Raw genomic sequence first — 57,671 nt, forward strand, 5'->3', positions numbered from 1 at the left:
GCATCGACCTGCCTACGTACTGCAAGGCCCGATACGGTGTGCCGTTCTTCATCACGGAGTGGAATACGGGCCCGGAACAAACGCAGTCGTATCGTGCGACGTACATTACGTCGCAACTGAATTCGTTCTATGCGGCGCGCAAGACGCACAACATTCAGTCCGTGATGTACTACGTGCTCGATAGCGGCAACAACACGTTCGGCATTATGACGAACGGCACGGCGCTGAACCCGCCGTACGGCGCATTCACCACGTTCACCTCGAGCCACGCCGACACCTGATCCGGCGCGTGCCCGGATGTGACTTGAGAACCGGCCTCCCGCTGCGTGCAAGCGGGAGGCCATTTTTTTCGCCGGCAATACCGAAAGCGCGCTATTTCCGCCGCGGCTTCGCGCCCCGATGTATAGCATTCCTGATCACCTCTGTGAGACGCCGCGCCGCCCCTTCCATCTGCGCACGACTGAACCCGCCGAATCCCAGCACGAGGCCGGGCCGGCCGTTGCCTTGCGAGAACATCGGCGACACGGCACGCACCGCGACCCCCGCTCGCGCTGCCAGCGTGGCCACCTCTCTATCGTCGAGCGCGCGAGCAAGCCAAAGCACGAGGTGCATGCCCTGGTCGCCGGGCTGGACCCATGCGATTTCCGAAGGCAGCAGTTCGCCGAGCGTCTCGATCAGATGCGCGCGATGCTCCGCATACACGTTGCGAACCCGCCTGATGTGCCGCTCCAGATGTCCCTGCGCCATGAATGCGGCGAGCACGTGCTGATCCGCGTTCGGCGGATGCCGGTCCATCAAGACCCGCGCGCCGCAAAACGCGTCGGCGAGATCGCCGGGCGCGATCACGTACCCGAGGCGCAGCGAAGGAAACAGAATCTTGCTGAACGTACCGAGGTAAATCACGCGCTCGGGGTCCGAACTCTGCAGCGCCGGAAACGGATAACCTTCGTAGCGGAATTCGCTGTCGTAGTCGTCTTCGACAACCCATGCATTGTTGGTCCGCGCCCAACCCAGCAACGCGCTGCGTCTCGCCATGCTGAGCGGCATGCCGAGCGGATACTGATGCGACGGCGTGACAAACACGGCCTTTGCATGCGGCGCGAGGCGCACGCCTGCGGCGACGTCGAGGCCCTCCTCGTCCACCGGTACACGGATCATGGCGCTGCCCCGCCCGTTGTTTTCGAGGATAGCCGTCAGGCCGCGATAGGCGGGGTCTTCGACCCACGCCTCATCGTTCGCGCCGAGCAGCACCTGGCTCGCGAGATATAAGCCCTGCTGCGTGCCGCTCGTAATGGTCACCTGCCCCGCGTCGCACTGCACCGAGCGCGACTTGCGCACGTACGCCGCAATCGCCTCGCGCAACGGCAACGCGCCCTTTGGGTCTTCGTAACCAGCGGGCGCTGCAGCGCCTCGTGCCCGTATGCGGTTGCCTAGCCGGCGCCAGATGTCGGCGGGCGCCGTCAGGCCGACCGGCACCGAAATAGCGAACGGTACCGGCGGCAACGGACTGAATTCGCGCGCGATCCGCGCAAAGCGCGCGGCTGGTTCAGGCAGACTGCTTTGCGGGAGCCGGCGGCGACCGCCCGCGCCGGTCGGCTTGCGAACGCGCCTCGTTGGCGCGGCAACAGATAAAGTCGAGGCAACCCGTGTCGCGGCACCGCGCTGCGATTCCAGAAAGCCCTCGGCGATCAGTTGCTCATAAGCCTCCACCACGGTGCCGCGCGCAAGCTTGAGGGACGCGGCAAGAAGTCGCGTCGACGGTAAGGGCTCAGCTGGCGCGAGCGCGCCGCCACGCACCGCCTCTCTAAGTAATGCCGCCAACTGGGCCGACAGGTTTCCAGCTCCACGGTCGAGCGCACCCAACGCCGGAATGTCTACTACACGCGCGGTTCGCGGCATGATTCTGGTTTAGTAAAATTGATCCAAACTGGCTCTGTAGAATAAACCAGTTTCGGCGCACACTGCATGCAGGAACTCAACGGAGCACCCATGTACGTACCGCCCGATTTCAACGAAGCGCGCAAAGACGTCCTGCACACGCTTATCAGGCAGAATCCGTTCGGCACGCTGATTACCCATGGCGCGAACGGCCTGGACGCGAATCACATTCCGTTTGACCTCGCGCCGAACGAAGGCACGTTCGGCGTTCTACACGCACATGTGGCGAGGAATAATGCTGTTTGGCAGGCAGTAGCCCATGGCGATGATGTGCTCGTCGTCTTCCATGCGGGCGATGCGTATATTTCGCCGACGTGGTATCCGAGCAAGCACGAAACGCATAGGCAGGTACCCACATGGAACTACGTCGTGGTGCACGCGCATGGGCGCATCACGATTCGCGACGACGAGAAGTATGTACGCGGCGTGGTCGCGCGCCTCACGCGCACCCATGAAGCGGATCAGCCGCAGCCGTGGAAAATGGGAGATGCGCCGGCCGACTACATCGACACCATGCTCAAAGCGATTGTCGGTGTGGAGATCGAAATTACCCGGCTCGTCGGCAAGAGCAAGCTCGGCCAGAACAAGGACGCGCGCGACATTGAGGGCGCAGGGCAAGCGCTGAAAGCACGCGAGAACCCGATCGGCGATCGGATGCTCGCGTGCGCGGCACAGAAGCGGTAAAACAGCCTGAACGGTACCCTGCGGCGCCGGGTCGCGCAGCAGGGTACCGAAGGCTTGGCCGAAGCGTTATTGCCCGGTGTAGCCGAGCGGCACGGTGGAATTGTTCTTCGCCACCGTCGCGTTGTTCGACACGATGTACTGCGGCACCTCGGTCAGCGTCAGCGTGACGGCACCGTTGCTATACGGAACCGTGCTGACATTGCCGTATCCATCGATCTTCGTCACATTCCCCGACGTGCCGGCGTTGTCAACCTGCAGCGTATAGCTCGTCGAGTACGTCTGGCTGTACACGCCGCCGCTCGTCGGCCATTGCGCGTTGCTATGCGCCCATGCGGCCGTCACGATCTTGCCGTTGCCGAGTTGCTGGAATGCGTAGGCAAAGGTACCGGACGGTGTGCCTTTGACGCGGCCCAGCGTATTCGTGCCGTCGAGTACTCGCGTCATCGTCGCGAAGGCCATCGCCTCGGGTTTCGGCGAGAGATTCGTCGCGCCAAACGCGCCTTGCGCATCGTTCAGGTCGAAGAACGAACCGTATCCCACTTCGCCCGGATAGTCGGGGCCAAAGAACAACGTGGTGACCTGCGCACCGCCGCCGAGCACGATGATGTGCGAGCGTACGCCGACTGCCGCATGAGCAAACAACTGGTTCTGCGACGGCACCGTTGGGCCGTAACTGAGCCCCGGATCGTAGCTCGTACCCGCTTCCGTGAAGAAGAGCTTCATGTTCGGCTTGCCTGCCTGCATGACCGAACGCAGTTGCGTCATCTGATTGTCGAGCGCATTCGCCTGGTTCGCGGGATCCGGATCCGAGTCCTGCAATTCCGGCGGATGCGCGGGATAGGTGCCGGCATTCCAGTAGCCATGCGTCGACACCGCGTCGATGTAGTTCCAGAGGCCGAGCGCGCCAAACTTCTGCAGATAGCCCGTGGTGCAGGTATCGCAGTTCGCGGGGAACGGATTGCCGGTCCCCATGACGACCGCGTTCGGGTCCGTGGAATGAATGCCTTCATACGCGGCCTTGTACATCGCGACGAAGTTCGCGTCGCTGTCCGCCCAGCCGAGGCTCGGCTCCCATGTCACCTGATAGTAGTTCTTCTGCTGGTTCGGATAGTTCGCAGAACGAATCGCGCTCGTATCGGTGCCGACTCTCGCCATGAAGTCCTTGAATTCGGTCATGTTCGACGGCGCGTAGTAGCTGTCGTTGAACTGCCCCGTCTTCGAGTCCCAGGCCGGCAGGCCGTCAAGACGCACGATGCGCATCTGATCCGGATTGGCCTTATAGAAAGGATCGAGATCGTTCACGCTCGGCGTGTAGGTGTAGGGGCCGTTGGGCTCCATCGCCGACACTTCACGGTCGTCGATCGTCCACGAAATGCCGAGCGCGTGCAGCGCCGCGATATTGCCGTTGAAGCCCTGCATGCCGAAGCGATGCTGGTCCTGATGCGCATACGTGACCGTGCCGATCGCGGAACTGAGGTCGGGCAGCACGCCGAAAGTCGCAATGCCGGTGGGCCGCGTGCCGCTTCTCGGCAGCGTGCCGCCTGCTGAGCGCAACGTCGCGGTCAACGCGCCGTAACCGGACCAGGTCGACTTGCACGACAGCGTGCTCGTCTGTACGCCAGCGCCTACCGCAAAGCTGCCTTGCGTCTTGATGGCGCCATTGGAGTCCGCTACGGACCAGACAACGGTGTCGGCGCTCGGGGCGTTCGTCGTGACGGCGATCTTGAAAGCCGTGTTGTTCGGGAACACGCGCAGACCGTCGGCGGTCGGGGTGTCCGCGCTGATGACGCCATGGGCCGTACCGCCCGCGGTTTGCGTGGGCGTGCCGCAGGAAATGGCCGCGCTGGGCGTTGCGGATGGAGAGGGAGACGGTGTGGGGGTCGGCGTTGGTGTAGGTGTCGGAGCGGGTGCAGGTGCAGGTGCAGGTGCGGGTGCGGGTGCAGGTGCAGGTGCAGGTGCAGGTGCAGGTGCAGGTGCAGGTGCGGGTGCGGGTGCGGGCGCGGGCGCAGGTGCGGGTGCGGGCGCGGCCACAGCCCGCATCCAGCAGGCCTTGTCATAACCGTATGCCGGGTCCGTCTGCGAAACCGCGCCGACATAACAGCCCACGCCGTTGCTGAAGGTAGCCGGACTCGTCAGCATCGTCGAAGGTGCGTTGGGCGGCACTGCGCCGAACACCACCGATGCCGTGCCCAGGAACGAGCAATTGCTGTTCTCCTGCGCGCACAGCTTGTATTGCTGCCCCGCGACGGTGACCGTGCTGACCTGCGCCTGTGCCGTTTGCACACCGAAGGATGCCAGCGCCGTCGTCGCCGCGATCCCCATCAACCTCGAATATCTCACCATTGTCCCTGTCTTTGCGAAGAAAAGTTATCCCCGAGAATGAAGCGGCATCGGCTAGGCCCTGCCGCCTTTGTGTTGTCGGATTAAAAAAAAGAAAAAGTGCGCCCCCGGACGCAGCGAGGTCCGTCTTGAGATGTCAAACGCAGGGCGAGCGAAGACCAGCGCGACTATGTCGAGGCGCTCGTTTCCAGGCAGAACTGCGAGAACCGTCTGTCTTTCGTTATGCTTCCACCAATTAGGACGACTAACTGCATAGGAAAGCCCGTCGTCTTTCCGTCATCGTTCAATGGTCTTGGCTGGACATGCTTCTGTCACGCGCGATGCAGACCGGCGACAGATATCAAGCGAGGGGCAAAAAAGAGCACCGACCTGCCGGCTGGCGTCGTTCTTACCCGAACCGCGCGGCGCCGCGAAGGCGCCCATATGGAAATCTTGCTGAAGCTCACTGCAACCGCCACGCCATAGGTATTACTTACTCGGCGTGCTGGCGGGAGAATTATAAACGTTTCATAAGTGCAACGAAGCAGTGGTCTGGGGCGATAAGTAGCGATCGCGACCGTACTCTCGTTGATGAGGCTGCACTTTCCCAAATGCGCGGCTGCCGGAAACACCTGCCTCGCGATCGCGGCGAAAACGTAAGGCCTGTATTCGTCGGCGGATAAGCCAATTAGGGCCGCCCATAGCGTCTCACGCACGCAAGATTCCGCCATGCTGCGCGCACGATTGCAGTGCGCGACGCTTCGTTCGCCCGGAGAATGCCAGTCGCGCCACGTCCAGAAACGTGCCGACTTACAATGACGTGGCCTGATTGGCCTGCATGATGGCGTTTTCCCGCGTTATAGAACGCACTGACCTTGTGCGCGGCAGTGGTAGTCTGACGAGAGCAGCCTTTGCGGCAGCGAGCCGCCGTTTTCGGCGAGATCGAAGCAACCGGAATGCGCCGCAAAGCATAATTGCCGTCGAACGGCTCAACATCGCTGCGGGAGCGACTGCGATGGGATACAAAACCTATACCCTGATGACCTTGCTGGCGGTAAGCAACGCGGCCCTCGCGTGGCAACCGCTGATCTATCCAATCCGAAGTCAAAGCGCGTATCAACGCAGCGTCGACAGTGCGATGTGTTACGCGACCGCGAACAAACAAACCAAAGTCAACATCGCACACGAGCGGCAAACGCCGCCGCCCACACCCGCTGGGACGAAAACGTCGTCGACCGGCGCGCCGTCCCGCCCTCCGTTGCCGCCGAGCAGTTTCTCCGCGACGCCGCCAGGCCCCGCCCTTCCGGACGGCATGGCGCCCAACGCGCCCGGCTCCGCGTCTGCCCCGAGAGCCGGCAACGCCGCCGCGAGCCACGCAGCCTCGGCAACACCTGCAACACCGGCGAGCGAAACGCCGACCGCCACCGCAAATGCGGGACATGCAGCGTCGGCGAGTGCCCCCGCCTCCGCAGCAATCGCGGAGAAAGGCGCCTCGGAGCCCGTTACGGCAGCCAATGCAGCCAGCGCGGCAGGCGCGTCGCAACCCGGCACCGCCGCATTGCCGCCGCTGCCTGCGCCTGAACCACCCATGACACGCTACTGGGCCGCGTACGGCGCCTGTATGCAGGCGCGCGGCTACGTCGTCGCACAGTAAGCGGCCGCGGTAAACGCGGCTTGCGGCAAGCCGCGCGCCGTCTGCCGCGAGGGAGACGGCGCGCGGTACCCAATGGGGAAATAGCGACATGAATACAGACCAGGCCAATATTTCGGATTGCGAATCGTGTGGAGCGCCGCTCACCGACCCCGCAATGCCCTGTCCTTCGTGTCGCGCGCGACGCGTCCCTTCTTATGGAGCGATGGTGCCCACGCTGACCGTACGGCTCAACGACAGCCGTGCAGTCACGACACACCGGGTGCCAGCTCGCAGAGTGTGGAACCCATCGCATGCGCTCACCAATCCCTACGCGTCCACGGAAGCGCCCGTGGTCGTGCAGAGCGCATACCAACGGCTGCGCGAGCCCGTTGCATTTGCCGCGTCCGCGCTCGTCGTAGCGTCAGCGGTCTATGTGGGCTTCATACACCACGGCGACAGCGAGCTGGAAGGCGAACCGGTCGCCGTCTCGGGTGCGATCAGGCAGCAGCACGTCGCGCCGCCTGTGGCGGCCGTCGAACGTGCCCCGGCTATGGCTTCCGTGCAGTCCGCAGCCGTTGCGCCCGCCCCGCGCGCCGAGACGGCATCGACGCCGCCGACAGCATTGGCCGCGGCACAGCCGCCGATAGCCGCCGCATTGCCCCCAACCTCCGCATCGCGCTTGCCCGCGCGTCGCGCTGCGCCCGCTGTTTCGGCTGTGTCGTCCGCAGTGCCCATTGCCTCCGGTGTCGCGATCGCGTCGGCACAAGCAAAGCGCAACCCGGGTGCAATGCCGCTGCTCACCGCCGAAGAGAAAGCGCGCGTGGATCTGTCACGGCACCTACGCGCCGCGCGCGCGAGTCTTCAGAACAACAACTTGTCCGCAACAAAGGTGCGGATTGCAGCAGCCATGTCCGTGCAACCTCAAAGCCGGGAAGCGCAAAGCTTGCGTGCGGCCGTCACCACGCGCGAGCAGCAGCGCGACGCACTGCTGAACCTGGCACGAGGCTGTAACACCATCGCACGTTGGGATTGCGTGTCGCGCAACGCGGGCAGCGCACTCGAGATCGATTCGAGCAGCCGGGAAGCGCGTCGGCTCGTCACGTTGGCGATGCAGGAGACGGCGCTCGCCACCGTGCAAACTGCGGCGCCCGAGCCAGAACCCGCGCCGGATACGCGCGACGTCAACGCGCACCACTGAACTCGCGAGGCCGCGCGCTTAACGCGGCGACACGGCGGGGCAGATCTGTCGTGCAATCGCGCGATATCGCTCGGCCGTGTCTCTTAGCGTCAGCCCGGCAAGCGATCTTTGCACGCGCTCCTGACCTAGCGCTGTAACAATGGCCTCGGCATAGCAGCGGATGTTGTCGGTATCGACGAGCTGCACGCCCGGAAAGCCATTGGCGAATGCAAACGCAGGTATCCGGCTCGCGACGATCGGCAAGCCTGAGGCCAAGGCCTCCAGAAACGCCACGCTGTGCCCTTCGGAGCGCGACGGCATCACGAATACGCTCGATTCGGAAAGCACCGTGGCCACGTCGCTGCGCGGGCCAGCGACCGCGACGCGCTCCGCGATGCCCAGTTCCGTTGCGAGCGCAACGACCGCGCGCTGATAATCGGGGTCCTCGACTACGCCGTACAACGTCAGTTTCGCGTTCTCGACCTGCTTGAGCACCTCGCTGAATGCGCGCACCGTGAGCAGCTGATTTTTCACCGACGCATATCGGCCAATCTGCACAATGTGCGGCACAGTGCTCTCGCGCTGTCCGCCGTCCGTGAATGTGAAGCGCGCGAGATCGACGCCATTCGGCACGACTGTCATGGACGGATGCACGCCGATTGCCTGGATATAGTCCCTCACGCCTTGCTGCGATACGCCGATGACCACGCGTGCACGCCCCGACAGCAGATGTTCGACGCGCCTGAACAGCGGGCGCTCGAAATCGTTGGTCGCGGAATGCATCACATAGACAACCGGCGCGCCGAGCGGCAACGAGCGCGCGTAGAACGACGGAATCGTGGCGTGCGCGAAGATGATATCTGGGCGAAAACGCCGCACGGCGACGAACAGATTCCACAGCTTGCCGGGCGCGTGGTGCCGCTTTTGCGGAAACCAGCACTGCACGCCGTGCGCTTCTAATTCGTCGGCCAGCGCCGCGAAATCAGCGTGCGCCGGCAACAGCGATGCCACGCACACAGCCATTCCTTCAGCGCACTGATCGAGCGCGAGATCTTTCGCGAGCACTTCAGCGCCGGACAAACGCGGCGCCAGTACGAGATGGAAGACACGCATCATGCCGTCCTTGCCGTCAATGTTCTGTAGAGCATCCACGCCGCGGCGCAGCCGAGGCCGAGCGTCATCGACCATGCGATCCCTGTCACGCCCCACCAGCGAACCCAGAGCGGTGCACTCACAAGCAGCACCACCACCTGAATCGCGGACGCGTGCACGGTAGACTTCGCGTCGCCGATTGCGCGCAGATACGACACGAGCACCGCAATCAACGCCCCGATAGCCATGTTGATGACGAGTATCCTGAAGAGCGGCACCGCGGGCAGCCACGCCGCGCCGAGAATCAATGAGAACATCGGTTCCGCGATCAGCCGGAGAACTTCGACAAAGGCAGCGAGGCCGATAGCGACCACCAGCAGATAAACTCTGATCAGCCTCGACGCCGACTGTGCACTGCGGCGATGATGCGCGGCAAAGGTCGGAAAGAGGTATTGCGACATCGCGATTGCCGCATCCGCCAGCAGCATCTGCGCAAGGCGCGACGACATCTGATAGCCGCCGAGTTGCGTAGGTCCAAGCAGTTTGCCTACAACGACCTTGTCGAACTGATTGAGCAACAGGTTGATCACGCTGCTGGCCCAGATCCACCGGCTAAAACCGACATACTGGCCGATGCCCGACCATACCGCGCGCACCGGCGGCCGCGGCGTCATCGTGGCCCATGTCAGCGTGCTCTTGAGCGTTTCGCCGGCAACGAGCCCGATCAGCACCGACGCAGCGCCGGCGCCAAAATAAGCGAGTGTAAGACCGACCGAGCAATCGACGAACGCCGCCGCCACCTCCACGCCCGCAATATGCTGAAAGCGCCGCTCGCGCTGCACCACGTAATAGGCCGGCGAGGCGAGGCCGCGCAACAACGGCAGCAACGCCGCGAGTTGGATCAGCACGAGCGATCCGTCGAGGTGAAACTGACTGGAAAGCAAAGGCGCGAGCGCGACGAGCAGCAAGGAGATCAGCACGCCGCGCGCTGTCAGCGTGGTCCATACCGCGCCGAGTTGCGAGCGCGTCGGCGCGTGCTCGCCTTGAATAACGGCCTGCGCGAGGCCCGTATCGGAGAGCGCCTCGGCAATTGCAACAGCGAGCAAAGCCACACTCACGCTGCCGATGGCGGCCGGTCCGAGCATGCGGCCTATCGCCAGAAACTTGATCGCCACCAGTCCACGCACTGCGAACTGTTGCAATAACACCCACGTCGCCGCGCTCGCCCCGAAGCTGCTCGCTATCGAGAACGCGGGAAGCCTGATCGCCCGCAAGCTGGTTCTCCGTCGAATGACAGCGCAATTCAGCGATCTGCCCAGCATGCCATGACTTGCTGGAGACGCCGCCGCGCCTGATTGGATTCGTTGCGCCAGCAAGCTGGCAGTGGTTCATCTGGAACCGTAAGCATGACCTTACCGCGAGAGATTCGCCGTCAACCGCCATCAACCAGGTCACTTCAGCCGAAGCCCTTGCGCGGTAGTTCGTTTTCCCACACAACGCGCGAACCAGGCAGTTTTACGGTGCCGCACGGTGCTAACGTTATTCATCTGCCTGCGCGGCAGAGGCCGCGGCGCGGGCTATCCGGTCCCTGCCAGCCGGCCCGCCGATGCATTTCGTCAATCCACGCCCGCCTATTTCCGCTTATGCCTACCGACGTGATCGAACCTGACTTTGTCCTGATCGTTGAGCCTAATCTGACGGGTCACCGCTGGCGCTACGCGGAGTGGATCATGCAGGCCTGCGCGGATGCCGGCTATCCATGCATTCTCGTCACCGAATGCGCAAATGAGGATCACCGGCTCGCGCGTCAGATCACCGCCGCAAACCGCCCGGATCAGCAGATCGCTTTCGTCGATCCGGAGGAAAGCCGGACTCACCGCCTGCGCGAACGCAACCAGTACTGGCGCTTTCATCACTATTTCGAGCGCGCCTTCCGGCTTGTCAGTCGCGCGCAGTCAATCCGGCTCGTTGTCGTGCCGTATGCGGATTACTTCCTCAATGGGCTCGCTTTTCTCGGTTCGCCATTCGGCAAAACGCCGTGGATCGGCATCACGATGCGCTCGACGTTTCATCATCACAAGGTCGGCATCAAGGCGCCCGATCGTCCAGTCGTCAACGCGATCAAGGCGCAGTTGTTCAGGCGTGCGATCCGCACGCCGGGCCTGCGCACATTGTTGAGCATCGATCCGACGCTCCCGGAATGGGCCGCGCAGCATGCCGCGAAAGGCAGCGCAAAGATCGCGTATGTCGCCGACCCATTCCCCGACGAGCGAGCCGAAGATCCGGCGCTCGCGCGTGCGCGACTCGGCCTCGATCCGGCGCAGCGCTATTTGCTCGTGTACGGCGCGATCACCGAACGCAAGGGTATCTACGAGCTGGTTCACGCGATGACCCGCCTCGAGCATGCGCCGACGCTGATTGTTGCCGGTGAACAGGATGCGGGCACGCGCCACTTCATGCGTAATCACATTCGCAGCTTGACGCCGGCGCCAGTGGTGCTCGATTCATTCATCTCCAACGACATGGAGCGCGATCTGTTCTCCGCATGCGATGCGGTCTGGCTCGGCTACAAAGGTCATTACGGCATGAGCGGAGTGCTCGTGCAGGCGTACCGCTTCGGCAAACCGGTCATTGCAACGGAAGACGGCCTGATCGGCTGGTTCAGCAGGCGCTGCGAACTGGGCCCGATTCTGAGCGACCTGAGTTCTGCGTCAATAGCCAAGGCCATTACGGAAACCATGACGTCATGGCCCCACGCGCACGGGTCGGCTCCGTCGCGCGACAATCTGCTCGCGCAAAATACGCTCGGCGAATTCAAACACACCTTGCTGCAACAGATGGCGTAATTAAAAGTCCTTGCGCACGGCGTCGCGTGCGCAAGGCACCACGCCCGGCGCACATTACTCGCAGCTTGTTGTCAGGACAACTGTCCGCCTGCGACCGGCACTTCTTCCCGTACCGAACTGCTGCGCTTTTCGGGGAACAGCGCATTACGCATTAGCAGGAACGGGTATTCGATCGCACGCGTCGTGACATAGCCGATCACGATCGCAATCGCGAACTGTGCGGCAAGCGCGACGACCCAGATTACGCCCGGCGCAAAGCCGAGCGCCGTCGCCTTGCGAATCAGCATGTCGCCCGGCGCAAGCGCGAGCGAGTGCCACAGGTAAATACCGTACGAATAGAGGCCGATCCACGCAACGCCGCGATAGATCCATGTCGAGCGCAACCATCCGGAGTATTCGAGCACCAGCACGATAAGCGCGGCAAAACCGAGTGCCTGAATCGTATAGCCAATGCTTTCATCGAGTGCGATGTGCTTCGTCGCCAGCACGAGCCATGCGCACAACAGTACGACGCTGCCGATCAACAGCCACTTGCGTTTCGCAAGCTGTTGGTAAATGGCCGGCTTCATCCAGTAGATCGCCGAAAGAATCACGCCGATCAGCAGACTGTCGATGCGGTACTGCGTGTAGGCGAAAGCGCCTTCCAGATTTCCGCCCGCCACCGCAAAGCAACGCGCTATGAGCGTTAGCGCACAGATACCGGAAAGCACGCTGACAATGGTCCATGCACCGAGCCGCCAGCGAGAGAAAAGTAATAAAAGTGCCGGCAGCACGAGATAGAAATGTTCTTCAACCGCGAGACTCCAGGTCTGCGTGATCGAGGTGCCGAGATAGTTCTGCAAATGCGTGAGATTCTGAAAGACAAACGTATTCCACGGATGCCGCCCCGCGAGCACATGAAACGCAATCAATACGTAATACGCGGGCCAGATTCGGAACATCCGTCGCACAATGAAGCGGCGCGCGTCGACGTGCCCTGTCTCCGCGTATTGCCGCAGCAGCAAACCGCCAACCAGAAAGCCGCTGAGCGTGAAGAAGAGATTGACGCCCTCTCGACCGAAGTTCTTGAGCGGGTACTCGATCATCTGCAGCAGAACGTTGTTTGTATGAACAGCATGAAAGTGAAAGCCCATCACCGCAATGATCGCGATGCCGCGGACGAAATCCAGCTCGATCGCCCGTCCGGCTTTTGCGGGGCCCGTCCCGCCAAATAGCTTCATGTTGTTCTCCCCTTTCCATTCTATTAGGTACATTGGCCTGTTTTCATCTTCGGCGGCGGGGAGCATAGGCGAGCGCCAAGATCAAGGCATTCACCGACAACATCGGCGAGCTTGCGTGCGTCTTGCAGGCATAGCCCTTTCCACTGTCGCCAGAATCCAGGCAGTCGGAGACGAACCCCATTTAGCGATGTGCACAGACGCAAAGTTGCGCTCACAATGACCCGACGCGAGACCGTCCGCTATAGACGACGGCAAATGACGGCGACGGGGAGGAAACAAGAATGCGCCATCAGTATGCAACGCCATGGATATGGATTTTCCTGCTGCCACTTGCGCTGGACTATAAGGCCACCAACGCGACCACCGGGCACTTCGCCCAGTTCATTTTTGTCGTTCCGGCGATGGCTGCGGGGCTCGCCCTTCTGCTCATCGCACCGCGCTTTCACGAGCGCTCGCGGCTTCGCTCGATCGTCACCGGCAGCATGTTGTTGTGCGTATTCGGCAGCGTAGTCGCGCAACTCATTCAGGATAACGACAGCGGCAATTATTTGCGCGTGCTTTTGCCATTCGTGCTGTTCCTGCTCGGCTATCTCGTTGCGTGCCGGCCGTGGAGCGAGCAGCGCATCGCTCAATTCGAAAAGGCACTGTTCGCGGGCAATGTCATTAGCCTTGTATTTACTTTCGTCTATGGCATGGCAACCGGGGGCGGTCTCGAAGACGTGCGCTTTCGGATCATCTCAGTCACGCTGCTCGGACTGCAAGGTGTACTGCTGCACGAATTCGTGGTCGCCAGGCGCTATTCGCTGTACACAGTGGCGGTATTCGCGGGCACGGTCATCGTCGAATTACTGAGCGTGACTCGCAGCCTGCTGGTCGGCACGGTGCTGCTGTTTCTCATCGCAATGGCACTGAGCGCGCCTTCAGCTCGGCAGATCTGGCGCGCCATCGCTCGCGGAGTCGTCGTCGCTGCGGTGCTGGCCGGCGTGGCGGGCATTGCGATACTGGCGGTTCCCAACGTTGCCGAACACTGGACGCAGCGTATTTTCTTCTCCGAAGCAACGGTCTCTGGCAAGGATCCGACCACTATCACCCGTCTCGCCGAAATGCGCGATCAGTACGAGCAGGTGACGGCGAACCCCGAAACGCTGCTCTTCGGAGCAGGCTACGGACACTACTATCGCTATTCGCCAGCCTATCTGCCGGACCTCGCGGGCCAATTCAGCAAGCAGGATTTCTACGCGATCAACGAATGGGCCGCGGGTCACAACTTCTGGGTCTACCAGTTCTTCGCAGGCGGACTCGTGTTCGGCATCGCGATGCCGCTTGCCACGCTCGGCGCGCTCGCGTTGTGTTTCTTCTCGTACCGCTATTGGCGCAAAGTCGTGCCCGACGCGCCGATGCTTCCGGTACTCGGACGCGCGATCATGCTGTTTGCCGCGTTGCCAGCCACGTCGATCGGCGGCAATCCACTCGGGCCTCGCTTTTCGGGCCTCGTATTCGGCATTGGGCTCGGCCTCATGATCGCCACTTACACGCGTTTGCAGCGCGCGCTGCCGGCACGCACGAATCGCATACGAGCCGCCCGCCCTATGCGGCCCGCGGCGATGCCGGACCTGCCTGGCCGCATTCAACCGGGCATGGGCCACTCTGACCTAGCCGGCACGCTCGGCATGCCGCACACGCCACGACTGCCTGGCGCTAACCGACCGGACATTGCGCGATGAAAATCCTCCACGTGCTCGCAAGCATCGATCCGCGGGCGGGCGGTCCTGTCGAGGGCGTTCGCCGCAGCGGCGTAGCGATGCAGGAGGCCGGACATGAGATCGAAGTCGCTACCTGCGACTCTCCGGACGATGCCTATATCGCGACGTTCCCCTTTCCTGTTCATGCGTTCGGCCCCACCTCGAATCGCTACAGCTATAGCGCCCACCTTGCGCCGTGGCTCGCGAATCACGCGAAGCGCTTCGATGCCGTCGTCGTGCACGGGCTATGGCAATACCATGGCTTCGCGACATGGAAAGCGCTGCATGACAGCGACGTGCCCTATTATGTGTACGCGCACGGCATGCTCGACCCATGGTTCAAGCACGCATATCCGCTCAAGCATCTGAAGAAATGGCTTTACTGGCCCTGGGCCGAATACCGCGTGCTGCGGGATGCGCGCGCGGTCATCTTCACGACTGAAGAAGAACGCACGCGAGCACGTGAATCGTTCTGGCTCTATCGCGCGCGTGAACGTATCGTGCCGTTCGGCACAGCGGTTCCGAAGGTCGATGCCGCGTCGGTACGAGAAGCGTTCTTCGAGGCCGTGCCTGCTGCGCGCCGCAAACGTATCGTGCTGTTCCTCGGCCGGGTGCACGCGAAAAAGGGCTGTGACCTGCTGATCGACGCCTTCGCACGCGTGGCAAAACGCGACGAGGCGCTGCATCTGGTGATTGCCGGCCCTGACGAAACGGGCTGGGTCGCAAGCCTGCGAGCCCAGGCACAGGCCGCTGGAATCGCGCATCGAATGAGCCTGCCTGGCATGCTGCAAGGCGATCTCAAGTGGGGCGCCTTTCATGCAAGCGACGTGTTCGCGCTGCCGTCGCATCAGGAAAACTTCGGCGTGGCGGTCGCCGAGGCGCTGGGCTGCGGCCTGCCCGCGCTCATCTCCGACAAGGTCAACGTGTGGCGCGAAATCGAAGAAGATGGCGCGGGCCTCGTCGCACCGGACACCGTTGAAGGCACGGAAAGCAGCCTCACCCGCTGGCTCGAGCTGGACGAATCCGCTCGCGAAACCATGCGTATGCAAGCCGCGCGAACCTTCAACGCGCGCTTTCGGATCGAGACCATGGTGGGCGCGCTGACCACCTTGCTCGAAACGAAAGGCGGCCACGAGGGCGATGCAAAAATCACTACGCTCGCCACGCTGCGCGGGGCCGTTCAGCCGGGCCGCTGAATTTCGCGGTATTCCACCAAAAAAATGACGGCGCTCCTGTGAGCGCCGTTCAAGTTTCCGCGACAACGCTCATAGGCGCGCCGCTACGTCCTTAACTTCGCTGCTCCTTCATCAACGGTGTCAACGTCGACGCGGCGATCGGCAGCGTGTCGACCGGCGCTTGCGCCGGCACTACGCCGCTATGCGCCGCTTCCACACGCGTACCGCCGACGGCGTGCGGCACGTCGAGCTGCCGCGCCAGATGCCCCGCGAGCCGCAACGCGAGCGCCGCAATCGTAATAGTGGGGAAATTGGCGCCGACAGTCGGAAACACCGAGCTGCCGCCAATGTACAGGTTGCTGATGCCATGCACCTTGCAATTGCGATCGACCACGCCTTCGCGCGGCGAATCGTGCATACGTGTCGTGCCCATGTGATGCCACGTGCCTTCCAGCTTCTCGGGCCATGCCCTGCCTTCGAGCGGCGCATCGAGCTCGACGTCCGCGACGCGCGCCATCTGCAGCTCCTTCGCGAGTCCGGCAAACGTCTTGTCGAAAGTACGCTTCACCTGTTCCCCGAGGCGCCATTCGACTTTCACGCGCGGCATGCCGAACCGGTCGCGTTTGTCGGTGCACAGCGTGACGCGGCTGTCCGGATCCGGCACCGCTTCGACGATGGCCTGCAGCGTGACATCGGTGATCAGCGCAGGCCACTGCAGCAATCGCGTCAAGCCGTACCCGACCGTATGCAGCGGATGCGCAGCCATCGTCGCAATGTCCGACCTCAGGCTGCGCCCCGGCTGATCCTTGTGCATCAGCGCTTCCTTGCAGCGAATCAGCGCCTCCGAGCCCGCGCTGCCCTCGCCGTACCAGCGTGAATAAAGCCACACGCGGGAATTCAGCAGCTTTTCGCGTGCCATCATCTCCTGCTTCGGTGCGAATTGCGACGAGATCTTCGTGCCATGCGCCGACACCGCAGGGTTCTGATAGTGGTACTTGATGTCATAGAGCTTGTTGCGCGGAACGCCTGGACGGAAACGCACCTTCCCCGACATCATGCGCGGGTGATCCATGAAGTAACGTCCAACCAGATCGTTAGTATTGCCAAGCCCGGCGGCCTGCACATTGTTCGAGGCAAGCAATAGCCGCGCGTTTTCAATCCCGCCCGTGGCGAGTACGAAGATGCGCGCCTTGACGGACATTCTGCGGCCGCTGAGCGTACCCACCTGCACGCGCGTAATCGTCGTGCCTTGGGCGTCGGCGTCGATATTGAGAACGTTAGCGTTCAGAAATACGCGAACGTGCGTGGAGCGTCCCAGTTCCTCGCGATACACCTTGCCGAAACGCAGCGGCGGGCTGAACTGCGCTACGGTATCGCGCATGTCGCCGCTGCCAAGCGGTATACGGCGAACGTCCGACCGGCCGATCTCGCGCTCCCAATAGGCGGGGTCGAAGTTCTGCGGACCGAGCTTCAGCAGTTCGTGCGTGCGTGCGTAATACGGCGCGAGTTCGTCGAGCCCGAAGGGCCAGCCGCTGTGCGCAATCCAGTCGCGCTTTTCAAAGTCCCAAGGATCGAGCGGACGACACCAGCCGCCCCAGCAGTTGCTGCTGCCGCCGAAATAGCGGCTGCGCGAGCCGTCTGCGAACCGATAAGGCAGCCCGGCATTTTCGCCACGGTACAGGTCGCGTGTTTCTTCGTCCGGCGTAAAGCTGCCGCTTTCCAGCAGGCATGTCTCCACGCCGGCGCCCGACATTTCACGCGCGAGCGTAATGCCCGCGACGCCTCCCCCGATGATGCAGACCGTCGTTTCGATGACCGTGTTTTGCTCGACATTGCGAGTATCGATGAACATCCGCAGCTCCCGTGTTCTTCATCATGATCTTTTTGGGGCGTCGCCAACTCGCCGGTGAATGGCGGTCAGGCAACGCGCCGTATGCCGTGGCCGGATGCGTCATTACGCCGGCTGCCACGACCTCGGTCTCCTCAGCGTATAAAGGCTGCGGCTCTTATTCTGTGCTTCAGGTCACGGAAGGAAACGCTTCCGTAAAAAACGACATGGGTTTCCGCCGTACACGCCTTCCGCTTCCAGAGAGCGATGCACGACGGAGAGCGGCGTGACAACCGCGGAGCGGCCAATCGTCACGCCCATTTGCACGACGCATTTCGAGGTGATCCAGACACCGTCCTCGATGACGATGGGTGCAACGCGAAGGTCCATGGTGGTGCTCATATCGTGCGAGCCGGCTGTGAGGAACGTGCCCTGAGAAATGCACACGTTCGAGCCGATATGGATAGGTGCCTGGTTATAGATCCACACGTCCACGCCAAACCAGCAGTTGTCCCCCACTTCCAGATTCCATGGCGCCTTGACGCGCAACGGATGCACAAACCGGCACCCTTGCCCAATCCGCGCACCGAACAGACGCAGCAGCGCAACACGCACGAATGAGAACGGCAGTAGCTTGTTGTTGATCACACACGCCTCGACGACAAACCATACGAGCTCGATCAGCGCACTGCGCCGCGCGAGATAATTGCCCTTGCCGGCGAGACTCAAGTCGATGACACGATGCTCCGCACCCTCGGCGTGGCTTTGCGGCCTATGTGCTAGCCGCGGATCGTCTGCGATATTGCCCATCGTTTTTCTCCGTGCCTTTCGCCCCGCTTCCATATGCAGGGATACTAATCAACTTGGACGCTTGCCTTTAACCGACCACCTCATCATCATGCTGTCCGCCGGGGCAAGCGTTTTGGCGGCTGGGTGCATGGATTTTGGCGCACGATATCTCTACAACACTGCATCGACCTGGGGACCATAATGACAACTCCGCTTCGACACACCGCCCACTGCATGCTTCTCCTCGCCGCCTACGCGGCACCTGCACTAGCCCAAGACGCGGCGCCCGCCCGCGCGCCGGCAATGACCGCTACGGCTCCTACCGGCTATGGCGCCCCGATGCCCGCTCCTGTCGACCGCGGCGCGCTACAGCGCAAGCGTGAACAGAAGCTGCTCGGCGCACCCGACGGGTATGACACCGGCAATGCACAGAACGGCACGCTCGACGACGCCCGCCGCGCAGCCTTGCTCGACGAGCAACGCATGACGGTCAACGGTGCTGTCCAAGGCGGTCAACCAGGCGCCGCTGGCAAGCGCAAGGCGCCGGCTGCCGTCAACGGTCAGCTTCGCGTTGCCGATGCAGCAGCGCGTCCCCGCGCCACCGACAAACTGCTGCCCGAAGGCGCCGCCAAAGCCACGTATGCCGATCCTTATGCCACCGGCAAGCGCTCCGTCTATCGCTCGCCGTGGTGATCGCGCATTCATGCCGGCCGCGCACCGGATTACTCCGGCGCGGCGTCCTCCGGGGTCGCGGGCTTCGGATGCGGCACCGTCACTGCTGAAGGCCTCGCGTCGAAGTACGTGGCGCTCGCCTTCCAACGCCTCCGCCCCGCCGCGCGGCACAGCATTCCCACGCGTTCTTCAAAAGTACTAATCGTCGCATCCGGCGAAAGTGCGGTTTCTGCATAGTCGCGCGCTGCCCGGCCGAGCGCCGCGCGGCGCTCCGGATCGTTGGCGAGCGCCGTAATCGCACCGACCAGCGCCTTCACGTTGTCCGGCGGCACCACGACGCCGCGCGCATGCACTGCCTCATGAAGCGCGGTTCCACGCCGCGCCATGGCAATCGTCGCGCGGCCGCTCGCAAACATGCCGGTCAGCTTGGACGGCATGACGAGATCCGCGGCATCGCCGCGTTGCGGCAACACGTGAATGTCGGCGAGGTTGAGCAGTTCGTTCAGACGCTCCGCGGGTTGCAGCGGAAGGAAGATGCAGTTCGGCAAGGCCGCGCAGCGTCGCGCGAGACCTTCTTTAGCTGCGCCGCCGCCGCAGAACACAAACGTCAGATCTTGTCGGTATGCGAGCGACGCCGCTGCCTCCGCAAGTGTCTCGATGCCCTGCTTCGCACCCATGTTCCCCGAGTACAGAACGACTTTCTGGCCGTCCGGCAAATTGAGGTCGCTGCGATACTCGCTCGCGCGCGGCAAGGGGTAGATTGCCGATACGTCGACCCAGTTCGGCAGACACACTACTTTCGAAGGCGCCACGCCTTTCGCGGTTGCGCGCGCGCTCATCTGCCGCGTAATCGAGGAGACTGCATCGAAGCGCCGCAAGAACTGGCTTTCGATCCAGCGCGCCATTCGCGCCGCCCACGAGCCCTTGAGCAAGCCGAGTTCGAACGCGGCATCCACTTCGTAATCCTGAATGTGCAGCCACGCGCTGGCACGCGCGAGACGCGCGAGAGCAAGCGTGGCCGGTGCGCACATCAGGGTGGGCGCAATCAACAGCACGGCGTCGGGCCGCCAGAAAGTCTGCCAGGCGAGTACAGGCAGCGACGTGGCGGCGAAACTGGCCAGATGAATCATCCGCTTGAGGCCGCTCGGCTGCGACGGCACCCATAGCGGCGCGCGCCACACTGCAACACCGTCGCGCTGCTCCCGCCGATAGCGCCAGCCGGCGTACCCCGAGGAAACCCGCCAATCCGGGTAATACGGGGGTGCACAGACCACGCGCACCTCGTGGCCGCGGCTCGCCAGCAGCGCGGCCATTTCGGCCGTGTACTTGCCGGTCCCCGTGAGCTCGGGCGCGTAATTAAGGCCGTAGATCAGGATCTTCATTGTGCGTGTCTGAACGTGTTAAGGCTTCCTTGCCCGACCTCGCGGCGGCGCCGCGACGCCCGTCAATTGCTCAGCATCAGCGCACAGCCGCGGGCAATGTTGGCGGCTGCAGAAGGAGGATCGAACCGGCGAATCACTTCCATGCAACGGCGTGCGGTCCCGCTCGCGTCGGCGAACGCTTCCATCGCCTTTAACATCGTGCGCTGCAATCCAGGCACGTCGCCCGCGGTGAACGAATAGCCGCTCACGCCGTCTATGACGAGCTCCGGCACGCAGCCGCAGCTTTCACTCACCACTGCGGGGCAACCGTGCGCGAGCGCCTCGTTGACCACAAGGCCCCACGGCTCGCTAAAGCTCGGCAGCACCATGCATGTCGCGCCGTAGTACTCGCGCGTAAGCGGTTCGTCCTGCAAGCTTCCGACGAAAGTCACGGCATCGCCCAGCTTCAGATCGGCGGCTTTTTCGCGCAACGCGTCGCCCATCGGCCCGGTGCCGACGATACGCAAACGCGCTGCGGGAATACGCTTGTGCAAACCGGCAAACGCTTCAAGCAACGTTCCGACGCCCTTCTCCTCCGAAAGACGCCCTACGTATAGAAACACCGGCGGATTGCCGGCGCGCGCGGCAACGCGCTCCGGCAACGCACGTTCAGGAGAAAACGAACCGGGCAGCGCGGCCGCCTGACAAGGCACGAAAATCTTTTCGCGCTTGGCGCCGAGCGACAGCAGATACTCGCGGCTGCGCTCCCCGAAACCGAAATAGCCGTCGCACAGCGAAAAAAACACACGCTTCGGAATGGACGTAATGAGCTTCTTCGGTCGATCGCGGCCGGTGGAATCGCAAAACACCGCGCGACGTTTGCCGGTGACGATGCACGCCGCCAGCATCGCCCAGTACTCCGGACGGTGATAGCCCGGCAGCACGATCAGATCGGATTTGGCTTTCAGCACTTCCCACGTCAGACGCGCGATCATCTTGATGGCCGGCACGTCTTCATAGCAGCCGTCGAACAGCTTTTGCATCGGATACCGATGGTATGAATAATCGACCTCGGAAAAGCCGAGGCGATCGTGTTCGGTATCCGCTATCTGCACCATGGAGTACCGGATTGATCCGGATGCCGAAATATTATGCAGCGCAGAAAACACGACACCTTTGTGACGCGACCATACGACGTTATGGAAGATGGTGACCGATGAACTCATTTTTATGCCGCTCCGCGAAAAGACGTCATTGCATGGCTGCCGCGGTCGCCGACCCGGCATATGATTCGACGAATTCCCGATACGTCGACGCAATTCCCTGCTCCAGTCCAATCGTTGCGTGCCAGCCCATCTTCGCAAGGCGCGAAACATCCAGCAATTTGCGCGGCGTGCCGTCGGGTTTCGACGCGTCGAACACCAGCTCGCCCTCGAAACCCACCGCCTTGCAAATGCACTCCGCCAGTTCCCGAATCGACAAGTCTTCGCCAACCCCGACGTTGAAAAGCCCTTCGGTCACGTTGTTTTCGAGCACGAACAGCGTGGCGGCGGCAAGATCGTCGACGTGCAGGAACTCGCGACGCGGTGTGCCCGAGCCCCATACCGTCAACGTGTCGGCGCCCGAGCGCTTCGCTTCATGCGCCTTGCGCAGCAGCGCCGGCAACACGTGGCTGCTGTTCAGATCGTAGTTGTCGTTCGGCCCGTAAAGATTGGTCGGCATCAGCGAAACGTATTGCGTGTTGTATTCGCAGTTGTACGCTTCGCAGAGTTTCAGGCCGGCGATCTTCGCGATGGCGTACGCGTCGTTGGTCGGCTCGAGCGACGACGTCAGCAGATACTCCTCGCGAATCGGCTGCGGACACTGCTTCGGATAAATGCACGACGAGCCGAAGAACACCAGCCGCTCCACCTGTGCGCGATACGCCGCGTGAATCACGTTGGTTTCGATCACCAGGTTTTCATAGATGAATTCGCCCGGCCGCGACGCGTTCGCGAGAATGCCGCCGACGCGCGCCGCGGCAAGCAGCACGACGTCGATTTTTTCGCTCTGGAAAAAGCGGTTCACGGCGGCCTGATCCGTCAGGTCGAGTTCGAGCCGCGAGCGCGTGACCACGTTCGTATAGCCGGCCGCGCTCAACCTTCGGACGAGCGCGGAACCGACCATGCCGCGGTGGCCCGCGACAAAAATGCGTGACTGTTTGTTCATCGCAATCACTCGTGATGTTCGAGCGCCGTGAAGCCGGCGAGCGTGACGAGCGCGTCACGACGTGCAATCTGGAAATCCGAGCGCACCATCTCTTTCACGAGCGATTCGAACGACGTGGTAGGCTGCCAGCCGAGCTTCGCATGCGCCTTCGACGGATCGCCGAGCAGCGTCTCCACTTCGGCCGGCCGGAAGTAGCGCGGATCCACACGGACGATCACGTCGCCCGGCGACATCCGGGTCTCGCGTCCTTCTACCTTCTCGACAATGCCGATCTCGTCGACGCCAGAGCCTTCGAAGCGCACCGTCACACCCAATTCAGCGGCTGCATGCTGAACAAATTGACGCACGCTGTATTGCACGCCGGTGGCGATCACGAAGTCCTCAGGCTGATCCTGTTGCAGCATGCGCCATTGCATCTCGACGTAATCGCGCGCATGGCCCCAATCGCGCAACGCGGACAGATTGCCGAGATACAGCGTCTTCTGCATGCCCACCGCGATCCGCGCAATGGCGCGCGTGATCTTGCGCGTCACGAACGTCTCACCACGCACCGGCGATTCGTGATTGAACAGAATCCCGTTGCATGCATAAAGACCATAGGCCTCGCGATAGTTCACCGTCGTCCAGTACGCAAACATCTTCGCTACCGCGTACGGACTGCGCGGATAGAACGGGGTGGTTTCCGATTGCGGCACCTGTTGCACGAGGCCGTAAAGTTCGGACGTCGACGCCTGGTAAAATCTCGTCTTATTCTGCATACCTAAGATTCGGATCGCCTCGAGAATGCGCAGAGCGCCAAGACCGTCGGCGTTAGCTGTGTATTCCGGCTCTTCGAATGAAACGGCGACGTGGCTTTGCGCCGCCAGATTGTAGATTTCGTCCGGCTCCACGCGCTGGATCACACGCAGAATGCTGGTGGAATCCGTGAGGTCGGCGTGATGCAGAAAAAGGTGCTGCTCGGGATCATGTGGATCGCGATACAGGTGATCGATCCGGTCCGTGTTGAACAGCGACGACCTGCGTTTGATACCGTGCACGTCGTAGTTTTTGGCGAGCAAAAGCTCGGCGAGGTACGACCCGTCCTGCCCCGTGATCCCCGTGATCAGCGCGACCTTGCGTTTCATGAAGGCTTCTCCAGTTGAATTTTGACTACTTGTGGCGAGAAACTCGGCCGCGATTTCAGCCCGCGATGCTGTCGTACCCGTAATAGCCGCCCTGATAACCCGAGCCGAGGAACGCCCCCTCCTGCGGCACGTCGGTGAGCAGTACGCCCCTGAGTCCGACGCCGCCATTACGAAGACGCTTGGCGGTCTCGGCAATTTCATTCAACGGGTGACGGCCGTGGCGAACCACCAGCAGCGTCGTGCCCGCATGCTTGCCGATCAGGGTCGAGTCGGTCACGGCAAGGACCGGCGGCGTATCGATGATCACGAGGTCGTAACGCGTTTTCAGCTCCTCGAGCATCGACTCGAAGCGCGAACTCATCAGCAACTCGGACGGATGCGAAGGCAGTGTGCCCTTTGCCAGCACGTCGAGACCGGGCAACACGTCGCGCTGGATCATGGCACCCAGATCGCCGCCGCTCAGGACGTCAGAGAGGCCCGGCTGATGCGCGATGCCGAAGTGCGAGTGCACGTCGCCGCGCCGCATGTCACCGTCGATAATCAGCACGCGCTTGTTCGCCGACGCGACGAGTGCCGCGAGATTCACCGACAGGAACGACTTGCCCGCATCGGGCCGCGAGCCGGTGATCATGACGACGTTGTTCGCAGCATGGTCGAGCGAAAGCTGCAGCGAGGTTCGCAGATTGCGCACACCTTCCACGGCGATGTCCTCGGGCGCCTGCTGCGCGAGCACATGCAGACCGCGCCGGCGCAGCATCACGTTCTCCTGCAGCCGCAATTGCGTCTGGCTGCGCGGCACCACCGCGAACACCGGCACGCCGAGCACCGCTTCCAGTTCGTCCGGACGCTCCACGCCGCCGTACATGGCACGCTTGAAGAAGGTCAGCAGAATGCCGAGCACGAGGCCGCCGCCCAGCGCGATGAGGATAGCAATCACGCGCTTCGGACGCACCGGCTCATCGGGCGCTTCCGCGAAATCGACCACGCGCACGTTGCCGACCTGGCCGGCTTTCGCCACGCGCAACTGCTGCGCGCTGTTCAGGAGGTTCGTGTACAGCTCGGTGTCGACATGCACGTCGCGCAACAGACGCAATGCGGTCTGCTCCGTGTCCGGCATCACCGAAACGCTGCGGTTCATGTTGGCCTGCGCACCTTGCAGCGCGGCGATCTGCGCATCAAGGGAAGCCACGGCCGGGTGATTTGCCGTGAACCGTTGCAACATCTCGGCGCGTTGCGTTTGCAGGTCGAGCAGCTTCGTCTTGTTGTCGACGATCTGCTGGAGCAGCAGGCGGCTCTCTTCGCCCAGATCGACGGTGCCGTGCGTGTTGCGGAACTTGTTGTAGCGCTGCTCCGCTTCGTCGAGCTCCTTGCGCAAGCCCGGCAATTGCTGATCGAGGAAGGCGAGCATGTGTTCGGCTTCCGTCGAGCGGCTTGCAACGTCCTGGCGCACAAATTCACGCGCCATGCTGTTGACGATCGCGGCGGTCAACCCGCTATCGCTACCCTCGAGACTCGCGCGAATCACGCCGGATTGCAGGGCGGTTTCCTGCACGACCAGTGCCTTCTGCAAACGGTCCACGGCGCTCAAGGTCGATGTGCGCTGCAGCTCGAATTGCGAGCCCGGGGCACCGGTCAGCGCGTCGACACGCAATGCGATAGGACCGTCCGCCGTATCGGTCTCCACCGTTTCGCCCACATGGCCGGACAGGATCGCGATACCGTTCCTGTCGCGCAGCACGTACGAACGGTCGCTGCCTGCGATCAGCGTGAACGTCGTGTCGTACATCTCCTTCGACGTATCGAAGCGCGATACCGAAATGCTCTCGTTGCCCCACGCGTAGCCCGACAGATTGATGAACTGGGGCAGCTTGAAACCCCACTGCCCGTTCACCAGCCCCGCGATCAGGCCGCCGATAACCGGCATATAGCGCGGCGTCGCCGTGATGTCGAGGTGCAGCTTCCTGACGGTTTCTTCCGTCACGAGACGCGACTTGAGCAGCTCGATCTCCGCTGCCGTCGACGGTTTCGTGTCGAACATGCCGGTGAGCGGCGGCAAGGATTCCTTACCATTCGCATTGGCATTCGCCGTCTTGTCCTCGACGTGGAACAGCACGTCCGCCCGGTAGGTCGGCGGGGCAAGAAACGCGTACGCGCACCCCAGCGCGAGCGCGATCAGCGTCACCGTTGCAATGGTGCGCCAGCCCCGCACGATCGTGCGGAGATAGTCCGACAGATGCAACTCGTCCGGTCCGGACACGTCGGTATAACGGTTCTCGAAGTTGATAGCCATGTTTGGTCTCACCCAGCATAACCCGCGGTTTTTCTGATTTGCTTTATACGGTCTTTACTTCGCTACGACGACACCTGTGACAGCCGCGTTGATCGCGGGCAGCAGCAGGTTCAGGATACGGTTGAAACGAACCAGCCCACCCTGGCCTACATACACGACGTCCTTCGGCTGCAGCTCGAACTGGTTGGCGAGGATCATCGAAACCGGCGACCTTGCATCCAGGTGGTAAATCTGCGGCGAATCGCTCGTCGAATTGCGGATTACGAACAGCTGCCGCGTTGCAGCCGTGGCCTGGTCGAAGCTCCCGCTGTCCGAAATGGCTTGCGAGAGCGTGAGCGAACCGTTGCGCATCGGCGTGACAGTCGCAGGCTTGTTCACCTCGCCCATCACGTAGACGCCGCTGTCTTCGCGCGAGGCCACGCGAACCGCGTCGCCCGGTTGCAGATAGATGTTCGACGGGTTGTGGCCGCGCTTGAGCAGATCGTCCATGTTCAGCTGATACGTGACGCCGTTGCGGATCAATTCGACGCGGCTGCGGTCCGCATTCGGGCTGAAGCCGCCGCTCTGGCTGATCGCGCTCGTGAGCGACATCGTGATGTCGTTCAGCGACTGGGCACCCGGCGTGCGCACTTCGCCGTCGATGAAAACCTGCGCATTACGGAAAGACGCCACACGCACGGTCACTTCCGGCTTCTGATACACCTTGCTCAAGCGGCTATACAGTTCCTTCTGGATCGTGCCGACATCCTTGCCGGCCACATGCACGGTGCCCGCATACGGAAACTGCACGTCGCCCTTCTCGTCGATGAGAAAGCCCGAGGCCGCATCCGAAGACTTGGCGTTCTGCGCGGGTTGGCCGAGCGCCGCCGCGAGTTCAGGGTGATCCCACACGACGATCTGCAGCACGTCGCCCGGGCCCACGCGGTACGGACCAGGCTTGCCGAACAGCGCGAGCGTAGCCGGCGGCAACGGGGCAGCGGCCTGATCCGCATGCATCTTGCGCAGCAGCGCGAGATTGATATCGGTAATTGGTATCGTCTGCTGCTGTGACGGTTCGCTGCTGAAATCGCCGCCCGTTTCCTGAAGCGTGGCAGGCGTTTCCATCCGCTGGCCTGGCGCGGCGGCGCAGCCCGCGAGCAGTGCAGCGATAGCGAAAACCGAGAGACTTCCCGTGCGTGTACCAAGCGAGCTCATAACTTTTCCTCCTTGCGCAAAAGCGAATGTCCCCGGAAGGAGGCACCGCCTTGCGTGCTTTGTTAACAACTAGTAAGCGTTTCGATGCACCAGTCCGGCGACAATCGTCGCGCCGATAATCCGCATGTCCAGCGCGAACGACCAATGTCCCAGGTAGTACAGGTCATGTTCGACGCGACGTTCCATCTTTTCGATGCGGTCGGTCTCGCCACGAAAGCCGTTGATCTGCGCCCAACCTGTAATGCCCGGCTTGATCCGATAGCGATTGATGTAGCCCGCGACCACTTTCTGATAGAGGTCGTCGTGCTCGAGCGCATGAGGACGCGGTCCTACGACCGACATGTCGCCACGCAATACGTTAAAAAACTGCGGCAGTTCGTCGAGGCTCGTACGGCGCAGGAACGCGCCGACTTTCGTCACACGCGGATCGTTGCGCGTCGCCTGCCTGAGGGTGCCTTTTTCCTCTGTGTGCAGGCGCATCGAACGGAATTTGTAAATCGTGAAGACGCGTCCGTCCGCGCCCTTGCGCTTCTGCCTGAAGAACACCGGCCCACGCGACGAAAGCTTCACGGCAATTGCAATAGCCACGAGAAGCGGCGCAAGACAGATAAGCGCGGTCGCGGCGAACAGACGGTCGAAGATCTCCTTCTTCAACATCGAGTTCGCCGACAGCGGCGATGCGACCAGATTGATGGCCGGCACGCCGAGCAGGTCGATCACACCGCTGCCCTCGAAGAGCGCGAGGCTGCGCACGTCCGGCATGAAGCGGATGTTCACCAGATCGTCGCGGAACTCGCCGACGAGCGAGCAGATGAGCGGCTCCTCCGCCAGCGACAGCATCAGCCACAGTTCGTGCACATCGTTCGTGCGGATGAAGTCCGCGAGCGCATCCACGGTGTCGAAAACGGGTACGCCCGTACTCGTCACCGGCGATTTCTGCGGGCTCGTGTTGTACACCGCCGCCGCGCGAAAACCCGTGGTCGGTGCCGATTCGATGCGGCGGATGATCGCGTCGCATTGCGATCCGCTGCCGACTATCGCGACCTGATGCAGATTCATGCCCGCACCGCGTGCCCGCGCAAGCACCGCGTGCGTGATGAGCCGGTACGAGATCAGCAAGCCGCCCGTCACAGCGGTCCAGTACGAAAACCATAAACGCGAGACGAAGTCGCTGCGATGCAGCGAGTACATCAGCACGAGCGCGCTGCCTTGCACGATCAGCCACGCGAGCGACACCTGGCCTGCCAGCGCGAGCTTCGAACGGCCGCGCCACGATTCATACACGCCGAACGCCGGAAAGATGGCGAGCGCAAACGCAGCTGCGAACATCACCAGCGCCCAATAGAAGCCGGATTGAGCGAGGTAGTCGAAACGGATCTGCGACGCGACCGCCGCCCCCGCGAGCACCAGCGCGACATCGAACATTCGCGCGAGTAAATCCTGAAACCTGCGCATTTTGCTTACCTCGTACTGGCCGTTCCTGTCCGCAACCCGCCGGCACGCTGTCTATGAACAGCGGCCGTAGTTGTCGTTGAATCGCACGATGTCGTCTTCCCCCAGATAGGTGCCCGACTGAATTTCAATGATTTCCAGCGGCACTTTCCCCGGGTTTTCGAGCCGGTGCCGCGTGCCGAGCGGGATGTAAGTCGATTCGTTCTCGCTCAGCAGGAACTGTTCGTCGCCACGCGTGACAAGCGCGGTGCCGCGCACCACGACCCAATGTTCGGCGCGGTGGTGATGCAGTTGCAGCGAAAGCTGTGCGCCCGGCGTCACGACGATGCGCTTGACCTGAAAACGCTCGCCGTGATCGATCGAATCGTAAAAGCCCCACGGACGGTGCACCTTGCGATGCGCGTCCGCCTCCGGCGCGTGCTGCGCCTTGATGCGCGCCACGAGACCCTTCACGTCCTGCACGTGCGAGCGGTCCACCACGAGCACGGCGTCGGCGGTTTCGACCACGACCACATTCGTGGTGCCGACGCACGCGACGAGGCGCCCTTCCGAATGCGCATAGCTCGACACCGCGCCTTCGAACGTCACGCGGCCACGTCCCGCGTTGCCGTTGGCGTCTTTTTCCATGGCGGCCCACACGGCGTCCCATGAACCGAGATCGGACCAGCCTGCTTCGAGCCTGACGACCACGCCGGCCGGCACTGCATCGGCTGGCTGCGCGGCGTCGGTGTTTGCGGCGTCTGCTGCTTCGCTCAGGCGCTCCATCACCGCATAGTCGATCGAATCGGCCGGCGACTTCAAAAACTCATCGACGAGCGGGCGGAAATACGCGCCCTCACTGCGGCCGCCGCCGAATGCGCGCTCGCAGGCCGCATGCATGTCCGGTTGCAGACGCTTGAGCGTATCGAGCCACACGCTCGCGCGCAGGATGAAGATGCCGCTGTTCCACCAGTACGTCCCCGCTGCCACGTATTGCGCGGCGATTTCCTCTGCGGGCTTTTCGACGAAGCCGTCGATCGCATGCGCGCCATCGCGCAGCGCGGCGCCGATACGGATGTAGCCGAAGCCCGTATCGGGGCGCGTCGGCGGTACGCCGAGCGTCGCGATCGCGCCTCGTTCCGCATAACCTGCCGCGGTTTCCAGCGCAGCCTGCAACGCATTCACGTCGGCAATCGAATGGTCGGCCGGCATCACGACGAGAATGCCGTCCTGACCTTCGGCACATGCAAGCGACGCAGCGAGCGTCAACGCGGGTGCCGTATCGCGACGCGCCGGCTCGACAATGAGCCGCGCCTCCACGCCGTTCTCGTGCAGTTGCTCGGCAATCACGAAGCGGTGCTCCTCACCGCATACGATGATCGGCGAAGCGTCCACCTGCCAGCCGGCGGCAAAATCTTTCATGCGCCGTGCGGTGGCTTGCAGCAGCGAATCGGAGCCCACCACGTCGATGAGCTGCTTCGGATAGTTCTCGCGCGACACCGGCCACAGCCGCGTACCCGAGCCACCCGCGAGAATGACCGGGACAATGCGCGTGCATCGCGCGCCGACAGCGTCATCGCCGGCATTGGGCGACGTTTTGTTTCCAGCTCCCTGAGTCAACATATTCGTAATCCTTATGATGCTTTGAAACCACCAAAACAGACGCCGGAGACCGCGTGCAGCGAGCGGCCTCCGGCTGGCTCCGTCGACGCTACTGGCCCACCATGCGGCGGCTCTGTATCCGGAACTCGGTAGGCGAGATCCTCATGCGTTTGCGGAACACTTTGGCGAGCCGATCGCCGTTGCCCATGCCGGTGCGGCGCGCAATTTTGTCGACCGGCAATTCAGATTCAGTCAACAGGCTGCATGTCACGGCAAGGCGCTCATGCAGCAAAAAACTCGAGGGCGTGATGCCCATTTCCATCTTGAAGCGGCGCAGGAAGTTGCGCTCGCTCATCGCCGCAAACTGCGCGGCGTCTGCAATCGAAATCGATTGCTGGCAGTTTTCCTGAAGCCACCGGGCTGCGGCCCGCACCTTGTCGCCCGGCGTGAGCGCTCCGTCTTCGCTCAGAAGCGGCGCGAGGTTCGAGCACGAATCGGCGAGCAGGCGCTCCGCCACCGTGCGCGCGGTCGCGGCGCCCAGGTCGCGCTTGATCATCGCGAGCGCGCTTCGCATCGACTCGAGCCGATCGCCCGCATCCGCGGTCTGCTCGGCCTGGCGGGATGCTTTCGATGACTCCTGCAATGCCTGGCTCTCCTGTGCATCCGGCACATAGGCGGCATCGAGCAGCGCGCGGCCTTCCGCGATCGGGCGGATCATTCCGGTGTTGTGCCGCACGCGGCGCAACCAGGCGATCAGCCGTTCGTCCCTTGCAGCGGCAATTGCGCCTTTGCCGCCGGCCACGTACAACGCGTCAAAGCCGCTGTAATGTCTTGCGTCGAGGCCGTCGGTCCACACTTTGAGACCCGACGACGAGGTCACCATGCCGCCGTCGGCCGAGAGGAAACAGACGTCGTAGGAACATCCGCTCGCGCTCGAGGAAGCCAGTTCATTCGCCGCCTGAAACACTTCGGCTACGACGCCCGCACCTTGCAGCGAGCAGTCGTTGAACATCAGGATCGCGATGCGACGCATGCCTTTGTTCGGTGCATGCACCCAACGCAGCATGGAAGACTCGAGACTCGCGCAGGTCATAGCTATCCTCACCGGAAACGGATTTACTTTCACCATCAACGGCCTCACCGGGCCGACCTCTGAGCAGTGCATCATAGCCACGAGCCGTCAAGTATTTAGCCGCCATGACCGATAGTGCTGACATGTTGGCGCATTGACGGGAGTGGCTGGCCGGTGAATTTTCGGCAATATTCTGCCGCCACCGGATTGCACCGAATTAATTGCCGATTCCGCATATCATTGAATTGGCGTTGTGCGAATGTTAGTGCAAACCCAAAGCCGATTTCGTTCGCCACCGCACACTGCATCGCTACTCAAAAAAGGGCGGTTACAATTCAATCCACATGTCGAATGGCTACATACAAAGCGGTTTTTACCTGTCATGCGCCATTTACCGGATAATGTCTCCCGGCGGCCGATCTTTCCCGTGGAACTTGTCGCGCGGGTTTCGGCTGACGATACAAACCGCCTGCTTCAATTACACGAAGCAGTGTCTAATATAGGCACTTTACGGAGCCTTTCAGTTATTTAATTTGTTCTTATTGGGTGCATTCAATATAAATATGGCGATTAATGTTTCAGTCCTGAAACATCGCAATAACTGCAGTTAAGAAGACAGCGCAATTGACGGACCCGCGTCCAATAAGGCCACGCTGGAGGGCGGTCAGAAACCGCCATAAGATTGCCGAAAAGCACTATGCGCTTTCCGCGAGATGTGGCGACGGACACTACAGTCAGGCGGCTTGCGCCTGGTGATCTAGCAGTTTGACGACGTTCGTGCGTCAAGACGCGCCGCGAACGTCACGGGGGAATACATGTCGAATTCAAACAAAAATCGCGGAGTGCGAAGCGTTGTAGGCCAGTTCGCGATGCGCGCGCGCGCATGGCGGGCCGCCGTCGTCGCCGCCGCGCTCTGCGTCCCCGCTGTTCAAGGCAACGCGGCGGCGGCAGGCGCATCGTCCGTGCGTGTCGACACGAAGCTGTCCGAGGCACGGCAACAAGCCGAAAGCGCGGGCCAGAGCCTGCGCTGCTCCGCACCTTCCTCGCAAACGCGCGCCGCGCCGGCGGGCGATCTTATCGAAGCCGACACGCCGGGCGACGGCACGCGCCTCTTTGCCGCATCGAAGCCGTTCGGCCTCGTCATCACCACGCGCGCGCCGCAAAGCGACACGCTGGACTGGCAGATACGCGACACGTGGAATGTTGTGCGCGCAAGCGGCAGTTTTAATGTCGCAACGGGCGCCCTATCGTCGGCGCTCAGTTGCACGTCCACAGTAGCGGGTTATTTCGCCGTGTCGGCGTCGCTTGAACGCGCGCATGGGCAGCTGGAATCGCGCGGCACGCGGCCCGCGGGCATCGCCACCTTCGGCGTGCTGCCCGATACCGCAGCCACATTGCCCGCCGCGCGCTTTCCCTATGAAGATCTGCACCGGTTCGGCGGCCAGGGCACCGCCTACCTCGCGCCAGGCCAGCATTGCTGCGACGGCGACGGCTATCGCCCGGTCTATACCGCGCTCGGTCTCACCTGGGTCAACGACAACCGCAACTGGTACATGGAAGAGCCCGACAGGCCCGGCACGTTCGATCCCGCGACCAAACAGCTCACGCCGTACTTGCAGCGTGGCGACATCATGCGCCTCATTCAGCTCGACGGCATTCCCAAATGGGCGAGCCCGACGGCGAAGGAGACCCACAGCTATGCACCGGTTTCCCTTTCGCAGATGAAGGATTACATGGCGAAAGTCGGCGCGGAATCGAACCGCGTCCGCGCAACCTACTTCCCGAAGCAGCGCGACAACTATTACCAGGTGACGTGGGAGCCGGATGCGGACGGCGGATTGCCGTGGCGCGACAGCGACGCCCATTTCATCGCGATGTACAAGGCCGTGTGGGAAGGCATCCATCAGACGGACCCGCATGCGGTGGTGATGGGTCTCACGTATTCGTCCGTGCAAGGCAATGTGACGTGGATGCGCCGCCTGGGTCCGCTTGGCGTCGGCCGCTATATGGATGGCATGACGGTGCACGGTTATTACGACATCGGCACGACGCCGTCTCATCCGCCGGAGCGCGTAACCGACACGCGCAATGAGGGCACCGTGCCAGGCGCGCTCGCTTCTTCCATGCGCGCCTTGCGCCATGAACTGCGGCAATACCTGAAGCCCGGCGCGCCGCTTTTTGTCACCGAAACGGGCATCAGCTACGACATCGGCGAGTCGTACGGCAAGCATTATCCGGGCGCCGATGTGCTGTATGCGCAAGCCGCGGTCGTCGCGCGCACGCATCTGATCCTGCTCGGCGAGGGCGCCGACATGACCTATGTGTTCTACCTCGCCGATATGCCGGACGCCGCGCCGGGCTACGGCATTTTCTTCGAACTCGAGCACGACAAGGGCGCCTACGGCCCGTCACACATCAGCCCCAAGCCCGCCGCGCTCGCGGTGGCGGCCATGACGCGCATAGTCGACGGCACGGCGACGCTCGGCCCGCTCAAGGGTCTGCCAAAAGGCGTGTATGGCTATGCATTTCAGAGGCTCGGCGGCGGCAAGATCGTCACCGCGCTGTGGAGTCACGACAACGAAAAGTGGAGCGCTAAAACCGGCTTCAACGCGGGGCAGAGCACCGAATATCGATTGCGTGTCGACGCTCCAGGCACGAGCGGCACCGTCACGGCGCTCGACATGATGGGCAACGCGACACCAGTACCGTACCGCGACGGCCTGGCGAGCGTGAAGCTGTCGCCTACCCCTCTCTACGTCGTGTCGAACAACGCAGATGTATTCAAGGACGCCGTCACGACGCCGGAAGGCTATATCGCCCGCCAGGTGCCCGAACCCATGCCGCCGTCTGCCGGCAAATCGCCTGGCGGCGCGCGCGGCGCAATAGCTAGGTAGCGCACAGAAAGTCCGGACCGCTGAAGTTAGCATCTGTTCGACGCGCTGGAGCCGCCCGATGAACAGCATTGGATGGATCGTGCTGGTGCTGGCCGCGATTGTCGGGGCGATTATCGGCGCGTTCGTGTTCGCGGCAGCCGGCACGGTCGTGCTCCTGCTGCTGATCGCTTACGTGGCGGACAAGCTGACTCGCGGCGACGACAACCGCGGCGACTATTAGCGGCTGCCGCCACGCAAACACCGCCGGGCACGACGCCCTCGCTCAGGAACCGACATGCTGACGGAGCTCGACTTTCTCGACGTTGTTCGTCTGACGCCGCTCGTGGCGATCGATCTGATTGTTAGCGATGCAGACGGACGCATTCTGATCGGCCATCGCCGCAACCGGCCCGCGCGCGGGACGTGGTTCGTCCCAGGCGGGCGCATTCTGAAGGACGAAACGCTCGATGCCGCCTTCTCGCGCATCGCCGACGCGGAGCTCGGCGTGGCGAAGCTCGCGCGCGCGTCTGCCCGGTTCGAGGGCGTATTCGAACACCACTACAGCGACAATTTCGCAGGCGAGCCTGGCGTGTCGACACATTACATCGTGCTGGCTTACGCGTTCTCCCTCGCGCACAGCGAGCGGCTCGGCCGGCCCGATCAACACAGCGACTATCTGTGGCTTGCGCCGGCGGAGCTGCTGGCGCGCGACGACGTACACGACAACACCAAAGCCTACTTCCGTTGACGATGCCGCGGCACCTGCGCAAGCGGCCCGCCTGAATGCTCTCGCACAGTGTTACCGCGGCAACGTGGATCGTCAGATGATTGCAGTATGATCGAGCCCACCATGACGGCTCGAATCCACATGCGATCAACGGCGGCCAGTTTTGTTCGGGGGGCCTGCACTGCGCTCATCGCGGCATTTTTTATGGCCGCGTTTGCGGCGGGCGCGCGCGCCGCCAATTGCAGCGCGGGCACGCTCGTCACAGTCGTCGCCCATCTCGACGACGACCTGCTGTTCGTCGATCCCGCAATCAGCGAGCGCCTTGATGCCGGATGGTGCATCACCACCGTGCACCTGATCGGCGGCGCGAACGGCGCGAACTTCTCCTATGTGCTGACGCGCGAGCGGGCCTCGCGACTCGCCTACGCGCGTATGGCAGGCGTGCCCGACGTCTGGAATGAATCGAACGTTCAGATTGCCGGCAAGCTCGTACACGAAATGGTTCTGAAGGCGAAACCGCAGATTCGCCTGCTCGAATTGCGCCTGCCGGGCGGCGGCGTGCGCGGCGGCCGCGAGCCGCTCGGCCTGCTATGGGAACAGCACGCGACGCTGTCCACCTATCCGATGAACGCAGACGGCTCCGCCCGCGTGAAATATGACCGGGATGCGTTGTCCGCCACCTTGCGGGAGATACTCGCCAAGGCCTCGCAGATCTACACACTTAATCCGGACACCGTACCATTTATCGAGCACCCCGATCACATCTACGCGGCGCGCATCACGCGTCATGTCGCGCAGACGCTCGGTAAAAGCGTGCCGATCGTCTATCACGTGACCTATCCGACAGGCGGCTGGCCCGGCAACCTCCCCGCCGCCGAGGTGCAGCGCAAGCGCGATATTGTCGCCAGCTACTTTTCGATCGACGGAAGCGAGTCCTCGCACGTGTTCGGCGAGTTCCAATGGGACGGCAACTGGATCGCGCGACGCTATGCCTTCGCGGACCGAAGCGATCGCCGCGTGCCGGATTTCGTCGCGCGTCCCATCAGGCTATTTAATGTGGCGACGAACCGCTGCGTGACCGCGAGCGTGAGCGGCCAGCCGCCTACGCTCGCCGCCTGCAACGGATCGCCTGCGCAGCAATGGCGATGGGAACCGCTCACGGTCTATCCCGGCAACACGCGTAACGCGGCGCTCGTGAGTGTGGCCACGTCGCAGTGCATCGCGGAACGCGACGGTCATCTGCGCCCGGAAAGCTGCGATCAATGGGATCTCGCGCAGCGCTGGACGCCGTGGGACTTCGGCCTCGTCTACACGCCGATGCGTCACTGTCTGGGTGAAAACGGCGGCAAGCTGACCATGCGCGGCTGTACGGCGCTCACCACGCGCTATCGCTGGGCCACGACACAGCGCATCCAGGCAAACGACCTGCGGCTCGCCACGGCGATGTATGGCGACGTCACGGGAACGGGTGAGCCGTCTGCCGTCTATGTGCAGCGGCAGCACGACGGGCCCGGATTCAACGTCTATACAGCGGCGCTTGGCGAGCCCAAACCGCCGGCGCTGTGGTATGCAGGAACTGTTCCATTCGATCCGCGCGCCACCGCGCCGAGTTGCTCAGGCGTCAAGCTCTGCTTTGACAGCGCGCGCTTTCTATTGGGCGACTTCGACGGCGACGGCAAAGCGGACCTGATGATCGTGACCGCGCGCAAAAACGGCACCGCATTCTGGCTGCTGCGCAGCACCGGCGGCCATTTCGACGCGCCGCGCCTGTGGCTGCAAACGAGCCCCGCATTCAAGCCCGAGCTGACGCAGCAATACGTGGCCGCGGACTTCACCGGCGCGCATCGAGCCGGCGTGCTGATCGCCCAGAAGCGCGCCGATAGCGGACTCGATATATGGATCGCATCGTCGAACGGAACAACGGATGCGGCCGCCGCGCCGGTGCTGGTTGCCGAGGCCAAGGGGCTCGCGCAGAACGCCACATTGCTGCCATTCGGCAACTCAGGCGCGCGCGCGTCGCTCGCCGCATTGGAGACGGTGCAGGAGCGCGTCTCGCTCACGGTCATCAGCAACGACAATCTTCGCATGACCATCGGCGAACGCAGGATGTTGCCGGCCAACTTCATGTCCGGTTTCGTGAAAATAGCCGTCGCATCGCTACGCGGCGACGATCGCGACACGCTCATGCTGCTCACGCCGCGGCTTGACGGCACGGACGCCGACGCACAGATCGACATCGCCGCGCTCAACATGGCCGACCCGGCGGCCGAACCGGTGCACGTCGCTTCGCTGCGCGGCATGTCGTGGTCCGACGTGTTCCCGGCCTATGTGCGCGATAAAAACGGCGCCGCACTCGTGCTGTACCGCAGAGTGGACGCCACGCTTGGCGACTTCTACTTCACAGGCGGTGCTCCCGCGCTCCTGCGCTATCCGCTGACAAACGGCTTTGCACTCGGTACGCCACAGGATCTGGGGGAACTGCCGGGGCTCTTCTCGGAGACGGTGAGGATCGATCGGCTCGCGCCATAGCCCGCGCGCGGCCGGCCGAAACGTTCAGGCCGAGATCCGCAGCGGCTCGGCAAACTTGCGCACAATCGACATATAACGGTCAGCGGTATCGTGCAGCGTATAACCGGCGAGTTGCCGATGCGCGCGCGGGGTGTGGAGCGCGTTGACGAGCGCGTGGCCATACGCTTCGACGTCGGTCGTGTCGACGAGACTGACGCCCGCGAAGTTGCTCGCGAAACCGAACGACGGAATCCGGTTGGCCACGACCGGAATGCCGGAGGCCAACGCTTCGAGAAAACCGATACTTTGCGCTTCGAAACGCGAGGGCATCGCAAAGACGCACGACGCGCGCAGCACCGCGGCGACGTCCGAGCGCGGCCCGCAGACGCTGACCTTGCTTTCCAGACCCAGCTGCCTGACAAGCGCCACGACCGCCCGGTGATAGTCGAGCTCTTCGACCACGCCGCACAGCAGCAACCGCGCGTCGGGCTCGACCTGCAACACGCGTTCGAACGCGCGAACGGTGTCGAGCTGGCTTTTCCCTTCTATATAGCGGCCAAGCTGAACGATCTGCTTCGACGGCACCGCGCTGTCCCGCGCGGGCGGGGTATCGTGCGCGGCAAAGAGCGACGCGTCCACTCCATTAGGAATCACAACCATCGACGGATGCCTGCCGATCTCGCGCATGTAGTCGTCAATATTCTGCTGTGAGACGCCGATGATGGCACTGGCCCGCCGCGACAGCAGGCGCTCCGCGCGCTTGAGCGCACCGTTTTCGAAGTCGTTGACGCCCGAGTGCATGACCCATGCAATAGGCGTCTGCACCGGCAGAAGACGCACATACAACGCAGCAAGCGTCGCGTGTGCGATGATGAAATCCGGGCGGAACTCGCGTACCACGCGGTACAGGTGCACGAGTTTGCCTACCCGTCCATGCCGCACCGAAGGAAAGCGGCACATGACGCCGGCTGCATTGAGCTCGGCGCGAATATCGACGAAATCGTCCTGCTGCGGCAGCAGCGACGTCATACAGACTTCGTGCCCGGCGCGCTGATGGTGAATGGCAAGACCTTTTACGAGTACTTCTGCCCCGGACAATCGTGGTGCGTGAACCAGTTGAAGAATCCTCACGATTTATCTCTCTGATGACCGCCCGCCTTGCGGCGGCAGGACAAGCCGCCCTCGTGAGCAACGGCTCACTCGACGCCCTCATCCGATAGTTGGTATGTGGCGCGCATTTAACGCGCGTCGTTTCCGAAACCCGCGACTCGCCGATGCGGCGTCAACCGTCGCCGGAAAACGTTACACCCAACATCCTGCAAATTTGCGCCAAGGCCAAGACTTCTTCGGCTTACGAATGAGCGGTATCGCCCACTCAGAATGCGAATCTCGCCGGCGCGGCACTCAGCCATCCTCTTTCTCACCGACACGGCGCGAGCCGCAGCGGAGAAATACGGGCGCGACAGCACATTCAGCAAAGATACGAACAAAGCAAATCTTGCCGATCGTTTTGACGCTTCGCGCCTCCCGCGGACGCATCGCGGCAATAAAGACATCGACTCGTGCAACAGCGCGCTCGGACGACACGGCGCGCAACCCGCGCTACTTCGAAATATCTTCCAGCGCGATATCGCGCGTCTTCGGGCCCAGCGTGCCGATCGCGAGCATCACGATCACCATGGCGCTGGAAATGAAGGCGAACACGCCGTTCACGCCAAACTCCCTCAGACATCCCGCGATCACGAACGCGGAGAACATCGCCGAGAGACGGCTCCACGAATAGACGAAACCGACGGCGCGCGCGCGAATGCTGGTGGGAAAGAGCTCGGCCTGATACGCGTGATAGCTGTATGAAATGATATTGCCGGCGAGCACGAGGCACACGCCGAGACTCACGAGCAACACCGTCTCGCGCGCCTGGCTGAACAGGAGGCCACACACCACATTGACCGCCGCCATGCAGATGATCACCGTCTTGCGCTCGAAGCGGTCCGCAATCAGCAAACCGAGCAGCGGCCCGAGCGGCGCGGCCACCGCGATGATGCTCGCGTACATCAGGCTCGTCGTGACCGTGATGCCCTGCTTGATCAACAACGTCGGGATCCAGTTCGCGAAGCCGTAGTAACCCATTGTCTGGAACACGTGAAAGATGATCAGCATCAGCGTGCGCTTGCGATACGGCGGCGCGAGCAGATCGCGGAAAGCGGCGCGTGCGCGCACCGGCTCGGGCACAGCGGGTGCGGGCAGTGCGCGTCCGTATTCGCGCTCGACCCGCGCTTCCAGCCGCGTCATGATCGCGTCGGCTTCGTCGATACGGCCTTTTTGCGCGAGCCAGCGTGGGCTTTCCGGCAAACCGAGGCGGATCCACCATACGACGACCGCGCCCACTACCCCCGTCAGCACGACGAGACGCCAGCCGTCGAGACCGAAGTACTGATGCGGGACGAGCAGATACGATAAGAACGCGACGATCGGCACCGCGCAGAAGCCCACCGCCTGCGAGCAAGCAGAAGCACGGCCGCGCACATGCTTCGGCACGAGCTCGGAGATGTACGTGCCGATCGTCACGATCTCCACGCCAATGCCGATGCCCGCGATGAAGCGCCATACGTTGAGCCCAAGCGCGGTGTCCTGAAACGCCATGATGATGTTGGCCGCGGTGTACCACAGCAACGACCACGTGAAGATGGCGCGCCGCCCGAAGCGGTCGGCGAGAAAACCGCACGCGGCGGTGCCGATAAAGAGGCCTGCAAACAGCGCGGCAATGAAGCTCGCGACACCGCTCGTGCCAAAGAGGCCATGCGTCGTCGCGGTGAGAATGCCGCTCTTCACGAGTCCCGGCGCGATGTAGCCGGAGAACATCAGGTCATACAGTTCGAAAAAGAGCCCGAGGCTCAGCAACATGACGAGCTTCCAGATGGAACGCGTGGCAGGCAGGCGGTCGAGCCGCGCCGAAATGCGCGCGCCGCCCAGCGCAATGTCTTCGGCACGGCTGCCCGCCGACGCGCCCGCGCCCGCCGGCACGCCAAGCGCGCCGGCATCGCCGAGCGCTGTTGCATATACCGTTTGATTCGACGACTTCATCGTCTGTCTCCTTGAATGCCGGTCTCTCGCCGGATGAACCTGATTGATCTCGTGCGCGACACGAGCCGCGCCCGCGAAGCCGCCCGCTCAGGCGGCTTCGCGCGGCGTTTGAGCCGAACCGCTCGGCGCCGATGTGACGGCCGCGATCCGCGCCTCGTCGTAACCGAGCTCGCGCAGCACCTCTGCCGTGTGCTCGCCGATCTTCGCAATCGGTTGACGCGGCTGCAAACGCGCGCCGTCGATCGAAATGGGCAGCAAGGGCATGGCGGTTTCGCTGCCGTCGTCGAGCGTGAGACGCGCGAGGCCACCGCTTTCGTTCAGATGCGGATCGTCGAACAGTTCTTCGGGCTTGACGATCGACGCAAACGGAATATGGTCGCGCTCAAATTGCGGCACGAGCGCCGCGCCCTCGAATTGGCGCAGCGTTTCGCCGAGCGTCTGCAGCAGCCAAGCACGCGCGAGCACGCGGTCGTTGTTGGTCGCGAGACGCGGGTCGGCGAGCAGATCCGCGCGGCCGAGAATCCCGCACAACGCGCGCCATTGACCGTCGCCGGTCGCGGCAATGAACATCTGCTCGTTGTTGGCGAGCGTGAACACGTCGTACACGGCCCATGCGCTGATGCGCTCAGGCATGGGCGCCGGTGCAACGCCGGTCGCCGCATATTGCTGCATGTGCTGCGCGGACAGCAGCACGCAGTTCTCGAAGAGCGCGCTCTGCACTTCCTTGCCGCGCCCGCTCGCATGCCGTTCGTGCAGCGCGGCGAGCACGCCGATCGCGCCGAACATGCCGCCCATGATGTCGTTGACCGAACTGCCGGCACGCAGCGGACGGCCTACCGGGCCTGTCATGTAGGCGAGGCCCGCCATCATCTGCACGACTTCGTCGAGCGCGAGCCGATGCTCGTACGGCCCGCTCAGAAAGCCTTTGTGCGATACATAGATCAGTTTCGGATTGCGCTCGCGCAGCGACGCATAGTCGAGACCGAGGCTCGCCATGCGGCCAGGCTTGAAGTTCTCGACGAACACATCGGCGGTATCGACAAGTTCATGCAGCGCGGCGAGCCCCGCTTCGCTGTCTAGATCGAGCGCGACACTCTTCTTGTTGCGATTGAAAGTGCGGAAAAAGCCCGCGCCGGTGCCGAGCAAACGGCGCGTGCCGTCGCCGCGCGGCGGCTCAACCTTGATGACTTCGGCACCGAGGTCGCCGAGAATCATTCCGCAAGTCGGGCCCATCACCATATGCGAGAGCTCGATCACACGAATGCCGGCCAGCGGCAAGGCGGTTTGCGGCGCGTCCGAAGCGGAAGTCACGGTAGAAGAAGAGGCGTTCATTGCAGCACCTGCGAGCAGGAAGGAGATGAGGGTTCAATGGCTGGCGAGCGCGCAAACTGCTTCGGCACACCGGCGCGCGCGAGATAGCCGTACAGCGGCTCGCCCGGCAAGGCGTCGGCGAGCACGTCGCGCGACGCGATAAGACGCGTCAGGTCGATGCCCGTCTCATAGCCCATGCTGTCGAGCATGAAGACAAGGTCTTCGGTGTTCACGTTGCCGGTCGCGCCAGGCGCATGCGGACAGCCGCCGAGCCCGGCGAGCGACGCGTCGAATTCACGAATGCCGTGTTGCAGCGCGATCAGCGTATTCGCAAGACCGAGCCCGCGCGTGTCGTGGAAATGCAGCGAGCGCAGCTTCTCGCCGGCCACGCCGCGCACGAGTTCGATGATCTCGCCGACCTGGCGCGGCGTCGCTTCGCCGGTCGTGTCGCCGAGTGCGATGACATCGGCGCCAGCGTGCACGGCGGCGCGCGCAATTGCGGCGATGTCGCCGTAAGGCACCGCGCCTTGCAGCGTGCAGCCGAATACCGTCGACAAACCGGCGATCAATTGCACGCGCCGCGCGCCTCTATCTGACGCATGGCTCGCCGCGCTGTCGATCGCCTCGCGCATTGCCGCGAAGGCGTCGATCATTTCCGCCGGCGTCTTGCGCACGTTCGCGAGGCTGTGCGCGTTGCTCACGGAAATCGGCGCGACGATCCGGTGCACGCCCGCTTCGAGCGCGCGCTGTGCGCCCTTCAGGTTGGGCACGAGCGCCGTGACGATCAGATCTTTGTAGCCGAGCGCGTGCGCGATGACCTCGTCGGCATCGGCCATTTGCGGCAACAGCTTCGCCGGCACGAAGGACGCCACTTCCATATGCCGCACGCCGGCTGCATACGCGGCATCGATCCAGCGCCGCTTGAATTCGGTGGGCATGGTTCGCGCAATGCTTTGCAGACCGTCGCGCATGCCGACTTCGGTCACGACGACGCGCTCCCTCCTATCACTCATGGTTTGAATCCTGCGGAAAATGCGGGGAAATGAAGCACGGATCACAGCGTGCCTGCGCGCGGCCGCCTGGCAAAGTCTGCGTTGACGAAGCACTCCATCGCCGTTGACGATGGCCCGCAAGGCAAGCGGGACGGGCATGCGCCGTCACAAAGGGGAAACCCTTAAGGGCTTTTCAGAAGACGCGCGAACACGTGAACCGCAAAGACGGCGCGAGCGCTTAAGCCCCGCGCAACAAATGATCGAGCAGATGCGATGCGGCCAGCGTCAGCGCGCCGCGGTCGCGCACGCAGATCACGAAGCGCCGCTCCGCCCACGCCTCGCGTAACGGCACGGCGACGATGCCGTATTCGTCGGCGGCGTGGCGGGGCAGCGCCTCCGCCGGCAGAATCGCCACCGCGAGACCGGCCTGGATGAAGCGATAGGCGGCGTCGAACGTCGAGACGTAGGTGCGGTAGTTGAGCTCGCGCCCTTTCTCGGCCGCGATACGCTGCATCAGCGCATTGACGGACGCATTCGAAGCGAGCCCGAGATGATCGAAAGCGAGCGACTGCTCGAAGCCGATGCTGGCCTCGGCGGCAAGCGGGTGGCCGCGCGGCACGATCAGCGCCAGATGGTCGGCGCGGTACGGCAGCGCTTCCAGACTGCCCATCGGCACGACATCGCGGCAAATGCCGAGATCCGCGACGCCTTCCTCGAGCCCGCGCACGATCTCCGCGCTCACGCGCTCTTCCACGTCCACACGAATCTGCGGATGGGCTTTCAGGAACTCGGACAACGCCTCGGGCAGAAATTCCACCATCGACGAGACATTCGCCAGCACTCGCACATGCCCGCGCGCGCCGGCCGCGAATTGGCTCAGCTCGGCCTGCAGCCGCTCGTGGCCGCGCATGATGAGCCGCGCGTGCCGCAAGAGCGCCTCGCCGGCGGCGGTGGGGCGCACGCCGCGCTGACTGCGCGAGAGCAACGCGACGTCGACGAGCGCTTCGAGATCGGCGAGCCGCTTGCTGACCGCCGACGGCGCAATGAACTCGCGCTCCGCAGCGCGCGCGATCGTGCCTTCCTCGCACACGGCGATGAACAAGCGCAACGTCACCTGATCGATCTGCCACATGCGCGCGGCTCCTAAAATTGAAGTGCGGAAAATTATGCCCGAGGACGGGCGGCGGCCGGCGCCATGCGGCACGATCCCAGGGTATCCACGGTTAATTCCGAACGCGCGGCGCCCGGCTTGCTCGCAGGAGCGGCTGTGGCTATGCTGGGCGGTGCTTGCGGCAGCCGGTGCACACAAGCCATCACAACACGCCAACGGAACCCGCCATGTCCATGACGAGCCTCTTTTTCACCGCCGCCGGTGTCGGCCTCGCGATTGCTGCGCCGGTCGGCCCCATGGGCATGCTCTGCATTCGCCGCACGCTGACGGGCGGTCCGCGCGCGGGTCTTGCCATCGGGCTCGGCATTGCGAGCGGCGATGCATTCTACGGCCTGATCGCGGCGCTCGGCCTTGTCGGCATTTCGCAGTTCATGCTGGCCTACGACCGGCCGCTGCATCTGCTCGCCGGGCTGTTTCTGCTGTATCTCGGCGTGCGCACGCTGCTGCAGAAAGCGCCCGCGGATACGGCCGACGGCGCACAGAACGGCAACGGCAACGGCAAGCTCGCGCAAGTGGGCCGCGCGGGCGCGCTGCGTGCGTACGCGAGCTCCCTGCTGCTCACGCTGACCAACCCGCAAACGGTCATCATGTTCGCCGCGCTCTTCACCACACTGGCGCCGCGCGGTGCGTTTTCGTCGGCGATCGCGCTCACCACGGTCGGCGGCGTGTTCTGCGGCTCGATTGCGTGGTGGTGCTTCCTCGTGACCGTCGTGTCGCTCGCGCGCCATGCGATCGGCAGCAAGTTGCGGCTTGCCATCGACCGGCTCGTCGGCGTCATGCTGGCGGCGTTCGGCGTCGTGGAGATTCGCCGCGCGCTTTGAGCGCTGCGTCGCCCGAAAGCCGCCCCGACGGCCGCGCTTCTGCGCATTCCGTACGCCCGGGCTTCAGTTTTGCGACAATAGCGGCTTTCGCCGCGCCGGTCGCCGCCTTTCTTGCCGTTTCCGCCTCGTGTCGGCGGTCGAGGCACGCGCGCGCTGCCCGTGCCCTAACTGTCAATCCACCGACCGCCCGCGGTCCCTTCAATGGCTCTTCCGCATATCGATCTGCTGTATTCCGTCTCCGGCCTGTTCGTCGGCTTTCTGGTCGGCCTGACTGGCGTGGGCGGCGGCTCGCTGATGACGCCGATTCTGGTGCTGCTCTTTAACGTCCATCCGGCGACGGCGGTCGGCACCGACCTGCTCTACGCGGCCGCCACCAAGGCGACCGGCACGCTCGTCCACGGCCTGAAAGGTTCCGTCGACTGGCAGGTGACGCTGCGGCTTGCCGCCGGCAGCGTCCCGGCGGCCACGGTCACGCTGCTACTGTTGCACCGCTACGGCATGGACACGCCGGGCGCGAGCCGGCTGATCCAGCTGGTGCTCGGCGCCGCGCTGCTCGTCACGGCCGTGGCACTCGTGTTCCGCCCGCAACTCGCGGCGCTGGGCGCTCACCGCCGGCGCCCCCCGAGCCAGGGACGCACGCTTGCCCTCACCATGCTGACGGGCGCCGTGCTCGGCATGCTGGTATCGCTCACCTCGGTGGGTGCCGGCGCAATCGGCGTGACCGTGTTGCTGCTGCTTTATCCGATGCTGCCGACCATGCGCATCGTCGGCTCGGACATCGCGCACGCGGTGCCGCTCACGCTGCTCGCGGGCGCGGGCCATTGGCTGCTCGGCTCGGTCGACTGGTCGATGCTGCTGTCGCTGCTGATCGGCTCGCTGCCGGGCATCGCGGTGGGCAGCATGCTGTCCACGCGCGCGCCGGATGCGCTGCTGCGCAACCTGCTTGCCGCCACGCTCACGCTGGTCGGCCTGCGGCTCGTGGTGGCCTAGCGCGAGCCGCACCCCTCGACGTCACTTGAAAAAACGGCAGGTCAGATCGGCTTCGAACTGTCTGACCCACTGGCCGTGGTGGTCGTAATAGGACTGGGCCCAGCCGCCGCGCCGTACAGTGACAAGACGCTCATGGGTGGAATCGGCGGAATCCGCGTGGATGCTGACGTCGAAATGCGCGGGCGCGAAGCCGTGCCGCGCGCAGACGAGCTCGAAGGCGGCCCGGTCGCCGATGGGCAGGTCTGTATAGCGCAGAACCGTGGTTTGCATGGCGATGACTCCTGTCTTCATGCACACAGTACGCTTCGCGCGGCGGCAGAAATGTGTCGTCCCGCACAGTCGGATAACGGCGGCGGGCGGGGCCGGGCGCGCAGGCATCGGACCGATGTCATCATCGCCGCGTCAATAATCCGTCAATAATCGCGTGGCAGAAAACAAAAAAGCCCCGGCGCAAAGGCCGGAGCTTTTTCACCTGCATCGACACGGCGCATGGCGCGCGCCAAGCCGCCCGAACTGCCGGCTTCGGCGCGGCTTGCCTGCCGCTCAGTGCGCCGTTGCGGCGGGCTTCGCGCCGCGCCCGCCGCGGTTCTTACTGCTGCATCACCGTCAGCTTGTTCGACACCGACGTCACGCCCGCGACGCCCTTGGCTGCCTCGCCGGCCGCGTCGATCTGGCCCTGGTCGGGCACCGAACCCGTCAGCGTCACTGCGCCGCCACGGGCACGCACGGAGATGTTCGACACGTCGACGCCCTGCGCCTTCGAGATGGCAGCGCGCACCTTGCGACCGAGCTGGCTATTGGCCTTCTTGCTCGCCTTCGCGCTGGCGGCGGGGGCGGCAGTCGTGCCCGTTGCCGTTGCATCGCTTGCCTGAGCATAGACATTGCATGCCACCACCATTGCCACCACCGAGCCCAGCGTCTTCAGAAAACCGACCGATTTCATGTTTCTTCTCTCCTTAGCTTCATATTGGACCGCTTGAATAAGCGGCTTCGTTACGACTACCTGCGGCCCTGCCCAAAAAGCCGCACGCGACGAGGCGCGCGGCGAGGCACTGGCCGGCTGTGGCTGCGACACGAGATGCGAGAGGCAAAGAGAGGCCGGCTGCCATGTGCCGCATGCGATGACGACGACGCGCATGCAGTGCGGTATGGAAACCGGCGAGCCGCGATATCCGCCGGCGCGCCCGGTTCTTGTGTGTCGTGCCGGGTCGCGCCGCGCGAAACCTGTGTTCGCGGCAGCGATGCACAATTTAATCTAGCCGGGCCAGAAGCGCAAAGGGTTTAGTCGGATGGGATGCGCGCGGGTGTGAACGGCGTGCGCCGTCGTCACTTTTTGTTACCGCTTTCTCGGCGCCCGCCGCGGCCGCGCGTTCCGCCGGCGCGGCAATCTCAGGTACCATCGGCGCCACGCGCAGCGCCGCCATCCAGTCACCTTCGACCGTAGCCGCCCCGTCATCCGATGAAGCCAGCCACCGGCCGCAAACGCCCCACCCGCCTCGTCGCCCGTTTCGTCGCGATCTCGTGGCGCGATCTCGCCGTGTCGTTCGGACCGATCCTGCTGATCGCCGCGGCGGCGATCTGGGTCGCCGTGCGCCTGATCCAGCCCGCGCCGCCGAGCACGTTGACCATCAGCGCGGGCCCGCAGGGCAGCACCTTCTGGAATGCCGCCCAGAAATACAAGGAGATTCTGGCGCGCAACCGGATCACGTTAAACGTGCTGCCTTCCGAAGGCTCGCTGCAAAACCTGAAACGGTTGTCGGACCCGAACTCGACTGTCGACGTCGCCTTCGTGCAGGACGGCATCGCGCCCGGCATGGCCAGCAATGGGTTGATGTCGCTTGGCAGCGTGTCGTATGTGCCGCTCGCGATCTTCTATCACGGCCCAACGGTCACGCGGCTCTCCGAATTCAAGGGCCAGCGGCTCGCGGTCGGCGCCGAGGGCAGCGGCACGCGTCAACTGGCGCTCGCGCTTCTCAAGGCGAACGGCATCGAGCCCGGCGGCCCGACCCGGCTGCTGCCGCTTTCCGGCGACGACGCCGCGCAGGCGCTCGTCTCCGGCAAGGTGGACGCGGCGTTTCTTGCCGGCGATTCCGCGCAGCCCGCGGTCATGGGCAAGCTTTACCGCACGCCCAACGTGCAGTTCTTCGATTTCTCGCAGGCCGACGCCTACACGCGGCGCTTTCCCTACCTGACGGCGCTCGTATTGCCGATGGGCGCCTTCGATCTCGGCAAGAACCTCCCGTCCGCGCCGGTCCGCATGGTTGCGCCGACCGCCGAACTGGTGGCGCGCGACTCGCTGCATCCCGCGCTCTCGGACCTTCTGATCGAAGCCGCGCGCGAGGTGCACGGCAAGGCGAACATCATGCAGCGCGCCGGCGAATTCCCGGCGCCGCTCGCCCACGACTTCCCGATCAGCGACGACGCCGCGCGCTACTACAAGTCGGGCAAGAGCTTCCTGTACCGCCTGCTGCCGTTCTGGCTCGCGAGCCTCGCGGACCGGCTGCTGGTGGTGGTCGTGCCGCTCGTCGTGCTGCTGATTCCGGCGTTGCGGCTCGTGCCGTCGCTGTATGCGTGGCGCGTGAAGTCGCGCATCTATCGCTGGTATGGCGCGCTGATCGCCATCGAGCGCAGCGCACTCAGCGATCATTCGGCGGCAGAGCGGGCGTCGTTGCTGCAGCGGCTCGATACGATCGAAGACTCGGTGAATGGTCTGAAGATGCCGCTGGCCTACGCGGACCAGTTTTACGTGCTGCGCGAGCACATCGGCTTCGTGCGGGCGAGACTCACGCAAAGCCGCGACACCCGGCGCGAGCTGGCCGACGACGAAACCGACGCAGCCGACCAGGAAGACGCGACCCCGGCCGCGCCGAACGAAGCCGCCGAAATGGGCGAAAGCCGTGCGGACGAGCGCCGCCAACCAGATTGACGGTGCAAGGCAGAGCCGCACCGCGTAAGATCATTACAATTCCGACGATCTGGCAGAGGCATCCGCTGTTCCGTCGGACAGGCAATCCGGGAGACATATATGACCGTTGGCATCGACGCCGCGCAGCCGCTGTGGTTTTACGATTTCGTCTCGCCGTTCACGTATCTGCTGCTCGAGCAACACGACAAATGGCCGGGCTTCGACTTCGTCTTCACGCCGGTTGTGCTGAACGACCTGTATCGCCACTGGGGGCAGCGGCCCGCGTACAGCGTGCCGGCCAAGCGTACCTTCATGTACCGGCACGCGCTCTTTCGCGCGGAGCAGCTGGGCATTCCGTACAAGATGCCGCCCGCTCATCCGTTCGATTCGATGAAGCCGCTTCTGCTCGCCACCGCCGCTCAGGCCGACGTGGTGTGCGTGCGCGAGATCTTCCGCTTTATCTGGCGCGAGGGCCGCGATCCTTCGAACGAAGCGGCGTTCGCTGAACTGTGCGAGCGCGTGGGCATGCCCGACGGGCCCGAGCTCATCAAAAGCGAAGAGGTGAAGGCCCAGTTGCAGCGCAATACCGCCGATGCAATCGGGCTCGGCGTCTACGGCGTGCCGACGTTTCGTCTGAACGACCAGCTGTTCTGGGGCGAGGACGCGCTGCCGATGGTGCTGTACTGCGCGCGCACGCCGAACTGGCTGGAATCGAGCGAAGTCAAGCGGATCAGCGCCTTGCCCTTTGGTATGGCGCCGACCTGAGTTGGCGGCGCCGCGGCGCGCGCCAGGCCCGCTGATGCCGGTCATACCGCGCCCGCTATGGCGGCGGCAGTGCAATCGGGCCTAAGGTTATAACCTTTGCGCCCTGCCTATCCGCGCTGCCGGGCTTTCGCGCGCGGCTGTGCTTCAGGCGATCCAGGCGCGACGCCGAACCGCCTTCGCTTGCCTCCTGACCATGGACGACACCGCCGCCTCACTCGATATCTGGCTCGTGCGCGTGCTGCGCACGCTGCTGGTCGAGCGCAGCGTCACGCAGACCGCGCTGCGGCTGAATCAGACGCAGCCCGCTATCAGCACGGCGCTGCGCAAGCTGCGCGAAACGCTGAACGACCCGATTCTCGTGCGCGGCAAGTCGGGCATGGTGCCGACCGAATATGGCGAGTCGCTGCTGGCCTCTGCGCAACGCGTGCTGCGCGAGGTCGATTTCGTGGCGACGCCGCATGGCGACTTCGACCCGGGCCGCTCGCGCCGCACGTTTCGCGTGGCCGCGCCCGATTATCTGAACGACTTCTTCATGCCGACCGTGATCGCGCAGTTTCGCGAGGCGGCGCCCCATGCGCGGCTCGAAATCGATTCATTGAACCCGATGCTCGACCATTGTGCCGCGCTCGATGCAGGCGAGCTCGATCTCGTGATCGGCAACTGGCCGAAGCCGGATTCGCGCTTCGAGCGCAGCGACCTGTTTTCGGACACCGTGGTGTGCCTGATGCGCGCGGATCATCCGCTGACGCGCGCGCCGCTCACGCGCGAGGCGTATCTGGCCGCGCCGCATCTCGCGCCGACGCCGTACAGCGGCGCACGCGGCGGCGCAATCGACATCGGTTTCGCGCGCGCCAAGGCCGAGCGGCGTATCGTCGCCACGCTGCCCTACTTCGGCCTCGTGCCGCAGACGCTGCTGCAATCGGATCTGATCTTCACGACGACGCGCCGCTTTGCGACGCACTACGCGAGCATTCTGCCGCTCGCGGTCGTCGAGGCCCCCATTCCGTTCCCGCGGATCAAGTGTTATCAGATGTGGCATCCGCAGCCGGATCGGCCGAGCGATCTTGGCTGGCTGCGTGCGTTGATGTCGCAGGTGTCGGACGCGCTGGTTGCGCAGAAGGTGCGACGCCCGAAGCGCGCGGGGTGAGCGGCGGCGCCCACGGTGAACTTGGGCGCGCGCCGTGAACGGCGTCGGGCGCGAGCGAGCGACGCGGGTTCGCCGCTATACGTCAAAAGTCAGCGGAGTCGGCGGTCGGCGCGCCGCCTCTGTGCTCCCAGCCTCTGCCGCGGCTTGCCGCCGCCCGCGAACCTGCAGCAATTCCGCGCACACCGCCACGGCAATCGCCGCAGGCGCTTTATCCACAATGCCCGCGATGCCGATCGGACACGTCATCTGCTCGAGCCGCTCGAGCTCGACGCCGCGTTCGAGCAGGCGCCGCTCGAACTTCACCCGCTTCGTCTTCGAACCGATCATGCCGAAGTAGGCGCAATCGCGCCGCCGCATGATGCGCAGCGCGAGCGAAAAATCGAGCGCGTGGTTATGCGTCATCACCAGAAACCAGGCGCCGGGCGGCGCGGCATCGACCACCGCGTCGGGCGTGTCGGTGGCTTCGATCTGCACGTTGGCGGGCGTTTCGTCGGGGAACAGTTCGTCGCGCTCATCGACCCACTGGACCACACACGGCAGATTCCCGAGCAGGCGCACGAGCGCATGGCCAACATGTCCCGCGCCGAACAAGACGATGTGCATCGGCGCCGCGCGCGGCGCCTCGCCCGCGCTGCGCCGGCCAATCTGGATAGAACCGCAGTCTCTCATCGCCATCTCTCTGTTAGTGCCGCGCGGCGGACGTCGCGGCGCGCACCGCAGCGATCGCCTTGAGGATTTCCTCGCTCGTCGCGGGCGCATTCAGCGGCGGATTCACCTTGTGATTGCCCACTGCGGACACCGCATCGCGAATCGCAAAGAACACCGAGAACGGCAACAGCAGCGGCGGCTCGCCCGTCGCCTTCGAACGATGGATGCTGTCCTCCGCGTTGCGGTTCTTGAAGAGGCGCACGTTGAAAACCGGCGGCGTATCGTTGACGGTCGGGATCTTGTAGGTGGACGGCGCGTGCGTCATGAGTTTGCCGCCCGCGTTCCACCACAGCTCTTCGGTGGTCAGCCAGCCCATGCCTTGAATGAAGGCGCCTTCCACCTGGCCGATGTCGAGCGCCGGATTCAGCGACGCGCCCACGTCATGCAGCGCGTCCGCGCGCAGCACGCGCATTTCGCCCGTCAGCGTGTCGATCACGACTTCGGACACGGCCGCGCCGTATGAGTAGTAGTAGAACGGCCGGCCTTGCAGCTTCGCCTGATCCCAGTAGAGCTTGGGCGTCGCGTAAAAGCCGTCGGACCACAACTGGATGCGCGCGAGATAAGCCTTCGCGACCACTTCCTCGAACGGCACGATCGCCTCGCCGACTATCACGCGATCATGCGCGAAGCGCACGTCCGAAGCCTTGACCTCCCCCGCGCCGAAGCGCTCCGCGGCAAACGCGGCGAGACGCTCGCGAAGCTGACGCGCGGCGTCCTGCGCGGCCTTGCCGTTCAGATCGGAGCCGGTCGACGCCGCCGTGGCCGACGTGTTCGCGACCTTGCTCGTATCGGTTGCGCTCACGCGAATCCGGTTGAAGCCGACACCCAGTTCATGCGCGACGACCTGCGCGACCTTCGTGTTCAGGCCTTGGCCCATTTCGGTGCCGCCGTGGTTCACGAGCACCGAGCCGTCGGTATAGATGTGCACGAGCGCGCCGGCCTGGTTGAAGTGCGTAACGTTAAACGCAATGCCGAACTTGACGGGCGTGAGCGCGAGGCCCTTTTTCAGGACCTCGTTGTTCGCGTTGAATTCGTCGATTGCCGCGCGGCGCGCGCGATACCCGCTCGTCGCTTCGAGTTCGTCGATCAGTTCGTGAATCACGTTGTCTTCGACGATCTGGCCATACGGCGTCTGATTGCGCTCGGTCTTGCCATACAGATTGCGGCGCCGCACGTCGAGCGCGTCTTCGCCGACGGCCCGCGCCACGTTGTCCAGAATGTATTCGATGGCGAACGCGCCCTGCGGTCCGCCGAAGCCGCGAAACGCCGTGTTCGACTGCGTGTTGGTCTTACCGCAAAAGCCGTCGATGGACACATCCGACAGCCAGTACGCGTTGTCGAAGTGGCACAGCGCACGCGTCATGACGGGGCCTGACAGGTCCGCCGAGAAACCGCAGCGCGACGTCATGTCCACGGCGACGCCTTCAATCACGCCCTTGTCGTCGTAGCCGACTTCATAGGTGTAGTGAAAATCGTGGCGCTTGCCGGTGACCATCATGTCGTCGTCGCGGTCGGGGCGCAGCTTGACCGGGCACAACAGCTTCCATGCGGCGAGCGCCGCGCAGCATGCGAACAGACCCGACTGCGATTCCTTGCCGCCGAAGCCGCCGCCCATTCGCCGGCATTCGATTAATACGTTGTGCGATGCAATGCCGAGCGCGTGCGCGACGAGGTGCTGCATTTCGGTGGGATGCTGCGTCGAACAGTAGACGTGCATGCCGTCGTCGTCCTTCGGCACGGCGTACGAAATTTGCCCCTCCAGATAAAACTGTTCCTGCCCGCCGAGCAGCATTTCGCCGGCCTCGCGATGCGCGGCGCGCGCAATCTTGGTACCGGCCTCGCCGCGCGCGAGCTTCATCGGCGGCAGCACGGACTGATTGGCGGCGCGCGCCTGCTGCGCGGTCAAAATGGCCGGCAGTTCCTCGTAGACGATTTCCGCGCGCCGCGCGGCGAGGCGCGCGGTTTCATGCGACGTCGCCACCACGATGAAGACCGGCTGGCCGACGTATTGCACGACGCCGTCCGCGAGAATGGGATCGTCGCCGTGCACGATCGGCGCGACGTCGTTGGCGCCGGGAATGTCGTCGGCCGTGAAGATCGCGACCACGCCGGGCGTGGCGCGCACTTTGTCGAACGAGATCGACACGATCTTCGCGTGCGCTTTCGCCGACAGGCCGAGCGCCGCGTGCAGCGTGCCGGCGACCGTCGGGATGTCGTCGGTGTAGGTAGCGCGGCCGCTTACGTGCAGATGCGCGGATTCATGCGGACGCGACACGTGAACCTGCGTGAAGTCGTCGAGCGCCTGAGCATCTTTCAGGAAGGGTTCGGCATGCTGATTCATTATTGAGTTCTCCGTATTCCTCGTGGATCGCGCGCGTCTTGCGCCTTAGGCGCCGGCGGCCGCATTGACATCGCGATTCACATCGGCAGGCGCACGGGCCGCGGCGACCGCGCGCACGTCGAGCGCGCTTTTCGGCAGCGGATTGTTCGGGCGTGTTTCGAGCCAGAAGCGATACAGGGTGTTTTTCGCCGCTTCCAGACGATAGTCGCTGGTCGCGCGCATATCCGAGAGCGGCGTGTAGTCGTTGCCGAGCGCGAGCATCGCGGCCTGCGCGGTGGCTTCGTGCCATTCGGCGTCGCGCAGCACGGCCTCGGCGTGCGTGGCGCGCTTCGGCGTCGCCGCCATGCCGCCGAACGCAATGCGCGGCTCGCGAATCAGCTTGCCGTCCGCGATAAAGGAGAATGCCGCGCACACGGCGGAAATGTCGGAGTCGAAACGCTTGGAGAGCTTGTAGGTGCGGAACTGCAGCTTCGCGCGCGCGCCGGTGCGCGTCGGCACCTTCACGCCGACGACGAACTCGTGCTCTGCCATATCTTTCTTCTGATAAGCGAGGTACAGGTCCTCGAGCGGCATATCGCGCTCCGTCGCGCCGCCGCGCACGATCACACGCGCGCCGAGCGCGATGAGGCCGGGCATCGAATCGCCGATCGGCGAGCCGTTCGCGATGTTGCCGCCGAGCGTGCCGGCGTTACGAATCGGCAGCGAAGCAAAGCGTTGCCACATCTCGGTAACTTCCGGATACTGCTTCGCGATCTCCGCATACGCTTTTTCGACGGTCACGCCCGCGCCGATTTCGATCCATTCGCCGCGCGTGTCGAGCTTCTGCAATTCGGCGATCTGCCCGACGTAGACCACATTGCCCAGTTCGCGCATCTGCTTCGTCACCCACAGGCCGATGTCCGTGCTGCCCGCGAGAATGCGCACGGCGGGCTCGGCCTCCTTGATGTGCGCAAGCGCCTCCACGGTGCGCGGTGCGTGAAAGCGCTGGCCGGCGCGTTCGTAATGGAACGTGTCGTTGCGTTGCAGTGTGGCGAGCGTGTCCGCCAGCGCGGCGACATTGACCGGCGCCTTGGGCGCGGGCGTTTCGAACATGCGCACGGCCGCATCCACGATCGGTCGATAGCCGGTGCAGCGGCACAGGTTGCCGGTCAGCGCGTTGCTGATGTCTTCGCGCGAAGGCACCGTCCTGTTCGCGCAGCCCTGTTCGTGGCCGTGCTTTTCATAGAGCGACCACATCGACATGACAAAGCCCGGCGTGCAGAAACCGCATTGCGAGCCGTGGCATTCGACCATCGCTTCCTGCACCGGATGCAGAGAGCCGTCCGGCTGGCGCAGATCTTCGACGGTGAAAAGCGCCTTGCCGTCGAGCGTGGGCAGGAACTGGATGCAGGCGTTGACCGCCTTGAAGTCGACGCCGCCTGCTTCGTTGCGTTCGCCGACCACGACCGTGCACGCGCCGCAATCGCCTTCGGCACAGCCTTCCTTGGTGCCGGTGCAGTGCGCGTCCTCGCGCAGGTACTGCAGGACCGTGCGGGTGACGGGCGCGTCCGCGATTTCGCGGATCGCGTTGCGGTGGTAGAAGCGAATCGGCTCAGTCATGTCTCGTGCTCTCGATGTCTCGAATCTCATGTGCGGCTGGCAGTACCGCGGGGATGGTTCGAAAACTATCACCGTCAATAAATACAACCCATAGGCCGGATCGCATGCGGGACATATTCGTTAAGCGATAACGAGATGGATTTTGCGGGGCGCGGGCTTATGTTGCTGTGGCAGGTTCAAGGCATTTTTGCTAGTTTCGATGCGTTACGGACATTTCATGTTGTGCTCGCGCGACGGAATGGGGCGAAAGAGGCCGCCCCTTCGAGCGTCGAAGGCCGTGCTATCGGGGCACCTTGCCGGGTTTACTTCCGATGATTATTAAGCAAACGCTGCAAGAGAATCGGTTCCATGGGAAAATCACGCCTTCCCGCCGTTTTCAAGTCTCGTTTTCCCCATGTCCACCGACACAGCGACAACTCGCAGCGAATTCGCGACGACCCTGCAGATCATTCCGGTCGTCTTTTTCACGTTTCTTTGCTACCTGACGATAGGCATTCCGCTCGCCGTGCTGCCCGGCTATGTCCACGGCGACCTCGGCTACAGCGCGGTTCTCGCGGGCGCGGCGATCAGCGTGCAGTACCTCGCGACGCTGGCCTCGCGGCCGCTCGCCGGCCGTTCCGCGGACACGCTCGGGCCGAAGCGCACGGTGTCAATCGGTTTGCTCGGCTGCGGCGCGAGCGGCGTTCTGTTGTTGCTGGCGGTGTTGAGCGGGCGCTGGCCGGCGGCGAGTCTCACCCTGCTGGTTTGCAGCCGGCTCGTGCTCGGCTTCGGGGAAAGCCTGTGCGGCACGGGTGCGATTCTGTGGGGGATCGGCCGCGTGGGCACGAACAACAATGCGCGAGTGATCTCGTGGAACGGCATCGCGACATATGGCGCGCTGGCGGTAGGCGCGCCGCTCGGCGTCGCGATCGAGCGGACGGTCGGCTTTGCGGCGCTCGGCATTCTCGTGATACTGCTGGCGGCGCTCGGCTACTACCTCGCCCGGTCGATGGCGGCTGTGCCTGTCGTGCATGGCGAGCGGATGTCGTACCGAAGCGTGTTCACGCGGGTGCTGCCGCACGGTATCGGCCTCGCGCTCGGCTCGGCCGGCTTTGGATCGATCGCGACGTTCATCACCTTGTTTTATGCAGCGAAGCAGTGGCCGAACGCGGCGTTGTCGCTGACGGTGTTCGGCACGCTGTTCATCGGCGCGCGGCTGCTGTTCGCCAACACGATCAAGACGTATGGCGGATTCCGCGTCGCGATTGCTTCGTTTTCCTTCGAATGTGTCGGCTTGCTGATGCTGTGGCTCGCGCCTGAGCCGCATGTCGCGCTTGCTGGTGCTGCGTTGACCGGCTTTGGTTTTGCACTGGTTTTCCCGGCGCTTGGCGTCGAGGCGGTAGGACTCGTGCCGCCGGCCAGCCGGGGGGCCGCTTTGTCGGCTTATTCGGTGTTTCTGGATTTGTCGTTGGGGATTACGGGGCCGCTGGCCGGGTATATTGCCGGCGAGTTCGGGTATGGGTCGGTGTTTTTGTTTGCGGCTGTGGCCGCTGCGGCGGCCGTGGTGTTGTCGGGGTTTCTTTATGTTCGCGATGTGAGGGTCGGGAAGATGCCTGCGGCGCTTTGAGGTTTTCTGGGTTTTTGGGTTTCTGCGTTTGTTTGTGGTTAAACCCCTTGGCCTTTCCTTGAGGCCACGGTGGTCTATTAGTGTTGCCCCTGTGCGGGGCGGCACTTACTTTCTTTGCCGCCGCAAAGAAAGTAAGCAAAGAAAGCGGGCTCACACCGCCAGCTCATAAGTGAGTCCCTCGCTCGGAGGGGGTAGTGGTGCATCTGGAATCCGTGCCCTCGCACATTCCACCGCCGTGACAAGGCAGTCATTCTTCTGGCGACGCTGCGCGCGCCGCAGCGGTCGTTCTCAACACCACCCTCCGTTCAACCGCTCCCCTTTCTGTTTAGTTTCCTGATCATTTTGTATGTCAGTTGCGCCGGTCCCTGACCGGGACGCGCGCCGATTGCGCTCCCACATTCCAGCGCCGCCTCGCGAAAACCCATCAGCACCTCGCCGAGGCGCTGCCGACGGCCCCACCGCGCGTAATCGCGAGCGACTGGGCTGGGCCCGCCCCTTCCGGCGAGCACGCAGTGCGAGGCGGGAAGCATGACTGCCTTGTCACTAGCGCGGAGTGCGCGAAAACACAGATTCCAGATGCACCACTACCCCCTCCAAGCCAGGGGACCCACTTACAAGCTGGCGGTGTAAAGCCGCTTTCTTTGCCTACTTTCTTTGCGGCATGCAAAGAAAGTAGGTGCCGCCCCGCACAGGGGCAACACCAATAGACCACCGTGACCTCAAGGA

44 protein-coding genes (1 of these 44 only partly in view) are annotated in these 57,671 nt (G+C 63.5%); 18 read left to right on the forward strand and 26 right to left on the reverse strand.

Annotation, left to right across the window (positions count from 1 at the left end; translation table 11 throughout):
- Positions 1-281 carry the end of a hypothetical protein gene (locus tag HV711_RS19125; protein ID WP_015001738.1) on the forward strand. Its footprint begins 1,282 nt before the window's first position, so 281 of the gene's 1,563 nt are visible here — the last part of the coding sequence; the start codon falls outside the window, past its left edge; it ends in the stop codon at positions 279-281.
- A 91-nt stretch (positions 282-372) separates the two neighbouring features.
- Here the strand turns inward: HV711_RS19125 and pdxR are convergent, their stop codons facing one another.
- Positions 373-1,899, reverse strand: coding sequence for a MocR-like pyridoxine biosynthesis transcription factor PdxR (gene pdxR, locus HV711_RS19130; RefSeq protein WP_035485950.1), 1,527 nt, complete (start codon positions 1,897-1,899; stop codon positions 373-375).
- Positions 1,900-1,989: 90 nt separating this feature from the next.
- Here pdxR and HV711_RS19135 point away from each other — a divergent pair, with 90 nt between their 5' ends.
- Entirely contained in the window at positions 1,990-2,622 is a 633-nt protein-coding gene (locus HV711_RS19135) for an FMN-binding negative transcriptional regulator (protein WP_035485953.1), read from the forward strand.
- A 66-nt stretch (positions 2,623-2,688) separates the two neighbouring features.
- Here HV711_RS19135 and HV711_RS19140 read toward each other — a convergent pair whose 3' ends face one another.
- A complete protein-coding gene (locus HV711_RS19140; protein WP_035485955.1) occupies positions 2,689-4,965 on the reverse strand; it encodes a glycoside hydrolase family protein in 2,277 nt (758 codons plus the stop codon).
- A gap of 991 nt (positions 4,966-5,956) precedes the next feature.
- Here HV711_RS19140 and HV711_RS33515 point away from each other — a divergent pair.
- Together HV711_RS33515 and HV711_RS19150 are read left to right on the forward strand one after the other, a co-directional pair.
- A complete protein-coding gene (locus HV711_RS33515) occupies positions 5,957-6,595 on the forward strand; it encodes a hypothetical protein (protein WP_035485957.1) in 639 nt (212 codons plus the stop codon).
- Between the two features lie 259 nt (positions 6,596-6,854).
- Entirely contained in the window at positions 6,855-7,772 is a 918-nt protein-coding gene (locus tag HV711_RS19150) for a hypothetical protein (RefSeq protein WP_244142703.1), read from the forward strand.
- An 18-nt stretch (positions 7,773-7,790) separates the two neighbouring features.
- On the opposite strand, the gene HV711_RS19155 is transcribed toward HV711_RS19150, so the two are convergent.
- Together HV711_RS19155 and HV711_RS19160 are read right to left on the reverse strand one after the other, a co-directional pair.
- Positions 7,791-8,864 carry a glycosyltransferase gene (locus HV711_RS19155; protein WP_035485963.1) on the reverse strand — a complete coding sequence of 358 codons (1,074 nt, stop codon included), beginning with the start codon at positions 8,862-8,864 and terminating at the stop codon, positions 7,791-7,793.
- Complete coding sequence (locus HV711_RS19160; RefSeq protein WP_035485966.1) at positions 8,864-10,117, reverse strand: oligosaccharide flippase family protein; 1,254 nt, start codon at positions 10,115-10,117, stop codon at positions 8,864-8,866. The genes HV711_RS19155 and HV711_RS19160 overlap by 1 nt, the downstream gene beginning before the upstream one ends.
- 369 nt (positions 10,118-10,486) lie before the next feature.
- Here HV711_RS19160 and HV711_RS19165 point away from each other — a divergent pair, with 369 nt between their 5' ends.
- On the forward strand, positions 10,487-11,689 hold the full coding sequence (locus HV711_RS19165) for a glycosyltransferase (RefSeq protein ID WP_035485970.1): 1,203 nt from the start codon (positions 10,487-10,489) through the stop codon (positions 11,687-11,689).
- Between the two features lie 71 nt (positions 11,690-11,760).
- Here the strand turns inward: HV711_RS19165 and HV711_RS19170 are convergent, their stop codons facing one another.
- Entirely contained in the window at positions 11,761-12,909 is a 1,149-nt protein-coding gene (locus HV711_RS19170; RefSeq protein ID WP_035485972.1) for an acyltransferase family protein, read from the reverse strand.
- 281 nt (positions 12,910-13,190) lie between these two features.
- On the opposite strand from HV711_RS19170, the gene HV711_RS19175 reads away from it, so the two are divergent.
- Together HV711_RS19175 and HV711_RS19180 are read left to right on the forward strand one after the other, a co-directional pair.
- A complete protein-coding gene (locus HV711_RS19175) occupies positions 13,191-14,633 on the forward strand; it encodes an O-antigen ligase family protein (protein ID WP_035485975.1) in 1,443 nt (480 codons plus the stop codon).
- A complete protein-coding gene (locus tag HV711_RS19180) occupies positions 14,630-15,847 on the forward strand; it encodes a glycosyltransferase (RefSeq protein WP_028362721.1) in 1,218 nt (405 codons plus the stop codon). Before HV711_RS19175 ends, HV711_RS19180 begins: the two co-directional genes overlap by 4 nt.
- A gap of 91 nt (positions 15,848-15,938) precedes the next feature.
- Here HV711_RS19180 and HV711_RS19185 read toward each other — a convergent pair whose 3' ends face one another.
- Together HV711_RS19185 and HV711_RS19190 are read right to left on the reverse strand one after the other, a co-directional pair.
- Positions 15,939-17,678: an FAD-dependent oxidoreductase gene (locus HV711_RS19185; RefSeq protein ID WP_035485978.1), complete on the reverse strand. Its 1,740-nt coding sequence runs from the start codon at positions 17,676-17,678 to the stop codon at positions 15,939-15,941.
- 171 nt (positions 17,679-17,849) lie between these two features.
- Complete coding sequence (locus tag HV711_RS19190) at positions 17,850-18,464, reverse strand: DapH/DapD/GlmU-related protein (RefSeq protein WP_028362723.1); 615 nt, start codon at positions 18,462-18,464, stop codon at positions 17,850-17,852.
- A 318-nt stretch (positions 18,465-18,782) separates the two neighbouring features.
- Here HV711_RS19190 and HV711_RS19195 point away from each other — a divergent pair, with 318 nt between their 5' ends.
- Entirely contained in the window at positions 18,783-19,136 is a 354-nt protein-coding gene (locus HV711_RS19195) for a hypothetical protein (protein ID WP_244142704.1), read from the forward strand.
- A gap of 29 nt (positions 19,137-19,165) precedes the next feature.
- Here HV711_RS19195 and HV711_RS19200 read toward each other — a convergent pair whose 3' ends face one another.
- The 9 genes from HV711_RS19200 to HV711_RS19240 all read right to left on the reverse strand — a co-directional run bounded on the left by HV711_RS19200 (position 19,166) and on the right by HV711_RS19240 (position 31,418).
- Positions 19,166-20,497, reverse strand: a complete 1,332-nt coding sequence (locus HV711_RS19200; RefSeq protein WP_028362725.1) for a glycosyltransferase WbuB — start codon at positions 20,495-20,497, stop codon at positions 19,166-19,168.
- A gap of 62 nt (positions 20,498-20,559) precedes the next feature.
- Positions 20,560-21,702 carry a glycosyltransferase family 4 protein gene (locus HV711_RS19205; protein WP_028362726.1) on the reverse strand — a complete coding sequence of 381 codons (1,143 nt, stop codon included), beginning with the start codon at positions 21,700-21,702 and terminating at the stop codon, positions 20,560-20,562.
- Between the two features lie 25 nt (positions 21,703-21,727).
- Positions 21,728-22,684: a GDP-L-fucose synthase family protein gene (locus tag HV711_RS19210; RefSeq protein ID WP_013587250.1), complete on the reverse strand. Its 957-nt coding sequence runs from the start codon at positions 22,682-22,684 to the stop codon at positions 21,728-21,730.
- 5 nt (positions 22,685-22,689) lie between these two features.
- On the reverse strand, positions 22,690-23,808 hold the full coding sequence (gene gmd, locus HV711_RS19215) for a GDP-mannose 4,6-dehydratase (protein ID WP_013587249.1): 1,119 nt from the start codon (positions 23,806-23,808) through the stop codon (positions 22,690-22,692).
- Positions 23,809-23,863: 55 nt separating this feature from the next.
- On the reverse strand, positions 23,864-26,098 hold the full coding sequence (locus HV711_RS19220; RefSeq protein ID WP_035485981.1) for a polysaccharide biosynthesis tyrosine autokinase: 2,235 nt from the start codon (positions 26,096-26,098) through the stop codon (positions 23,864-23,866).
- A gap of 54 nt (positions 26,099-26,152) precedes the next feature.
- Positions 26,153-27,292 (reverse strand): polysaccharide biosynthesis/export family protein, encoded by a 1,140-nt coding sequence (locus HV711_RS19225; protein WP_013587247.1) that lies wholly within the window; start codon positions 27,290-27,292, stop codon positions 26,153-26,155.
- 69 nt (positions 27,293-27,361) lie between these two features.
- Positions 27,362-28,747, reverse strand: a complete 1,386-nt coding sequence (locus HV711_RS19230; protein WP_013587246.1) for an undecaprenyl-phosphate glucose phosphotransferase — start codon at positions 28,745-28,747, stop codon at positions 27,362-27,364.
- A 51-nt stretch (positions 28,748-28,798) separates the two neighbouring features.
- Entirely contained in the window at positions 28,799-30,346 is a 1,548-nt protein-coding gene (locus tag HV711_RS19235; protein ID WP_035485984.1) for a mannose-1-phosphate guanylyltransferase/mannose-6-phosphate isomerase, read from the reverse strand.
- Between the two features lie 88 nt (positions 30,347-30,434).
- A complete protein-coding gene (locus HV711_RS19240) occupies positions 30,435-31,418 on the reverse strand; it encodes a helix-turn-helix domain-containing protein (protein ID WP_028362730.1) in 984 nt (327 codons plus the stop codon).
- A gap of 794 nt (positions 31,419-32,212) precedes the next feature.
- Between HV711_RS19240 and HV711_RS19245 the strand changes: the two genes are divergently transcribed.
- The 4 genes from HV711_RS19245 to HV711_RS19260 all read left to right on the forward strand — a co-directional run bounded on the left by HV711_RS19245 (position 32,213) and on the right by HV711_RS19260 (position 37,526).
- Positions 32,213-34,291, forward strand: coding sequence for a hypothetical protein (locus HV711_RS19245; protein ID WP_082201631.1), 2,079 nt, complete (start codon positions 32,213-32,215; stop codon positions 34,289-34,291).
- A gap of 58 nt (positions 34,292-34,349) precedes the next feature.
- Entirely contained in the window at positions 34,350-34,511 is a 162-nt protein-coding gene (locus tag HV711_RS19250) for a hypothetical protein (protein ID WP_175145202.1), read from the forward strand.
- A 54-nt stretch (positions 34,512-34,565) separates the two neighbouring features.
- Entirely contained in the window at positions 34,566-35,018 is a 453-nt protein-coding gene (locus tag HV711_RS19255; protein WP_013587241.1) for a GDP-mannose mannosyl hydrolase, read from the forward strand.
- Positions 35,019-35,201: 183 nt separating this feature from the next.
- Positions 35,202-37,526, forward strand: coding sequence for an RICIN domain-containing protein (locus HV711_RS19260; RefSeq protein WP_082201632.1), 2,325 nt, complete (start codon positions 35,202-35,204; stop codon positions 37,524-37,526).
- Between the two features lie 24 nt (positions 37,527-37,550).
- Here the strand turns inward: HV711_RS19260 and HV711_RS19265 are convergent, their stop codons facing one another.
- From HV711_RS19265 to HV711_RS19285, 5 genes are all read right to left on the reverse strand, one after another.
- Positions 37,551-38,636 carry a glycosyltransferase family 4 protein gene (locus tag HV711_RS19265; RefSeq protein WP_035485995.1) on the reverse strand — a complete coding sequence of 362 codons (1,086 nt, stop codon included), beginning with the start codon at positions 38,634-38,636 and terminating at the stop codon, positions 37,551-37,553.
- 471 nt (positions 38,637-39,107) lie between these two features.
- On the reverse strand, positions 39,108-40,589 hold the full coding sequence (locus HV711_RS19270; protein WP_035485998.1) for an MFS transporter: 1,482 nt from the start codon (positions 40,587-40,589) through the stop codon (positions 39,108-39,110).
- An 87-nt stretch (positions 40,590-40,676) separates the two neighbouring features.
- Entirely contained in the window at positions 40,677-41,921 is a 1,245-nt protein-coding gene (locus tag HV711_RS19275) for a CaiB/BaiF CoA transferase family protein (RefSeq protein ID WP_013587237.1), read from the reverse strand.
- On the reverse strand, positions 41,918-42,913 hold the full coding sequence (locus HV711_RS19280; RefSeq protein WP_035486001.1) for a hydroxymethylglutaryl-CoA lyase: 996 nt from the start codon (positions 42,911-42,913) through the stop codon (positions 41,918-41,920). Before HV711_RS19280 ends, HV711_RS19275 begins: the two co-directional genes overlap by 4 nt.
- 217 nt (positions 42,914-43,130) lie before the next feature.
- Entirely contained in the window at positions 43,131-44,024 is an 894-nt protein-coding gene (locus tag HV711_RS19285; RefSeq protein WP_013587235.1) for a LysR family transcriptional regulator, read from the reverse strand.
- Between the two features lie 206 nt (positions 44,025-44,230).
- Here HV711_RS19285 and HV711_RS19290 point away from each other — a divergent pair, with 206 nt between their 5' ends.
- Together HV711_RS19290 and HV711_RS19295 are read left to right on the forward strand one after the other, a co-directional pair.
- A complete protein-coding gene (locus tag HV711_RS19290; RefSeq protein WP_028362735.1) occupies positions 44,231-44,884 on the forward strand; it encodes a LysE family translocator in 654 nt (217 codons plus the stop codon).
- Between the two features lie 201 nt (positions 44,885-45,085).
- A complete protein-coding gene (locus tag HV711_RS19295) occupies positions 45,086-45,874 on the forward strand; it encodes a sulfite exporter TauE/SafE family protein (protein WP_013587233.1) in 789 nt (262 codons plus the stop codon).
- A 21-nt stretch (positions 45,875-45,895) separates the two neighbouring features.
- On the opposite strand, the gene HV711_RS19300 is transcribed toward HV711_RS19295, so the two are convergent.
- Entirely contained in the window at positions 45,896-46,144 is a 249-nt protein-coding gene (locus HV711_RS19300; protein ID WP_013587232.1) for a hypothetical protein, read from the reverse strand.
- A 319-nt stretch (positions 46,145-46,463) separates the two neighbouring features.
- Positions 46,464-46,817 carry a BON domain-containing protein gene (locus tag HV711_RS19305; protein ID WP_013587231.1) on the reverse strand — a complete coding sequence of 118 codons (354 nt, stop codon included), beginning with the start codon at positions 46,815-46,817 and terminating at the stop codon, positions 46,464-46,466.
- A gap of 516 nt (positions 46,818-47,333) precedes the next feature.
- Here HV711_RS19305 and HV711_RS19310 point away from each other — a divergent pair.
- The 3 genes from HV711_RS19310 (at position 47,334) to HV711_RS19320 (ending at position 50,691) form a co-directional block, all read left to right on the forward strand.
- On the forward strand, positions 47,334-48,800 hold the full coding sequence (locus HV711_RS19310) for a TAXI family TRAP transporter solute-binding subunit (protein ID WP_035486005.1): 1,467 nt from the start codon (positions 47,334-47,336) through the stop codon (positions 48,798-48,800).
- A 99-nt stretch (positions 48,801-48,899) separates the two neighbouring features.
- Complete coding sequence (locus HV711_RS19315; RefSeq protein WP_035486008.1) at positions 48,900-49,544, forward strand: 2-hydroxychromene-2-carboxylate isomerase; 645 nt, start codon at positions 48,900-48,902, stop codon at positions 49,542-49,544.
- Between the two features lie 193 nt (positions 49,545-49,737).
- A complete protein-coding gene (locus HV711_RS19320) occupies positions 49,738-50,691 on the forward strand; it encodes a LysR family transcriptional regulator (RefSeq protein WP_028362738.1) in 954 nt (317 codons plus the stop codon).
- A gap of 75 nt (positions 50,692-50,766) precedes the next feature.
- On the opposite strand, the gene xdhC is transcribed toward HV711_RS19320, so the two are convergent.
- From xdhC to xdhA, 3 genes are read right to left on the reverse strand one after another with little or no spacing between them, the layout of a single operon-like run.
- Positions 50,767-51,360 (reverse strand): xanthine dehydrogenase accessory protein XdhC, encoded by a 594-nt coding sequence (xdhC, locus tag HV711_RS19325; RefSeq protein WP_035486011.1) that lies wholly within the window; start codon positions 51,358-51,360, stop codon positions 50,767-50,769.
- A gap of 13 nt (positions 51,361-51,373) precedes the next feature.
- Complete coding sequence (gene xdhB / locus HV711_RS19330) at positions 51,374-53,740, reverse strand: xanthine dehydrogenase molybdopterin binding subunit (RefSeq protein ID WP_035486014.1); 2,367 nt, start codon at positions 53,738-53,740, stop codon at positions 51,374-51,376.
- Between the two features lie 45 nt (positions 53,741-53,785).
- Positions 53,786-55,339, reverse strand: coding sequence for a xanthine dehydrogenase small subunit (gene xdhA / locus HV711_RS19335; protein ID WP_035486016.1), 1,554 nt, complete (start codon positions 55,337-55,339; stop codon positions 53,786-53,788).
- Between the two features lie 394 nt (positions 55,340-55,733).
- On the opposite strand from xdhA, the gene HV711_RS19340 reads away from it, so the two are divergent.
- A complete protein-coding gene (locus HV711_RS19340; protein ID WP_035486018.1) occupies positions 55,734-56,945 on the forward strand; it encodes an MFS transporter in 1,212 nt (403 codons plus the stop codon).
- Positions 56,946-57,671: the final 726 nt, after the last annotated feature.

Source organism: Paraburkholderia phenoliruptrix (assembly GCF_902859825.1).
Lineage (GTDB): Bacteria > Pseudomonadota > Gammaproteobacteria > Burkholderiales > Burkholderiaceae > Paraburkholderia > Paraburkholderia phenoliruptrix.

Excerpts from the sequence above, each read along its gene's own strand:
- pdxR (WP_035485950.1), bottom strand. The coding sequence starts at position 1,899 with ATGCCGCGAACCGCGCGTGTAGTAGACATTCCGGCGTTGGGTGCGCTC.
- HV711_RS19135 (WP_035485953.1), top strand. The coding sequence starts at position 1,990 with ATGTACGTACCGCCCGATTTCAACGAAGCGCGCAAAGACGTCCTGCAC.
- HV711_RS19140 (WP_035485955.1), bottom strand. The coding sequence starts at position 4,965 with ATGGTGAGATATTCGAGGTTGATGGGGATCGCGGCGACGACGGCGCTG.
- HV711_RS33515 (WP_035485957.1), top strand. The coding sequence starts at position 5,957 with ATGGGATACAAAACCTATACCCTGATGACCTTGCTGGCGGTAAGCAAC.
- HV711_RS19155 (WP_035485963.1), bottom strand. The coding sequence starts at position 8,864 with ATGCGTGTCTTCCATCTCGTACTGGCGCCGCGTTTGTCCGGCGCTGAA.
- HV711_RS19165 (WP_035485970.1), top strand. The coding sequence starts at position 10,487 with ATGCCTACCGACGTGATCGAACCTGACTTTGTCCTGATCGTTGAGCCT.
- HV711_RS19170 (WP_035485972.1), bottom strand. The coding sequence starts at position 12,909 with ATGAAGCTATTTGGCGGGACGGGCCCCGCAAAAGCCGGACGGGCGATC.
- HV711_RS19175 (WP_035485975.1), top strand. The coding sequence starts at position 13,191 with ATGCGCCATCAGTATGCAACGCCATGGATATGGATTTTCCTGCTGCCA.
- HV711_RS19180 (WP_028362721.1), top strand. The coding sequence starts at position 14,630 with ATGAAAATCCTCCACGTGCTCGCAAGCATCGATCCGCGGGCGGGCGGT.
- HV711_RS19185 (WP_035485978.1), bottom strand. The coding sequence starts at position 17,678 with ATGTTCATCGATACTCGCAATGTCGAGCAAAACACGGTCATCGAAACG.
- HV711_RS19190 (WP_028362723.1), bottom strand. The coding sequence starts at position 18,464 with ATGGGCAATATCGCAGACGATCCGCGGCTAGCACATAGGCCGCAAAGC.
- HV711_RS19195 (WP_244142704.1), top strand. The coding sequence starts at position 18,783 with ATGCCCGCTCCTGTCGACCGCGGCGCGCTACAGCGCAAGCGTGAACAG.
- HV711_RS19200 (WP_028362725.1), bottom strand. The coding sequence starts at position 20,497 with ATGAAGATCCTGATCTACGGCCTTAATTACGCGCCCGAGCTCACGGGG.
- HV711_RS19205 (WP_028362726.1), bottom strand. The coding sequence starts at position 21,702 with ATGAGTTCATCGGTCACCATCTTCCATAACGTCGTATGGTCGCGTCAC.
- HV711_RS19210 (WP_013587250.1), bottom strand. The coding sequence starts at position 22,684 with ATGAACAAACAGTCACGCATTTTTGTCGCGGGCCACCGCGGCATGGTC.
- gmd (WP_013587249.1), bottom strand. The coding sequence starts at position 23,808 with ATGAAACGCAAGGTCGCGCTGATCACGGGGATCACGGGGCAGGACGGG.
- HV711_RS19220 (WP_035485981.1), bottom strand. The coding sequence starts at position 26,098 with ATGGCTATCAACTTCGAGAACCGTTATACCGACGTGTCCGGACCGGAC.
- HV711_RS19225 (WP_013587247.1), bottom strand. The coding sequence starts at position 27,292 with ATGAGCTCGCTTGGTACACGCACGGGAAGTCTCTCGGTTTTCGCTATC.
- HV711_RS19230 (WP_013587246.1), bottom strand. The coding sequence starts at position 28,747 with ATGCGCAGGTTTCAGGATTTACTCGCGCGAATGTTCGATGTCGCGCTG.
- HV711_RS19235 (WP_035485984.1), bottom strand. The coding sequence starts at position 30,346 with ATGTTGACTCAGGGAGCTGGAAACAAAACGTCGCCCAATGCCGGCGAT.
- HV711_RS19240 (WP_028362730.1), bottom strand. The coding sequence starts at position 31,418 with ATGACCTGCGCGAGTCTCGAGTCTTCCATGCTGCGTTGGGTGCATGCA.
- HV711_RS19245 (WP_082201631.1), top strand. The coding sequence starts at position 32,213 with ATGTCGAATTCAAACAAAAATCGCGGAGTGCGAAGCGTTGTAGGCCAG.
- HV711_RS19250 (WP_175145202.1), top strand. The coding sequence starts at position 34,350 with ATGAACAGCATTGGATGGATCGTGCTGGTGCTGGCCGCGATTGTCGGG.
- HV711_RS19255 (WP_013587241.1), top strand. The coding sequence starts at position 34,566 with ATGCTGACGGAGCTCGACTTTCTCGACGTTGTTCGTCTGACGCCGCTC.
- HV711_RS19260 (WP_082201632.1), top strand. The coding sequence starts at position 35,202 with ATGGCCGCGTTTGCGGCGGGCGCGCGCGCCGCCAATTGCAGCGCGGGC.
- HV711_RS19270 (WP_035485998.1), bottom strand. The coding sequence starts at position 40,589 with ATGAAGTCGTCGAATCAAACGGTATATGCAACAGCGCTCGGCGATGCC.
- HV711_RS19275 (WP_013587237.1), bottom strand. The coding sequence starts at position 41,921 with ATGAACGCCTCTTCTTCTACCGTGACTTCCGCTTCGGACGCGCCGCAA.
- HV711_RS19280 (WP_035486001.1), bottom strand. The coding sequence starts at position 42,913 with ATGAGTGATAGGAGGGAGCGCGTCGTCGTGACCGAAGTCGGCATGCGC.
- HV711_RS19285 (WP_013587235.1), bottom strand. The coding sequence starts at position 44,024 with ATGTGGCAGATCGATCAGGTGACGTTGCGCTTGTTCATCGCCGTGTGC.
- HV711_RS19290 (WP_028362735.1), top strand. The coding sequence starts at position 44,231 with ATGTCCATGACGAGCCTCTTTTTCACCGCCGCCGGTGTCGGCCTCGCG.
- HV711_RS19295 (WP_013587233.1), top strand. The coding sequence starts at position 45,086 with ATGGCTCTTCCGCATATCGATCTGCTGTATTCCGTCTCCGGCCTGTTC.
- HV711_RS19300 (WP_013587232.1), bottom strand. The coding sequence starts at position 46,144 with ATGCAAACCACGGTTCTGCGCTATACAGACCTGCCCATCGGCGACCGG.
- HV711_RS19305 (WP_013587231.1), bottom strand. The coding sequence starts at position 46,817 with ATGAAATCGGTCGGTTTTCTGAAGACGCTGGGCTCGGTGGTGGCAATG.
- HV711_RS19310 (WP_035486005.1), top strand. The coding sequence starts at position 47,334 with ATGAAGCCAGCCACCGGCCGCAAACGCCCCACCCGCCTCGTCGCCCGT.
- HV711_RS19315 (WP_035486008.1), top strand. The coding sequence starts at position 48,900 with ATGACCGTTGGCATCGACGCCGCGCAGCCGCTGTGGTTTTACGATTTC.
- HV711_RS19320 (WP_028362738.1), top strand. The coding sequence starts at position 49,738 with ATGGACGACACCGCCGCCTCACTCGATATCTGGCTCGTGCGCGTGCTG.
- xdhC (WP_035486011.1), bottom strand. The coding sequence starts at position 51,360 with ATGAGAGACTGCGGTTCTATCCAGATTGGCCGGCGCAGCGCGGGCGAG.
- xdhB (WP_035486014.1), bottom strand. The coding sequence starts at position 53,740 with ATGAATCAGCATGCCGAACCCTTCCTGAAAGATGCTCAGGCGCTCGAC.
- xdhA (WP_035486016.1), bottom strand. The coding sequence starts at position 55,339 with ATGACTGAGCCGATTCGCTTCTACCACCGCAACGCGATCCGCGAAATC.
- HV711_RS19340 (WP_035486018.1), top strand. The coding sequence starts at position 55,734 with ATGTCCACCGACACAGCGACAACTCGCAGCGAATTCGCGACGACCCTG.